At 38.4% G+C, this 42,059-nt stretch carries 44 protein-coding genes, 12 tRNA genes and 2 pseudogenes (1 of these 58 running past the window's edge); 14 read left to right on the top strand and 44 right to left on the bottom strand.

Annotated elements, in window-relative coordinates:
- Window positions 1-97: 97 nt before the first annotated feature.
- From QGM71_RS14500 to QGM71_RS14440, 13 genes are all read right to left on the bottom strand, one after another.
- A tRNA-Ile gene (locus QGM71_RS14500) sits at window positions 98-171 on the bottom strand.
- Between the two features lie 16 nt (window positions 172-187).
- Window positions 188-261, bottom strand: a tRNA-Gly gene (locus QGM71_RS14495).
- Between the two features lie 225 nt (window positions 262-486).
- Window positions 487-563: transfer RNA gene (locus QGM71_RS14490), tRNA-Pro, on the bottom strand.
- 6 nt (window positions 564-569) lie between these two features.
- Window positions 570-646 (bottom strand) — tRNA-Arg (locus QGM71_RS14485).
- 59 nt (window positions 647-705) lie between these two features.
- A tRNA-Leu gene (locus tag QGM71_RS14480) sits at window positions 706-788 on the bottom strand.
- 67 nt (window positions 789-855) lie between these two features.
- A tRNA-Leu gene (locus QGM71_RS14475) sits at window positions 856-937 on the bottom strand.
- A 22-nt stretch (window positions 938-959) separates the two neighbouring features.
- Window positions 960-1,032: transfer RNA gene (locus QGM71_RS14470), tRNA-Lys, on the bottom strand.
- Window positions 1,033-1,219: 187 nt separating this feature from the next.
- Window positions 1,220-1,294 (bottom strand) — tRNA-Gln (locus tag QGM71_RS14465).
- A gap of 5 nt (window positions 1,295-1,299) precedes the next feature.
- A tRNA-Asp gene (locus QGM71_RS14460) sits at window positions 1,300-1,376 on the bottom strand.
- 25 nt (window positions 1,377-1,401) lie between these two features.
- A tRNA-Glu gene (locus tag QGM71_RS14455) sits at window positions 1,402-1,473 on the bottom strand.
- 9 nt (window positions 1,474-1,482) lie between these two features.
- Window positions 1,483-1,573: transfer RNA gene (locus QGM71_RS14450), tRNA-Ser, on the bottom strand.
- A gap of 3 nt (window positions 1,574-1,576) precedes the next feature.
- Window positions 1,577-1,651: transfer RNA gene (locus tag QGM71_RS14445), tRNA-Asn, on the bottom strand.
- A 343-nt stretch (window positions 1,652-1,994) separates the two neighbouring features.
- On the bottom strand, window positions 1,995-2,462 hold the full coding sequence (locus tag QGM71_RS14440; protein ID WP_327608273.1) for a SprT family protein: 468 nt from the start codon (window positions 2,460-2,462) through the stop codon (window positions 1,995-1,997).
- Window positions 2,463-2,693: 231 nt separating this feature from the next.
- Between QGM71_RS14440 and QGM71_RS14435 the strand changes: the two genes are divergently transcribed.
- Window positions 2,694-4,157, top strand: a complete 1,464-nt coding sequence (locus tag QGM71_RS14435) for a catalase (RefSeq protein ID WP_327608272.1) — start codon at window positions 2,694-2,696, stop codon at window positions 4,155-4,157.
- 102 nt (window positions 4,158-4,259) lie between these two features.
- Here QGM71_RS14435 and QGM71_RS14430 read toward each other — a convergent pair whose 3' ends face one another.
- From QGM71_RS14430 to acpS, 14 genes are all read right to left on the bottom strand, one after another.
- Window positions 4,260-6,431 carry a Tex family protein gene (locus tag QGM71_RS14430; protein ID WP_327608271.1) on the bottom strand — a complete coding sequence of 724 codons (2,172 nt, stop codon included), beginning with the start codon at window positions 6,429-6,431 and terminating at the stop codon, window positions 4,260-4,262.
- A gap of 126 nt (window positions 6,432-6,557) precedes the next feature.
- Window positions 6,558-7,148, bottom strand: a complete 591-nt coding sequence (locus tag QGM71_RS14425) for a protein phosphatase 2C domain-containing protein (protein WP_327608278.1) — start codon at window positions 7,146-7,148, stop codon at window positions 6,558-6,560.
- Between the two features lie 2 nt (window positions 7,149-7,150).
- On the bottom strand, window positions 7,151-7,942 hold the full coding sequence (sigB, locus tag QGM71_RS14420; RefSeq protein ID WP_327608270.1) for an RNA polymerase sigma factor SigB: 792 nt from the start codon (window positions 7,940-7,942) through the stop codon (window positions 7,151-7,153).
- Window positions 7,914-8,390, bottom strand: a complete 477-nt coding sequence (gene rsbW, locus QGM71_RS14415; protein WP_327608269.1) for an anti-sigma B factor RsbW — start codon at window positions 8,388-8,390, stop codon at window positions 7,914-7,916. Before rsbW ends, sigB begins: the two co-directional genes overlap by 29 nt.
- Window positions 8,390-8,722: an STAS domain-containing protein gene (locus tag QGM71_RS14410; RefSeq protein ID WP_327608268.1), complete on the bottom strand. Its 333-nt coding sequence runs from the start codon at window positions 8,720-8,722 to the stop codon at window positions 8,390-8,392. Before QGM71_RS14410 ends, rsbW begins: the two co-directional genes overlap by 1 nt.
- Window positions 8,723-8,837: 115 nt before the next feature.
- Window positions 8,838-9,854 carry a PP2C family protein-serine/threonine phosphatase gene (locus tag QGM71_RS14405; RefSeq protein ID WP_327608267.1) on the bottom strand — a complete coding sequence of 339 codons (1,017 nt, stop codon included), beginning with the start codon at window positions 9,852-9,854 and terminating at the stop codon, window positions 8,838-8,840.
- A gap of 95 nt (window positions 9,855-9,949) precedes the next feature.
- A complete protein-coding gene (locus QGM71_RS14400; protein ID WP_327608266.1) occupies window positions 9,950-10,351 on the bottom strand; it encodes an anti-sigma regulatory factor in 402 nt (133 codons plus the stop codon).
- Between the two features lie 3 nt (window positions 10,352-10,354).
- Window positions 10,355-10,711 carry an STAS domain-containing protein gene (locus QGM71_RS14395; protein ID WP_327608265.1) on the bottom strand — a complete coding sequence of 119 codons (357 nt, stop codon included), beginning with the start codon at window positions 10,709-10,711 and terminating at the stop codon, window positions 10,355-10,357.
- Window positions 10,712-10,716: 5 nt separating this feature from the next.
- Window positions 10,717-11,586: an RsbT co-antagonist protein RsbRA gene (locus QGM71_RS14390; protein ID WP_327608264.1), complete on the bottom strand. Its 870-nt coding sequence runs from the start codon at window positions 11,584-11,586 to the stop codon at window positions 10,717-10,719.
- 176 nt (window positions 11,587-11,762) lie between these two features.
- Entirely contained in the window at window positions 11,763-12,122 is a 360-nt protein-coding gene (locus tag QGM71_RS14385) for a type II toxin-antitoxin system PemK/MazF family toxin (RefSeq protein WP_327608263.1), read from the bottom strand.
- A gap of 4 nt (window positions 12,123-12,126) precedes the next feature.
- Entirely contained in the window at window positions 12,127-12,411 is a 285-nt protein-coding gene (locus tag QGM71_RS14380) for a CopG family ribbon-helix-helix protein (RefSeq protein WP_327608262.1), read from the bottom strand.
- A gap of 189 nt (window positions 12,412-12,600) precedes the next feature.
- Window positions 12,601-13,731 (bottom strand): alanine racemase, encoded by a 1,131-nt coding sequence (alr, locus tag QGM71_RS14375; protein WP_327608261.1) that lies wholly within the window; start codon window positions 13,729-13,731, stop codon window positions 12,601-12,603.
- A 692-nt stretch (window positions 13,732-14,423) separates the two neighbouring features.
- Window positions 14,424-15,443 carry a LolA family protein gene (locus tag QGM71_RS14370; RefSeq protein WP_327608260.1) on the bottom strand — a complete coding sequence of 340 codons (1,020 nt, stop codon included), beginning with the start codon at window positions 15,441-15,443 and terminating at the stop codon, window positions 14,424-14,426.
- Window positions 15,444-15,734: 291 nt separating this feature from the next.
- Window positions 15,735-16,094 carry a holo-ACP synthase gene (gene acpS, locus QGM71_RS14365; RefSeq protein WP_327608259.1) on the bottom strand — a complete coding sequence of 120 codons (360 nt, stop codon included), beginning with the start codon at window positions 16,092-16,094 and terminating at the stop codon, window positions 15,735-15,737.
- 134 nt (window positions 16,095-16,228) lie between these two features.
- On the opposite strand from acpS, the gene QGM71_RS14360 reads away from it, so the two are divergent.
- Window positions 16,229-16,990: a rhomboid family intramembrane serine protease gene (locus QGM71_RS14360; RefSeq protein WP_327608258.1), complete on the top strand. Its 762-nt coding sequence runs from the start codon at window positions 16,229-16,231 to the stop codon at window positions 16,988-16,990.
- 14 nt (window positions 16,991-17,004) lie between these two features.
- On the opposite strand, the gene QGM71_RS14355 is transcribed toward QGM71_RS14360, so the two are convergent.
- The 3 genes from QGM71_RS14355 to QGM71_RS14345 all read right to left on the bottom strand — a co-directional run bounded on the left by QGM71_RS14355 (window position 17,005) and on the right by QGM71_RS14345 (window position 20,543).
- The gene (locus QGM71_RS14355) at window positions 17,005-18,453 is read right to left on the bottom strand and encodes a PH domain-containing protein (protein ID WP_327608257.1); all 1,449 of its coding nucleotides are present in this window, start codon (window positions 18,451-18,453) and stop codon (window positions 17,005-17,007) included.
- Window positions 18,446-18,925, bottom strand: coding sequence for a PH domain-containing protein (locus QGM71_RS14350; RefSeq protein ID WP_327608256.1), 480 nt, complete (start codon window positions 18,923-18,925; stop codon window positions 18,446-18,448). Before QGM71_RS14350 ends, QGM71_RS14355 begins: the two co-directional genes overlap by 8 nt.
- 139 nt (window positions 18,926-19,064) lie before the next feature.
- Window positions 19,065-20,543, bottom strand: coding sequence for a DEAD/DEAH box helicase (locus QGM71_RS14345; RefSeq protein WP_327608255.1), 1,479 nt, complete (start codon window positions 20,541-20,543; stop codon window positions 19,065-19,067).
- A 561-nt stretch (window positions 20,544-21,104) separates the two neighbouring features.
- Here QGM71_RS14345 and QGM71_RS14340 point away from each other — a divergent pair.
- Together QGM71_RS14340 and QGM71_RS14335 are read left to right on the top strand one after the other, a co-directional pair.
- The gene (locus tag QGM71_RS14340; protein WP_327608254.1) at window positions 21,105-22,019 is read left to right on the top strand and encodes a DMT family transporter; all 915 of its coding nucleotides are present in this window, start codon (window positions 21,105-21,107) and stop codon (window positions 22,017-22,019) included.
- Between the two features lie 87 nt (window positions 22,020-22,106).
- The gene (locus QGM71_RS14335) at window positions 22,107-22,970 is read left to right on the top strand and encodes a DegV family protein (protein ID WP_327608253.1); all 864 of its coding nucleotides are present in this window, start codon (window positions 22,107-22,109) and stop codon (window positions 22,968-22,970) included.
- Window positions 22,971-23,055: 85 nt separating this feature from the next.
- Here QGM71_RS14335 and QGM71_RS14330 read toward each other — a convergent pair whose 3' ends face one another.
- The 4 genes from QGM71_RS14330 to QGM71_RS14315 form a co-directional block, all read right to left on the bottom strand.
- Window positions 23,056-23,757: an alpha/beta hydrolase gene (locus tag QGM71_RS14330; RefSeq protein ID WP_327608252.1), complete on the bottom strand. Its 702-nt coding sequence runs from the start codon at window positions 23,755-23,757 to the stop codon at window positions 23,056-23,058.
- Between the two features lie 159 nt (window positions 23,758-23,916).
- Window positions 23,917-24,411, bottom strand: coding sequence for a YppG family protein (locus QGM71_RS14325; RefSeq protein ID WP_327608251.1), 495 nt, complete (start codon window positions 24,409-24,411; stop codon window positions 23,917-23,919).
- 63 nt (window positions 24,412-24,474) lie between these two features.
- Complete coding sequence (locus tag QGM71_RS14320; protein WP_327608250.1) at window positions 24,475-24,771, bottom strand: glutaredoxin family protein; 297 nt, start codon at window positions 24,769-24,771, stop codon at window positions 24,475-24,477.
- A gap of 562 nt (window positions 24,772-25,333) precedes the next feature.
- Window positions 25,334-26,236, bottom strand: coding sequence for a YegS/Rv2252/BmrU family lipid kinase (locus tag QGM71_RS14315; RefSeq protein WP_327608249.1), 903 nt, complete (start codon window positions 26,234-26,236; stop codon window positions 25,334-25,336).
- Window positions 26,237-26,485: 249 nt separating this feature from the next.
- Here QGM71_RS14315 and phnD point away from each other — a divergent pair, with 249 nt between their 5' ends.
- From phnD to QGM71_RS14290, 5 genes are all read left to right on the top strand, one after another.
- Window positions 26,486-27,397: a phosphate/phosphite/phosphonate ABC transporter substrate-binding protein gene (gene phnD / locus QGM71_RS14310; protein ID WP_327608248.1), complete on the top strand. Its 912-nt coding sequence runs from the start codon at window positions 26,486-26,488 to the stop codon at window positions 27,395-27,397.
- 95 nt (window positions 27,398-27,492) lie between these two features.
- Window positions 27,493-28,269, top strand: a complete 777-nt coding sequence (gene phnC / locus QGM71_RS14305; protein ID WP_327608247.1) for a phosphonate ABC transporter ATP-binding protein — start codon at window positions 27,493-27,495, stop codon at window positions 28,267-28,269.
- Window positions 28,266-29,081, top strand: coding sequence for a phosphonate ABC transporter, permease protein PhnE (gene phnE, locus QGM71_RS14300; RefSeq protein WP_327608246.1), 816 nt, complete (start codon window positions 28,266-28,268; stop codon window positions 29,079-29,081). Before phnC ends, phnE (QGM71_RS14300) begins: the two co-directional genes overlap by 4 nt.
- Window positions 29,081-29,881, top strand: a complete 801-nt coding sequence (gene phnE / locus QGM71_RS14295) for a phosphonate ABC transporter, permease protein PhnE (RefSeq protein WP_327608245.1) — start codon at window positions 29,081-29,083, stop codon at window positions 29,879-29,881. The genes phnE (QGM71_RS14300) and phnE (QGM71_RS14295) overlap by 1 nt, the downstream gene beginning before the upstream one ends.
- Window positions 29,882-29,962: 81 nt before the next feature.
- Entirely contained in the window at window positions 29,963-31,543 is a 1,581-nt protein-coding gene (locus QGM71_RS14290; protein ID WP_327608244.1) for a bifunctional metallophosphatase/5'-nucleotidase, read from the top strand.
- Window positions 31,544-31,608: 65 nt separating this feature from the next.
- Here the strand turns inward: QGM71_RS14290 and QGM71_RS21855 are convergent, their stop codons facing one another.
- From QGM71_RS21855 to QGM71_RS14275, 3 genes and pseudogenes are all read right to left on the bottom strand, one after another.
- Entirely contained in the window at window positions 31,609-31,971 is a 363-nt protein-coding gene (locus tag QGM71_RS21855) for a PepSY domain-containing protein (RefSeq protein WP_407703036.1), read from the bottom strand.
- A 3-nt stretch (window positions 31,972-31,974) separates the two neighbouring features.
- Window positions 31,975-32,037, bottom strand: a pseudogene (locus tag QGM71_RS14280) (hypothetical protein); the annotation flags it as partial.
- Between the two features lie 72 nt (window positions 32,038-32,109).
- A complete protein-coding gene (locus QGM71_RS14275; protein ID WP_327608243.1) occupies window positions 32,110-32,673 on the bottom strand; it encodes a GNAT family N-acetyltransferase in 564 nt (187 codons plus the stop codon).
- Between the two features lie 95 nt (window positions 32,674-32,768).
- Here QGM71_RS14275 and QGM71_RS14270 point away from each other — a divergent pair, with 95 nt between their 5' ends.
- The 3 genes from QGM71_RS14270 (at window position 32,769) to QGM71_RS14260 (ending at window position 35,972) form a co-directional block, all read left to right on the top strand.
- Window positions 32,769-33,410 (top strand): VOC family protein, encoded by a 642-nt coding sequence (locus QGM71_RS14270; protein WP_327608242.1) that lies wholly within the window; start codon window positions 32,769-32,771, stop codon window positions 33,408-33,410.
- Between the two features lie 86 nt (window positions 33,411-33,496).
- Window positions 33,497-33,865, top strand: coding sequence for an ArsR/SmtB family transcription factor (locus QGM71_RS14265; protein ID WP_327608241.1), 369 nt, complete (start codon window positions 33,497-33,499; stop codon window positions 33,863-33,865).
- Window positions 33,855-35,972: a heavy metal translocating P-type ATPase gene (locus QGM71_RS14260; protein WP_327608240.1), complete on the top strand. Its 2,118-nt coding sequence runs from the start codon at window positions 33,855-33,857 to the stop codon at window positions 35,970-35,972. The genes QGM71_RS14265 and QGM71_RS14260 overlap by 11 nt, the downstream gene beginning before the upstream one ends.
- A 180-nt stretch (window positions 35,973-36,152) precedes the next feature.
- On the opposite strand, the gene QGM71_RS14255 is transcribed toward QGM71_RS14260, so the two are convergent.
- The 7 genes and pseudogenes from QGM71_RS14255 to QGM71_RS14230 all read right to left on the bottom strand — a co-directional run bounded on the left by QGM71_RS14255 (window position 36,153) and on the right by QGM71_RS14230 (window position 41,114).
- Window positions 36,153-36,551, bottom strand: coding sequence for a DUF3221 domain-containing protein (locus QGM71_RS14255; protein WP_327608239.1), 399 nt, complete (start codon window positions 36,549-36,551; stop codon window positions 36,153-36,155).
- 11 nt (window positions 36,552-36,562) lie between these two features.
- Window positions 36,563-36,799, bottom strand: a complete 237-nt coding sequence (locus tag QGM71_RS14250) for a hypothetical protein (RefSeq protein ID WP_327608238.1) — start codon at window positions 36,797-36,799, stop codon at window positions 36,563-36,565.
- A 197-nt stretch (window positions 36,800-36,996) separates the two neighbouring features.
- Window positions 36,997-37,176: pseudogene (locus QGM71_RS21850) on the bottom strand (carbon-nitrogen hydrolase); the annotation flags it as partial.
- Window positions 37,177-37,366: 190 nt separating this feature from the next.
- Window positions 37,367-37,687 carry a thioredoxin family protein gene (locus QGM71_RS14245; protein ID WP_327608237.1) on the bottom strand — a complete coding sequence of 107 codons (321 nt, stop codon included), beginning with the start codon at window positions 37,685-37,687 and terminating at the stop codon, window positions 37,367-37,369.
- 73 nt (window positions 37,688-37,760) lie between these two features.
- Window positions 37,761-38,573, bottom strand: coding sequence for a DUF368 domain-containing protein (locus QGM71_RS14240; RefSeq protein WP_327608236.1), 813 nt, complete (start codon window positions 38,571-38,573; stop codon window positions 37,761-37,763).
- Between the two features lie 135 nt (window positions 38,574-38,708).
- Entirely contained in the window at window positions 38,709-39,830 is a 1,122-nt protein-coding gene (locus tag QGM71_RS14235) for a CapA family protein (protein ID WP_327608235.1), read from the bottom strand.
- Between the two features lie 132 nt (window positions 39,831-39,962).
- On the bottom strand, window positions 39,963-41,114 hold the full coding sequence (locus QGM71_RS14230) for a thiolase family protein (protein ID WP_327608234.1): 1,152 nt from the start codon (window positions 41,112-41,114) through the stop codon (window positions 39,963-39,965).
- 149 nt (window positions 41,115-41,263) lie between these two features.
- Here QGM71_RS14230 and QGM71_RS14225 point away from each other — a divergent pair, with 149 nt between their 5' ends.
- Together QGM71_RS14225 and QGM71_RS14220 are read left to right on the top strand one after the other, a co-directional pair.
- Window positions 41,264-41,416, top strand: coding sequence for a YfhE family protein (locus QGM71_RS14225; RefSeq protein ID WP_327608233.1), 153 nt, complete (start codon window positions 41,264-41,266; stop codon window positions 41,414-41,416).
- A 118-nt stretch (window positions 41,417-41,534) separates the two neighbouring features.
- Window positions 41,535-42,059, top strand: the 5' portion of a protein-coding gene (locus tag QGM71_RS14220) for an ABC transporter ATP-binding protein (RefSeq protein WP_327608232.1). Its footprint extends 405 nt past the window's final position; only the first 525 of its 930 coding nucleotides appear in the window; its start codon is at window positions 41,535-41,537; its stop codon lies off the right edge, out of view.

Here is a 42,059-nt window from a genome sequence, read left to right as displayed (position 1 = left end):
GCAAATTCTAAATCACCGTTTAATTTGGCGACTCAATAAATATAACACGTTTGAATATCAATGTCAACACTTACTTTTTTGCTTCCATAAAAGCAAATGGGCCTGGGTGGACTCGAACCACCGACCTCACGCTTATCAGGCGTGCGCTCTAACCAACTGAGCTACAGGCCCACGATAAAAGGTAATTTGGAGCGGGTGAAGGGAATCGAACCCTCATCATCAGCTTGGAAGGCTGAGGTTTTACCACTAAACTACACCCGCATATTATTGAAATGCACTTATTTAATTTAATTCCCGAACTGCCCCTACATCCACTAACATATTCAATGTGTATTGTGCTTTAGGGAACCTCACAGATAATTCGGCAGAAGTATCGTTCATTACTATACTACACTTACAAATTTTAAAAACGTATTATCAAAAACTGTTTTGTATCCTGCGCAATATTTGTAATACTACTATTATAGTAGAAACAATGTATTATGATGGTCGGGAAGACAGGATTTGAACCTGCGACCCCGTGGTCCCAAACCACGTGCTCTACCAAGCTGAGCTACTTCCCGTAATAATGGCGCGCCCGAGAGGAGTCGAACCCCTAACCTCTTGATCCGTAGTCAAACGCTCTATCCAATTGAGCTACGGGCGCAACAAAAGCGACATATTCTAAAGTAACATATCCAGGGAATAATCGCAAGATTTTTTTAGTGCGGCCGAGAGGACTTGAACCTCCACAGGGTCTCCCCCACTAGGCCCTCAACCTAGCGCGTCTGCCATTCCGCCACGACCGCATTGTTTAACATAGGCAGGTCATAAACTAGAAAAAGAAAAGCCATGAAATATCATTGCTTTCATTAATGCGGGTGAAGGGACTTGAACCCCCACGTCCGAAGACACTAGATCCTAAGTCTAGCGCGTCTGCCAATTCCGCCACACCCGCTAATTTACTATGAGTATGGTGATGAGCCATGATGGATTCGAACCATCGACCCTCTGATTAAAAGTCAGATGCTCTGCCAGCTGAGCTAATGGCTCATGATAGTTTAAGTAAGTCCCTACAGTATTACTCAGCACGATGCAAGTTAACTAAGTGAAACTGCATTTTTCGTATAACCGAATAACTGATAGTTTATCATGAATAAATTGAATAAAAAAATACTATTATTATAATAGTATATTCATCTTTGCAAAGACTTAGTTAATTCTTCTTCATAAATAAAAATGGCTGGGCTGCCAGGATTCGAACCTGGGATACACGGGATCAAAACCCGATGCCTTACCGCTTGGCTACAGCCCAACATATGGCGGTCCGGACGGGACTCGAACCCGCGACCTCCTGCGTGACAGGCAGGCATTCTAACCAACTGAACTACCGGACCTTACCTATTTTTTTAAAAAGAAAGATGACCCGTACGGGATTCGAACCCGTGATACCGCCGTGAAAGGGCGGTGTCTTAACCACTTGACCAACGGGCCATTTTAAAATGGCGGAGAAGGAGGGATTTGAACCCTCGCGCCGCTTACACGACCTACACCCTTAGCAGGGGCGCCTCTTCAGCCACTTGAGTACTTCTCCATATGGCTCCACAGGTAGGACTCGAACCTACGACCGATCGGTTAACAGCCGATTGCTCTACCACTGAGCTACTGTGGAATAATCTAAATGTGAATTTCATTGCAGTACAATCCAATTTGGTTGTGTTCGTCGTGTTGCAAGATCTACTCGGTGATGTACCACTCCTCATGACCTGCATCGATGCGTTTCAAAGATGTGTTCGGTCAAGCTACTGTGGAATAATCTAAATGTGATTTTATTGCAGCGTAATAGAATATGACAACGAGAAATAATATACACTATTTTTAAGTAGTTGTCAATATTTTTTTAAATTAAAAGTAACGACTCAATTACTTGATACGATAACCTAATTTAACAGCTTACTTAATTTAACATGGATGTTCTATTTCGTCAATAGTTTACATTTTTTCGCTTCATTATCTTATGTTTTTGAGGATCCTTTTGATATTAACAGGCCTCTGCATCGCCCACACCTATACTTTTTAATATTTACTCTGCGTCTTCTTTTATATACATGGGCACAATCTCTACACTTATAGATGTATTTAAATTCGCTTTGCTGGGAAGGTAATGGGTTACAATGTCTTGGTGAACCTGTTTTGATTAATAATCTTTTAAATTCTTGATCTCCATGCTTATAACCCTTACCTTCTATATGTAGGTGATAATGACATAATTCATGTTTAATAATACCAATAAACTCATCTTCATTCATTTCTTCTACATATTTTGGATTTAACTCGATTACCTTCTTCCCAGGAATATACCTTCCCCCTGTAGTTCGAAGACGACTATTAAAGGTAACTTGATGTTTAAAGGGTTTAGAAAAAAAAGTTATGGATAGTTCGTTTACTAATCTATATAATTCTTTTTCATTTAAAATTTCCATTTGCGAATTACTTCCTTTAAATATAATTCTACTAATACTCAGTCTACCATATTTATTGGCTGATTTTTAATATAGCGCTATTGATAGTGATCTTCTATTCATCTTTTTTGTTGTCTTTAAACTATCAGAAAATTACCTATTTATAATAATTGTAATTAAATATTGATTTTTAAATTCATTGTATTATAATTAGAGTAGGCAATAAATAGTAAAGATGAGAGGGGATTTATATTGACTAACAACAAAAACACTATCACTACTGCAGCTGGAGCTCCCGTTGGAGATAATCAAAATTCCATAACTGCTGGTCACCGTGGCCCTACACTAATTCAAGATTTCCACCTGCTAGAAAAGCTGGCACACTTTAATAGAGAAAGAATTCCAGAACGTGTGGTTCACGCTAAAGGCGCAGGAGCTCATGGATATTTCGAAGTAACTAATGACGAGATTTCAAACTATACAAAAGCTGACTTCCTTAGTGAAGCCGGGAAACGCACAGATATGTTTATCCGTTTTTCCACGGTAGCAGGAGAATCAGGATCTGCAGATACCGTACGTGACCCCCGTGGATTTTCGATTAAGTTTTATACCGAGGAAGGTAACTATGATTTAGTAGGAAACAACACACCCATTTTCTTTGTTCGTGATGCAATTAAGTTTCCTGACTTTATTCATACTCAGAAACGTGATCCACAAACACATTTAAAAGACCCTAACATGGTATGGGATTTCTGGTCATTGTCACCCGAATCTCTTCACCAGATTACGTACTTACATGGAGACCGTGGTATTCCTGCAACATTCCGTCATATGAATGGGTATGGCAGCCATACTTTTAAATGGGTTAACGATAAAGGCGAATCATTCTGGGTAAAATATCACTTTATCAGTGAGCAGGGTATGAAAGCATTAGATGCTGATCTGGCCGAAAAACTAGCTGGGGAAAACCCAGACTATCATACAGAAGACCTTTTCAATGCAATTGATAAGAAGGATTTCCCTGCATGGAAATTATATGTACAAATTATGCCGTTTGAAGACGCTAAAACATATAGGTTTGACCCGTTTGATGTTACAAAGGTTTGGTCCAAGAAAGATTATCCTCGTATAGAGGTTGGCCGCATGGTATTGAACCGCAACCCTGAGAATTACTTTGCTGAAGTGGAGCAGGCTGCTTTCTCACCTGGACAATTTGTACCTGGGATTGAAGCTTCTCCAGATAAAATGCTTCAGGGTCGTCTGTTTGCTTATTCTGATGCGCACCGTTACCGCTTAGGCGCTAACCATCATCAAATTCCAGTTAACCGTCCTATTAATGAAGTAAATAACTATCAGCGTGATGGGGCTATGCGAGTGGACAGCAATGGTGGAAGCTCACCAGTTTATGAACCAAATAGTGTCAATGGCCCAGCAGAAGACTTAACACAAAAAATAAGCCCGTTTGAAGTATATGGTGAGGCTGACAGTGTAGCTTACGATAGCGAAGATCATTACACGCAAGCCGGGGACCTTTATCGATTAATGAGTGCTGATGAGAAAGATCGTTTAATAAATGCTTTTGTGGGACATATGGAGCCCGTTGAAAGAGATGAAATCAAGCTTCGTCAAATTGAACATTTCTATAAAGCAGACCCAGAGTGGGGCGAACGAATCGCCCAAGGATTGGGATTAGCTGTTCCTCAAAGCGTTAAGTAAAGAACATAAAATAAGGGAATAGTGCATGATGCACTATTCCCTTATTATTTTTAATAGGATTTCCAGACTGAAGAAAATTTCCAGACTGAAGAAAAACTGGAATTATCCCTTATTTTCTACCATGGACAAGGCTACCCTTCCCTTAACTGCATCAATTTGTTCGACCCAAACTGTCACTACATCTCCTACTGATGCAATATCCATTGGGTGCTTCACGAATTTATTCGCCATTTTAGAAATGTGTACGAGCCCGTCTTGTTTTACACCAATATCAACAAATACGCCAAAATCAACCACATTACGCACCGTTCCCTGCATTTCCATACCTGGCTTCAGGTCCTCTAGTGTCAGCACATTCTGTTTTAACAGCGGCTGCGGGAAATCCTCTCGCGGATCACGGCCGGGACGACTTAGTGCATTTATAATATCGATTAAAGTGGGCTGTCCAATGTCCAATTTATCAGCAATTTCTTTCTTATCAATGGTACTGAGCTTCTCTGCAAGCTTATCTGATCCAATATCTTCGAGCTCACAATCGAGCATTTTAAGAAGCTTTTCTGTATGAGCATAACTTTCAGGGTGTATTGGTGTTCTATCCAGTGGATGATCTCCATCTATTATTCGCAAGAATCCAATTCCCTGTTCGTACGTCTTTGCTCCAAGCCTTGGAATTTTCTTTAATTGCTTGCGATTTGTGAATTTACCTTCTTCTTCACGTTGTTTAATAATATTGTTAGCTACAGTTTTACTCAATCCAGCTACATATTGCAACAAGGAAGATGACGCTGTATTTACATTTACTCCAACCTGGTTAACTGCAGTTTCTACAACAAACGTAAGTGATTCATTAAGTGATTTCTGAGTTACATCATGTTGATACTGACCAACGCCTATTGATTTCGGATCAATTTTCACCAGTTCTGCAAGTGGATCTTGAACCCGGCGCGCAATAGATGCAGCACTTCTTTCTTCAACTTGCAGGTCAGGAAACTCCTCACGTGCTAATTTTGAAGCAGAGTAAACACTGGCACCAGCCTCATTGACTATAATATAAGGCAGACTCAAGCTGTTATTTGTAATCACATCCGAAATGAATTGTTCTGTCTCACGCGATGCCGTACCGTTTCCTATTGCAATAAGTTCAATAGAGTATTTTTTAATAAAGTTCATTACAATTTTCTCTGATCCGGCTGTATCATGCTTTGGCGCTGTTGGGTACATAACACTAACAGCATGCACCTTACCTGTCTCATCAATTACCGCAAGTTTACAACCAGTTCTGAATGCTGGATCAACTCCCAGAATAGTTTTTCCTTTTAACGGCGGTTGAAGCAGCAAGCTCTTAAGGTTCTTGGAAAATATATCTATTGCTTGTTCTTCCGCTTTTTCTGTCAGGCTGTTTCGGATTTCCCGCTCAACTGATGGAGCTATTAGTCGTTTATAACTATCTGCAATTGCTTCTTGTAAAATTTCTGTACCTTGCTGATTTGTGTTTCGTTTGATTATCTTTTTTTGTAAATACTCAAGAATCCTTTCAGTTGGTGGTTCGATCATCACTTTAAGTACTTCTTCTTTTTCACCGCGATTTAATGCTAGGATACGATGAGATACCATAGAACGAATAGCTTCTTTATATTCGTAGTACATTTCAAACACATGTTTCTCATCTTTCTCTGCTTTCTTCACTTCTGCATATACTGTTCCACGTTTGAAGGTTTCTTCCCGTATGTACTCACGGTATTCCGGGTGATCTGATATCCACTCTGCAAGAATATCATTAACTCCCGCTAATACATCTTCAATGGTAAGTAACTCATGTTCTTCCGAAAAGTACAATTCAGCTTCCTGATTAATAGTGCTCAGATCCTGCTGCCAGATTCGTTCAGCTAGTGGTTCCAACCCTTTTTCTTTTGCGATAGTAGCTTTCGTCCGGCGTTTTTGTTTATATGGTCGATATAAGTCTTCTACACGTTGCAGTTGGGTAGCTTGGGTAACTTCACGTTTAAGTTCTTCCGTTAACTTCCCTTGCTCATCAATGATTCGAAGGACTTCCTGCTTTCTGTCTGACAAATTCAATGCATAGTTCCATTTATCCTGCACGGACTTAATTTGTACTTCATCCAGGCCACCTGTCATTTCTTTTCTATACCTGGCTATAAAAGGTACTGTGTTGCCCTCTTCTAATAATGCGATTACTTTTTCTATGATAGTTGTATTAACCTGAGTTTCTTTAGCAACCCATTGGCTAAGTTCTTGGTTTAATTCATTTGCCACATATGTTCCTCCTTTACTTCAGCCTCTATTTTACCAAAGAATCATAATCCCTGCATAGTTCCCAAGGCTAAAATCAGCAACCATGCGAAAGGCTGACACGCTGTGCCAGCCTTTCGCATCCTCGATTTACTTGTCGTATCGCAGTGCTATTAAGGTTGTATCGTCATCTCGTACCTGCTCACTCATGTATTCGAACGCTTTGATAACTGAGTCAACATCTTTATTAAGAAAATAACGCTGGGAGAGGTCTTTATCAGACACCCCATCGGAAAACATAATAAAATTTGTTTCTGGTTCAAGCTTATCGTGTACGACCTTGAACTTCTTTGGATAACCCGCCAGGTAGCCACCATTAGGGATGCTCCGCTTTTTCTTCTGACCCTTGACCACTGTTAATACCCCAATATTTCCAATTGAAGAATAGGAATACATTTGAGAATGAAAATTCAATTTCAATATACCAAGAACAACTCCGCGTTTCTTGAATAATTGCTCGTTACACATTTTTATAAGCTGTTCCACTGTTGAGTTAACATTATTTTTTATAATATCTATAACAATCTGAGAAGATTCTTTTGCATATTCACCACTGCCTAGCCCATCTGCTATCGCACATAGAAATCCACTATCCGACTCGGTAAAATAATAACTGTCTCCACAATAATAATTTCCCTTTTTGGGCTTTTGGAAAACAGAAACCTTTACCTTCTTCACCATAGTCAATCGAAAACCTCCGTGTTTTCAGACTGAATAGCCTCTCTGAGCTTGCGTAGTGAACGCCTTTGCAGCCTTGATACATGCATTTGTGAAATACCCAGTAATTCTCCAGTTTCTTTTTGGCTCATGTTATCAAAATAAGTACACTGAAGTATTTGCTGCTCTCTTTCTGACAAAATAGGAAGTATTTTCTCCAACATCATTTTTTGATCAATGTTGTTGTAACCATCTTCCTCATCTCCAACCAAATCCAAAATAGCAACTGTGCTGCCATCCGAATCGGCTTCAATTTTTCTGTCAACCGAAAGGGCTTTGTAGCTTTTACCCATTTCCATTGTTTCCAGTACATCTTCCTCGGAAACTTCCAGGTATTCAGCTATCTCTCTTACAGTCGGGGACGTCTGATTCATTGTCGTCAGTTCATCTACTGCCTTCTTAATCTTAGGCCCCAGTTCCTTGATTCTTCGTGGTACATGGACACTCCAGGTCTTATCACGTATAAATCGCTTTATTTCACCAATAATTGTTGGGATAGCAAAAGATTCAAATGATTTACCAAATGTTGCATCATACCTTCTAACCGCAGCTAATAGTCCAATCATACCTACCTGTACAAGGTCTTCGTGAATCGCACTATTTTTCGAATACTTTCTGGCAATTGATTCAACAAGATCCTTATAGGTAAGTACAATTTTCTCCTGCACTACCTCATCAGTTGGCTCTTTTTGCAGATATTCAATCCATTGGTAAACCTCATCTCCCCCCCTATTGTGTGGTTGAGATTTGGTCGTCATCCAAGCCCACCTCAATTTCGTTAAGATACTTAGTCATTAGTACGATAACTCCATAGTTATTCTTAATTTCAACCTTATCCATAAGTGCATTGATTAGAAACAGACCAAAGCCACCCTCTCGAAGATTTTCAACAGACTCCGTACTCTTATATGGTCCAATACCATCTTTAATTTCATTTAGGTTAAAGCTTCCACCATGATCGGCCACCATAACTTCCAAGCGGTTTTCATAAACTCCAAAACCAACGGTAACTTCTCCTTCATCTGTTTCATGATAGGCATGTGTCACAGCATTTGTTATAGCTTCAGAAATTGCAACCTTTAAATCCTCAATATCTTCATAGGTAAAACCCATTCTATTTGCTATTCCAGAAATACTTAAGCGAATAACACCAACATACTCTGCTTTTGCAGGAACCTTCATCTCTATAAAATCAAATGTCTCCATTACTCATTTCCACCTCGAATTGTAGAGTTGATTTCTATAACTTCATCCAAACCGGTAATTTTAAATAACCGCAATACTTTATCTTGCAGATTAACTAATACCATCCGGCTTTTGTTTTCCTTTGTGGACTTCAATGCGCTGATAAAAACACCCAGTCCAGTACTATCCATATAATTAACATCTTCCAGATTAACCTCAACTAAGTGGCCGGCCTGTTTAACTAAAGGTAATAGCGCCTCTTTTAACTGTGGAGCCGTATATGCATCAATTTCGCCTGAAAGATTAACAATTGATTTCTCATTTGCGTCTATAACATCAACAACTAAATTCATGATTTTCCCCCTAAAAAGACTTTATTATAAGTAGGCATCCACGATGATACCATGACATGTAAAGTTAATATGATTGCAATGCTTACTTTAGTTACTTACCCAGCTAAATAAATTTTTAAACTTCTTTCCGTAAAATAAGTAATGTGAAATCATCTCTGAGTTCAAAGTTCTGCAGCCTTTCAAAATGTTTATATACATTATTCACCATTTCCTGTGCTGGAAGATTAGCGTACTGCTTAATTACATCCAAAACTTCTTCACTTTCTATAAAACGGTCGCCGTCTCTGCATTCTGTTACGCCATCGGTCAACATGATTACCATGTCCCCTTTATTAATTTGCAATTCGTATTGCTTATAATCCGTATCAGGGGAGACACCTAACACTAGCCCTTGCGTTTCAATTTCTGTAAAACTGTCTTTTTCAGCATTGTAGTAATAGCCTGGTTCATGCCCTGCTGAAGAATAGTGTAGTTTGCTTTGAGAGGGGATATATTGTGCGTAGAACATAGTAATAAACATACTTGGATCAACATTACGTTCGACAACCCTATTTAAATTCTTCAGTATTGCCTTTGGAGTCATTGATTCTTCCGGATAACTGTCCATGGAATATTTGATCATGGACATACATAGCGCAGCAGGTATGCCTTTTCCGATAACGTCTGCTACAGCTATACCTAAAGAGCCATCTTTCCCTTTTACAAAGTGGTGATAGTCTCCGTTCATTTGATGTGCGGGTACGCTGATTACACCTATGTCCAAACCTTCAATAGCCGGTTTTGTGGTCCCCAGTAGTGTATCCTGCATACTGGCAGCAACAGATATTTCTGATTTAAGTTCGTACTGTTTCTCTCTTAACATTTGAAATTCCTGATGAGCAAGACCATACGAAATCATCGCTTCCAACAGAAAACTCATCGAATGCTGAAAGTCTTCAAAAAGGTTCGGATATAACTCAGCTAATGCTTGAATATGTAAATTAACTATTTCCTCTGGAAGAATATTGCTTTTTATGAAAGACTTACTTACTTGTTCAACGCCATATAATGCCTTTTCATCTTGTGTATCAATATAATGTTTAAGTAAATCCTTGTAATTAGTAGCGTCCAATTTCTGCATAACCTCATCCATTTGCGTGTCCCCCAATTTAGAAAATCCTGTTGTAAATTTCCCTGTGATTCAGCTTTGGGTGTGAACCGATTGCACGTCCGCACCCCATATGCTTCTTACCTTATCCATTTTACTGTTTTTATTCGAGTTCCTTTTCCTACTTCGGTGTGTAAGTCAAATTCATCCATAAGGCGTTTTACACCCGGGAGACCCGCTCCCAGTCCGCCAGAAGTTGAATAACCGTCCTGCATCACTTGACTAATGTCATCAATACCCGGGCCATTGTCTATAGCAACCATGCACATCCCTTTATGCTCCACATTATCTATTAATTCAAAGCATATTTGACCGTTTTCAGCATATAAGTATATATTACGAGCTAATTCGGATATTGCGGTTGCTATTCTTGCCTGGTCAACTGTGCCAAAACCAACTGTTTTTGCAATGTCACGGCCTAATTGCCTGGCTCCAACAATATCCCACTCCTTTTGAATATTCACACACGTTTGGGGTTTCATCTATTATTCCCCCAATTCCTGGTAAAGTTTAATAAGACCTTGTTCCAGATCAAGTGCAGTTGGGACATTCTGCATATGAATACCCAGATCAATTAATGTCATTGCAACTGCGGGTTGAATACCAGTTAATACTACTTTCGCCCCCATGAGATCAGACATAGTTACCACGTCGCCCAGAACCTTTGCAATAAAGGAATCTATAATATCCACCGATGTGAGATCTATTACTACTCCAGATGAACCACTCTTATGAATTTTATTTAATAGGTCTTCTTGGAACTGTATAGCCGTGTTATCATCAATCTCAGTTTGGATTGAAATTAATAAATAGTTGTGTAACTTAAGTATAGGTATTCGCATTACGATCACTCCCCTTGTATAGACTCGATCATTCGTTCAATACTTTCGTCTTTTCTTTCAAGGTCAACTACTTTTCTGTTAGTAATCTCCAAAGCTTTAGTAAATCCTTTTTTCAAAGAACTCTTTGTCGGGAATTTAGCCAGATCAATACCGAGATTTACAATTGTCTGAGCTATTTCAGGACGGATACCAACAAGTATACATGTTGAACCAATTAGACGAACAGCTTCAGCAGCCTGTATGATGTGATTGGCTACCATGGTGTCTACTACTGGTACACCGGTAATATCAATTAACACAACTTCAGAATTGTGTTTAATAACTCCCTCTAGAAGGTTTTCCATTATTAACTTTGCTCTCTCGGTATCTATTGTCCCAATTAACGGCATGACTGTGATACTGTCCATGACCGGGATTAAAGGAGCAGACAATTCCTGTAAGGCAAGGCGCTGAAGTGATACAATATGTTCCCAGCTGCCTGAATATTCATTTACTAACTGACGAATAAGGGGCTCCACCCACAAGTCAACGCTCTTAAGTACATTTGATATAAAAGCCGAGTCTACTTGTTCTGACTGACTTAATATGTAATTTACTGTAACCCTTCGAAATACTTGCAAGCCATCGGTGATATAGCTTAACGGCCAGCCAAGATTAATAATTTTTTCCGAAAAGTCTTCCACAGCTTTCGAGGAACCTTCATTTTGTATGCTCGTAAAAATTACGTTAACAAACTCTCTGTTCGTGCTCTCGAATAAATCTGTCGAAATATTTGCAGTATAGTTACCACCTTTCAACGAATTAATTTCCATCATCCACTGCTCAACAATTATATCACTGTTTTCTATGACTACTTTTTTGAACTTCTGATTCATCGTTTTACCCCCATCAAATGGCTTTTTAATGTATGATTATTGTAGTTTACTACGTGTTTTTGTGCAATTATGATACACTCTCTCTAAATTTAACAATCTTTAGGTCCGACATCAAGTGAATTGTTTATTCCCGCACACAAAAAATACCCCTGTATCATATTAACAAGGGGCATCGCCTATTGATCATATAAGTCCTGAAGACCGAGACTTATTTCTAATGCTTGATCGATCTTTTTCATCATTTCATTGTCTAGTTTTGTTATTTTATCAGTTAAACGCTGCTTATCCAACGTCCGGATCTGTTCCAGTAAAATCACAGAATTACGGTCAAATCCATAACGCTTAGCATTTATTTCTACATGTGTAGGTAGTTTCGCCTTTTGTATTTGTGCAGTTATAGCTGCAACAATAACAGTAGGACTAAACCTGTTTCCAATATCATTTTGCAGGATCAATACTGGGCGTACGCCTCCCTGCTCTGATCCGACTACAGGGGATAAGTCGGCGAAATATACTTCGCCTCTTTGAACAATCAAATTGTTACACCCCGATCACAGAGCGCTCTAAAGTGTTTTCAGCCTCCTCTTCGGCCTGAAAAGCTTCTGATGCTATTGTTAGATTAATGCGGCCCATTTCCTGGTAACCCTTTTGCATAGTTTCACGAAATTGCTGAATATGCTCATCTTTCTTGTGCTGCAGATAGTTTCTTGTTGCCTGACATATGAAGTCACTTAAATCGCTGTTCTCATATTTCATTAATCCATCCACCTCACTTAATAGGTTTTTTGGTAACTTTACCAAGATCTCTTGTAAGCTCTCTGACAAAACCATGCACCTCCGCCAACTGTTGAACGAACTTTATAAAAGTCCTATTAATAATATCATTGAATCCGGGCGTTTGCAAAGAGATGTTGACAATTTTTCTAAAAAAATCTCTTTTTGTCGTTTAATAATACTAGGAAGTGGTATATAAACTTATTGCTATTGCTATTATAGATTAAGAAAACTGGTATTTCAAGTCGCTCTATATACGCGAGGAACTCTCTGGTTAATTATACATGGTATTTCATAATTTATTGTTTCTACATAATCTGCTATTTCGTCCATTTCAATTCTGGCATTATCCTGCTCTCCAATAAGCGTTACTTTGGTTCCCACCAGGTATTTCTTATCTAATCGTATCATAGTTTGATCCATGCAAATTCTTCCTACAATTGGCATTCGTTTCCCATCCACCAATACAGAACTGCCTTGAAACTTTCGTATCCATCCATCTCCATAGCCTATAAGAATAGTACCAATCCATTCATCTTCTTCTGTAACGTAGGTTGATCCATAACTTATCGACTCCCCTGCTGGCACCTTTTTAATATGAATTAATCTGCTATGAAGAGAAAAAGCTTGTTTAAGCAGAATTTCCTTTCCTTCTTTAACTGCTCCAGAAGGGTACAATCCATACATCGAAATACCAAAGCGGACACAATCATACATTTCATTGGGCAAGCGGATGGCACTGGCGCTATTACCAATATGAACAGCTACCTTATGGGGCCATAACTCTTTAAATAAGAACAACATATCTTCAAATCTTTTCTTTTGTTTGTAAAAATAGGTCATATCAGCTTCATCAGCTGTTGCAAAATGTGTATATACTCCTGTTAAATATATGCTTTGATTTTCGTTTAATGCATGAAGAATATCCTTTAATTCCTCTGGGGTACGAATACCAACCCTCCCCATGCCAGTGTCCCACTTCATATGAAGCTTTAATTTACTAGTTAACGGAAGGGAGTTTACTTCTTCAAGCCATTCTTTTTGGAAGAAAGTTAACGCAATATCATTATCAGCAGCGACTGCAGCAGCACTGGCCGGAACTCTTCCCAATACTAATATTGGAGCAGTAATAGAAGCTTCACGAAGATCGAGAGCTTCCTCGAGTAATGCAACTGCCAGAGCTTCAGCTCCGGATTCCAATGCCTTTTTTGCAACTTGTATACTCCCATGACCATAGGCGTTCGCCTTTACTACTGCAACTACAGTGGTTTTTTCAGGTAATTTTTCTTTTATTTGATTTATATTGTATTCAATTGCATCCAGGTCTATTTCTGCCCATGTATCTCTATAAAAAGTATTCGTATTCGTCACACTACAAGGCTCCCTTCACTTTCAAACTAAAAGTCTTTTCTATTATTTCTCTTAGTATAAGAGCTGTCAAATTATTATATCCATCTTCTCAGCCGATTCTAGGAACAAAGGCGCAAGCGCCCGTTTAGGGACGTACGGACTGCGCCCGCGAACCCGAGGATGGGTCGACGTAGTCGCTCAGGAGAGGCGTAGTTAATCGATCTTCCACTGCCGCAGGAGATTCACTCCAGAGTATAAGATTCACTTAGACTTTCGCCATTTCTGGCGATAAGTCAAGTGAATCTAAAAGGAAACATGCTCACTTCTAGGGGTATGCCGGCGCCTGAGCACAAGCCCGGTTTTAGTCGGCCTTCCTTTTTATTTCTTGAACCGATGTTGAGTTAGATTACGGAGGTGAAGGAAGTCTCGCTAGTCCTTGGGCGCCGGCCGATAAAAACGCCACGTCCTTGAAAAAGAAAAGCTCTTTTCCTGCGTGCGATGCATCTCACAGATGCCTTCTTTATCCTGTGGCTTCATCGGCACTAGGACGTCCTGGGACTGCGCACTGCTCGTCCCATCGAAAACATTTGTCCGTCGAAGCTGGACGTGGCTGTTTAAGTTTAAGAATTAATTGCAGCCAAAAACTTTATACTTTCCTTTAAAAATAAAAAGCAGACCCCACTTCAGTTTGAGTCTGCTAACCATCACTCCATTTATTTAACTTCTTTACTTTCAACAGATTGTGCTACTTCGATTAGTTCAGCCTTTGTCAGCTGATCACTTGCTAATATGAAGTCGACACCATCATGGCTCCACTCCAAGGTATTATTGGAGAGTGCTGCAACTGTATGACCCAGGTTTACAATATCTCCCCGCACTTCTTTTGGAGACGAGAAGGTTGGCAGAACCGTCGATTTTTCTTCCACTAAAGTAAAATTCTTTTCCCCTGAAAAGGTTAAGATTACCCGTTTACCATTCTCTAAATCCACTTCCCTCTTTTCAGCTAATTCAGCGCCTGCCTTGTATAAAGGATATACGACCGTTAAGTCATCGTCCGTTACCTCTCCAGAGACAGGCTCATCTATAGTACCACTGGCCATGTTTTTATCCATTGTAAAGTCATCGTCCTCAAAAGTAACTTGCATTTCAAATGTAGAGAATTTCACTTCAACTAGTGCATTTCTATCCTGATCCATTACTTTTACGAGAACTGGTGTATATGTCTTTTTATCAAAATGGATTTCTTGAAATGGTAGATTGTTATTGCTTTGGTAATTTGTTTTCGTCTTAAAGATATAACTTGAATCATTCGTTTCAAACTCCGCTTCACTATCGCTCATAACATCCTTTACAAGTGATTGATACAGATATGGCTGACTACTATTATCCGGCCATTCCGATTGAAATTTAAAGCTTTTATTTAAAGCAGGCGTAAGCACAAAAACACCATCGTCATTTTTTAAAATGATTTGATTTCCCTTTTCGTCCTGATCATTCTGCAGGGAAACACGGTACAGTTCTTCTTTCTTATGCCAAATATCTATAGTAAACTTTTGTTCTTCCTGTCCCGTATTCATACTCATCTCGGCCTTGGCCTTGTATCCACTCATATCCTCCATGCTCTCTTCCAACTCTGAAACAACGTCTTCTTTGGATTTTTCACCGCCACAAGCCGATAATAATAAAACGAAGCCACTAGCGACGATTATCCAAATAACATACATTCTTTTCATGGACATATCTCCCTTGTCTCAATTCACAAAGGGAACGTTATCCCGCATTACATAAAAAATATACGATAAAAGCGTCTATTCTTCGGTCACTTTTAGCTAGTACTTGTAATTCATCCCTCCTTCTTTTCAGGACGTAACCGATCCTGTACTGCACACAGCCCCAGCACATTTTACTCCAAACTAATTGTGACCCTACCGTTTATTTTTTTGCGGTGACAATACAAACTTTGTTCCCTTCTACCCGCAGTAAAATATATGAGACAACCCTGCTAATTATGAATGCACGTCCTATTATTTCTCTTCAATTATTACTTGCGCAGTAGCGTATTCCCTGCTATGCGCTATAGAAATAAAAATATTATAAGCCTCATATCCTTGTACTTGTACTAAAGGAGCACCTTGCTCATTAGGCAGAACTTCAATATGTTGAAAGCTCAATTTCCCAATTCCACTTCCAGTTGCCTTGGCAAAAGCCTCTTTAGCAGCAAATCTTCCTGCAAGAAACTCAACTTTTCTTCGGCTATTTTGCAGGCTAATAAACACTTCCTTTTCTTTTTGTGTTAAAATTCGTTCAACAAACCGTTTATTTTTCTCCATGCTGTTTTGAATTCGTTTCAGCTCAATTAAATCAATTCCAATACCTTTTATCATTTTTATCTACCCTTCTATCCATAGAATTCATATCCTTGTATTTCATATGTAAATTTTAGTAAGCTATTAATGGTCATATACTCGACACATACCTATTAAAATAATAGTACTTATATTAGTTCAGGGGGACAACAATGTTTATTCGAACAGAAAGAAGTATAAAAGAGTTTGTTCAGTTTTATCCTATTGTAGCAGGACTGATTATTATTCACTTGGTATTATGGTTATTGATTGATTTCCTTCGATTACCATTTGGCATTGAACTATATCAGTGGGGTGCTGGTAATAATCTATTCATTCATAATGGCGAATACTGGCGACTAATAACATCCATATTTCTGCACGGTGGACTAATGCATGCGCTGTTTAATTCCTTTGCCCTTGTGTTATTTGGTCCTGCTTTGGAACAAATGCTTGGAAAATTTAAGTTTATTATTGCATATTTAGCAGCAGGTTTGGCTGGTAACATCGCAACCTATGCTATTGCCCCAACCGCTTTTTATTTTCATATAGGAGCATCGGGAGCTGTTTTTGGTCTATTTGGGATCTATGCCTTTATGGTTGCATTCCGCAAGCACCTAATTGATCAGGCAAATTCGCAAATTGTCATGACTATATTTATTATTGGACTAATTATGACATTCGTCCGCCCGAATATAAATATATATGCACATATTTTCGGTTTTATCGGAGGTTTTGCATTGGCTCCCTTAGTATTATCGGGAGTTAGAGCCTATTCGCCCTGGAGGAATCGGCAATATCAGGATGATGGATCTATTCAGTTTGATCCGAACCGCTGGCGAAAAAAGCGGATTCCGCAGAAAATAAAGAAAAACATATTGTGGATTGTATTGGGAATCCTTGTTTTACTAGGGATTTGGAGTAGACTAACATGAAAAACCTGGCATTATTAAACCAGGTTTTTTGTTTTATAGGAATACCACTCAGACAAACCGACTACCTTTGAATCATCAAGATCTTTTATAACATAATGCTTCCCTGCACCTAATACACCAACAATTGATAACCTCAGCGTTGTCAGGCTCTGAACTTTTTGAATAGGATTTTGTTCTTTCTCAAATGCTTGGAGGCGTTTGTGATAAATAAACATTGTAACCTTGCTAAGTATCCGGTACCGGACTGTTAAGCGTTCGCCTTCTATTTGAAATCCTGCATCCTGATAACGCAAAAATCCAATAGACGAACTGCCAAGCAATAATACGATAGGTACCCAAAGGTATTGAGGAATGAAGTACGCAATACCAGCTCCAATTAGTATAAAAGGGAATGTGGCGCGAAATAGGTAAAATTTCAAACCGCGCCTTGGTATTGGCGTCATTTCTTCAACATGTTCTGCATATTCAGGCAATAGTTCCTTTAGAAAATCGTTTACTTCTCCTTTTTTCATTATCGGAAATAAAACAGTGGAGAAATCCTCCCCCTTATCAAATGATCCACCAGCTACTTCGGCGAACAATGTTACAAAGCCTAATGGCTGCCTAATAACGCTTTCCCGAATGCCCACTGCTTGAATTCTTTTTCTAGGAATGGTTATTTGCTTCTTTTCTATTAATCCACGAGTAATGAACAGTTCATCGTTAGTTTTCTTCGTGATGGTGAAATTCCCATATTTTATCATCGTACCAGCGATACCCAGCAGCCAAAGGAAGATCAAAATGATGAACAATAGTCCAGCTATGATTATAATACTTAACCCAACTACCCATTGGATGGTGTTGTCATAAAATTCCTTTGGTATAAATTGCTCTAATTCGGATATACCAAAGACTGCAAATGCCAAAATAATTCCAATGCTTCCCGATGTGGAACCCGCCAAGAATAAACGCTTAAAAGTAATTTGATAGAATGGTTCCGGTGATTCCTCTAACACGCCCTCATGAACTTCATCTGATAGGCTACCTTTTCTTACTTCTTTCAATTCACTCCTTAATCGCTCACCTTCCGCGAGTCTGACTGCTTTCAAGGAGGCTTCCGCTCTTGTACCGCTACCTGCAGTCTCAATTTGAACCTGTACCAATTTAAAAACCCGATGAATTACACCAGCAGTTAAATCAATGGATTGAATGCGGTTTTTAGAAATATACCTCTTCTTTCGAATAAAAATACCATATTCTATTCTAAGTTCATCGCCTTCAACCCGATAGGTAAAACGATACCAGGATAAAATACTGAAGATAACCAATAGAAGAATGATAATGGACCCGATTAGTATAAAGTAAAATAATGGACCATCTCTTAGAGTTATAAATCCAAGCACAACTGCAAATAGCGCTTCCTTGATAACACGTACAAAGTTAAACAGAATGGCTGCGGGATGTAATCTTTGCTGCTTAGACATCATCTTCATCCACCCTTGCTAATGCTGAAATTCGATCACGGAGATCTGAGGCATCTTCCTCCAGCAAGGCCGGTATTTCATGCGTTGTAGCTGCAGTTGATATCGTCACACTAGCCAACTTGAATTTTTTTAATACAGGGCCCTGCTTCGTGTCTACATGTTGTACACGTATCATTGGCACTAGCGTTCGCGAAACAATTAAAATCCCATGCTGTATATATATCTCCTGTTCGAACACTTCATAACGCCATCTTCTCCAACGTATTTTTGGAAAGAGAAAAACAAATAAATAAGTACTCAGTCCACTAACAACCGCTCCTATGAGCATGTACCAGAATGAAAATGAGTACATTGAAGTCATAACAGCTATTCCAATAGTTAGTAACCAAAGAATTCCTACAAAAAAGGCCGCAGTTATTTTCCATGCCTTGATTGCATCTCGAGCTATTCTGTTCACCGGGGGTTGTCTCATGCAAGTTACCTCCTGTTTCTTTTACATTACTATGTAGTACGTTTCATTGGTTGTAAAGGTTCTAATGAAAAAAAGCTCCTTTGAAAGGGAGCTTTTTATTATATCAATTACTTAACAGACGCTTAAGCTTTTGTTTCTATTAATCGCGGTTTCTGCGTTTTTGGAAGTTCCCTTTGCGGTTTCTTCCACCTGCAGATGAAGCTTGACTTCGTCCGCCTTGACCTTGACCACCGCGTTTTCCACTAAACCGCTTATTGTTAGGACGGCGATTATCATTAGAACGTTGTGGCCCTTTTACACTGATAGGTGCTACAGAAGAAATGGATACAGGTGTATCTCTTCTTTCTTTCGTAAGCAATTTCAATGCAGCTGCTATAACAGTAATCGAGTCATTCTCTTGCAGCAACTCATTTGCTGTCTCATGATATGATTTTAATTCATCTTTTTCAATTGTTTTTAATAATTTATCTACTGTTACTTGTTGCTGCCCACGTTGTGCATCCTGATTAGTAGGAGGCATTAGGCGCTTCATCTTACTTTTTGTCGTTCTTTCAATTAATTGCAAATGACCCATTTCTCTTGGAGTAATGAAGGAAATAGCTTCACCAGTACGTCCAGCTCTACCTGTACGTCCAATTCTGTGCACATAACTTTCCGGATCCTGAGGGATGTCAAAGTTATATACATGGGTAACTCCACTAATATCCAAACCACGTGCAGCCACGTCGGTAGCAACTAATACTTCTACACGTCCGCTCTTGAATTTATTCAGCACAGACATACGTTTTCCCTGGGTTAAATCTCCATGAATACCTTCTGCACGGAAACCTCTTGCTTGTAATCCCTCAGTGATTTCATCTACGCGTTTTTTCGTTCTGCTGAAAATGATCGATAAAACTGGCGCATTGATATCCATATGATTATTCAGTGTCTCGAATTTATATTTCTCTGGGATCTCCACAAAATACTGATCGATGTTTTCCACTGTCATTTCTTTTGCTTTTACTTTAATTTCTTTAGGACTTTTCATTAAATTTGTTGCAATATCACGAATTTCTCTTGGCATAGTTGCCGAGAATAGCAATGTTTGTCTTTCTTCAGGGATGCCCTTCAGGATGTCCCGAATATCATCGACAAATCCCATATTTAACATTTCATCTGCTTCATCTAGTACAGCAGTTTGCACTTTATCAATACGAATCGTTTTCCTGCGCATATGATCGAGCAGTCTACCAGGGGTTGCTACCACAATCTGCGGACCATCTTTTAGTGCGCGGATCTGCCTGTCCATGTGTTGACCACCATATACTGCCAGTGCACGAACGCCTGCAAATTTCGCTAGTCGGTTAAGTTCTTCTGCTACTTGAATTGCCAGTTCACGCGTAGGCGCTACTACCAACCCTTGAATTTTTCTTTCTTTTGAATCAATTTTTTCAATCATAGGAATACCAAATGCTGCTGTTTTTCCTGTACCTGTTTGTGCTTGCCCAATAACGTCGTTCCCTTGCATTGCAAGAGGAATTGTCTCTGCTTGAATCGGCGTCGCTTCTTCAAACCCCATTTTTTCCAATGCTTTCATAATAGAGCTTGATACACCTAGTTCATTAAATTTTGTCACCTAATAGTCTACTCCTTTTTTTTTGTAGATTTATTCGAAAAAAGGCCTTAAATTTTTATACTTTAGTTATCTAAAAATATTATTCCCACTTTATTTTGGAGGTAAACGTTACCCCTGTTTTTAAGGGAATATAATAAAATTGATTATCTCATTTATCGTTATATTCTTTTATAAAGTACTACTTGAAAAATGGTTTTTCACTACTAACAGCTAAAACCGTCTTCCTTATTATACTTTAAACCCCGGAAATTAATTCTCCCCTAAAGTACAAAAAGGCATCACCTATTTTTGGTAAGAGGCCTCAATCGAAAAACTCATGCATGTTATATCATAACACATATTTCCTAATGTTACTAACAGCACAAAACAAACTTCGCTTACAAATTGTATTTCCTTCACAGAGTCTCCTTTTAACTTCCTCAACTTTCTGCCGGAAAAAGGGAGATAAATGATTTTTTATTTATGCCATGGTAAAATAAAAAAATATACAAGTCAGCAGAAATCTAGAATCGGCAAATAAAATTGCCTTTGTTATAGCTGTATATTGCAAGGAGGGTTTGTATGCGTATTCCTCCGTTTAATCCATACATAGCGGTTGTAATTGGTGTCATCTCAGTGTCTACTTCAGCTATTTTAGTAAAGCTTGCTGGGAACGCACCGGCAGCGATAATTGCAAACTATCGTTTATTATTCGCTGTTTTATTAATGTTACCTATTATATTAAGTAAATACCGTCATGAATTTCGGCTAATTAATAAAAAGGATTGGATTCTTTCCATATTTGCCGGTGTATTTTTAGCTTTACATTTTATTCTCTGGTTTGAATCTTTAAACTACACATCTGTAGCCAGTTCTGTAGTGCTTGTTACTTTACAGCCTATATTTGCATTCTTGGGAACCTACTTCTTTTTCCAGGAACGTTTTTCATCAGGTGCTGTTATCAGTATGGTTATCGCATTGTTTGGAAGCGTTGTTATTAGTTGGGGTGATTTCCAAATAAGTGGGGTTGCCTTATTTGGTAACATGCTTGCATTACTAGGGGCAATAGCCGTTACTGCATACTTTTTATTTGGTCAGCAGGCAAGAAAGAGACTATCCCTTATGACGTACACATTTGTCGTATATGGAATAAGCTCAATTACATTAATTCTTTATAACCTGGTTCTGCAGAATCCCTTTTTCGGATACCCAGCCGATCATTGGTGGCTGTTTTTGGCTCTAGCTATTATTCCGACTTTCTTTGGTCACACGCTGTTCAATTGGGCTCTGAAATGGCTCAGTACCTCTACCATCTCTATGGGGATTGTATTTGAACCTATTGGTGCCACAGTGCTTGCCTATTTCATCTTAGGAGAAATCGTTACATGGACCCAACTATTAGGTGGTTCGATTGTTATTTTTGGCTTGTTCTTATTCATCATGAGCACGTCAAGAAAGTCGAGAGTTACTATTTCACAAAAGGCACCAAGAAATTAAACATATTTGAAAGTTATCTGTACTATCTAATATAAATAACTGATATACTAAACCAAACTAATCATTACTAAAGAAGAAGGTGATGTCATGACCATTCAACTTATGACTGATGGAGGAGCAGATATTCCACAAGCATTAACTGACTCGTTGGATATTATTGTCGTACCATTATATTTACATTTTAAAGATAATCAATATAAAATTGGAGTAGACATCGATCTGCAGACCTTTCATCAAAAAGTAAAAGAAACAAATGAATTACCACGTTCTGCAGCACCCAGCCCCAATGATTTTTATGAGGCGTTCAAGCAGGTTGATGCCCAAACGCCAATTCTCATGCTAAGTTTGACTAAAGGGTTAAGCAGTACATATGAGAATGCAGTTATTGGAAGAACAATGTTAATAGAAGAAGAACCAGACCGAAGAATCGAAATAATTAACACCAAAACAGCTTCATGTGGAATAAGCCTTTTATTACACGAAGCAAGTGTGAAAATGAATGAGAACTATTCATTGGATGAACTTGTAGAACACCTTCATGAACGGGTAGAACAAACCACAACACTTTTCGTTTTGAAAACATTGGAAAACTTAGTCTTAGGCGGTCGACTGGATAAAGTGAAAGGCACTATTGCTAAGACACTCAATATTAAGTTACTAATGAAAGCAAGTGATGATGAAGGTTCTATTGAAGTAACTGAAAAAGTTCGTGGTGACAAAAAATCAATCCGACGATTTATCGATCAAATCGGAGAATACACCAAAAATGTCGAAGATAAAGTAATTACGATGACTCATTGCAATGCAGAGGATCGCGCAAAAAAGGTGCTCTCTGATATACGGAGCAAATACCCATTTAAGGATGCATACTTGAGCGAAACCGGACCGCTTATTTCAACTTATGGCGGTGAAGGTGCTTTAGTAATTTCTTTCTTTAAAGATAATAAATAGTAGAACATGCAAACCATCTTTGGTCACTCTATATTTTCACAAGATAGAGAAAGCATCAGCTCATATTCCCATGGGCTGATGCTTCTTAATTTTGTTCTTTCGGCTTCATTAAAAAGTTATAAACCATTGTGTTCAGAGTGTCCCGGTCATCCCCTAAACAAATTAAATGCCTTGACCTCTCAAAAAAAACAACTTCCTTTCGCTTGGAACTAATCTCTTTGTTTAAATAGTATGCAGTCTTAAAAGGTACCATACCGTCCTGCTGTCCTTGAGCAATTAATACTGGGGAATCAATCTTTTTCAGATAACGGCGCGTAAACTTCACTAACTTTAAAAACTCTAAATTTGCTGTAAATGGAACAGATCCTACTTTCTTTTTATAATGAATGTAAAGTTTATTTTTTTTCAGATTTCCATTAACTCCATCCGCCAGCATTCCTGCAGCATCAATACTCAGCTGCTTAAAAGATAAATACTTACCAGATGGCGCTAAGAGCACAAGCTTATCTACTTTATATTTAGCTGCTAAGTAGGCAGCAATCATTCCTCCCATTGAAAAGCCAATAAGATAAATTTCATCATATTTATTTTTCAATTGTTTTAATGAGCTTTCTGCTGCTGTAATCCACTTTTTATGTGACACGTCCTTCAAATTAAGTTGTCTTCCGTGTCCAGGTAAAGTTGGGACTTCAATGTGCCAGTTGGTGTTTTCTTTAAGAAAATTTGCTAATGGATCTACTTCATATGGGCCACCGGTATACCCGTGGATAACCAAACATCCAATCATAATGATTCTCCTTATTTAGCTGTATAGTATCTTTTACCCGCTTTCGGTTAAAATATTACTTATAGCTACATATACCCCTTTTATTCTCTTTCCAATACTACATTTTTCTTACAATACTTAGAATGAGTGAAAAATTGGTGGCAACCGCTTCGTTTCACATTATCTGAAATTTTTCATCAGCGCACCGAACTGTTTAACAATTGGAGATACTTGATGATACGTATTGGCCAGTTGACCTACAGTAGATAACATTTTATCAAAGTCAACTTGACCATCCTGGCTCTGAAAGTAACTCATAAGTCCGTTGCTGGGGTTGGGATTTATGCTTGGATTAGGATTTGGGTTTGCAAATGGATTTGGATTCTGGTTTGGGACAGAATGAGGATTAAGGTTTGCGTTCTGGTAAGTATAATGCTGATTATAGTCAGGGTTTTTATTTAATGGATAATTTAAATCCGCATAGTACGCGTTTGTTTGCATATAATCGGGCCAATTCGTAGGTTGTTGTGGTTTAGCAAACTGTTCATAAGGAGTTTGATGGTTGGCTGGCCCATTAAATAAAGTTGCTGTATTATAGGGTTGCTGCGTATAAGGTTGATTTAAGTAAGGAAAACCAGGATGCACAGACTGCTCATAATAAGGCCGGTTATACATTTGTAAACACACCTCTTCCTTTTTTCACCTACAATAAGTTATGCAGGTATTTTTAGAAGTGTGTTAACTTTCCTTGTTATTTTCGTCCGCATAATTGTAATACATTAATAGGTCATCCCTCTCACTTAACGCATAGAGGATCCTGTCTTTCTGGTAGCCTAGAATCGGATTTCGCTCATTTTCTATAAATGTAGCAGGTGTTCCATAAATACCCAAATTTTGCAACTCGCTCCTGTATTTATTGTCAGTTGTAATATTTTTTATTTCATAGTTAATCTCCCATTCATCCATTTGTGTTAAAAGCTTTTCACATTGTTTACTATTATCACTTACGTAAATTTGCACTTTCTTTTCGCTCATCGGTGAGTCCTCCTAGATGTGATCTATGGTTAATATTAATAATCACATTTACCCATATTTACCCGTTCCTTAAACGAGATAAACGTAAATATTTCATTTTAGTTACACTAATATTACGTAACTGTACATTTAAACCTTTAACAGCATACTTTGGTTATGTAACCTAAATAAAAGAAAGCAAAACATTTATCTTATAAAGATAAATATCTTGCTTTGCTAATACGTCCATCCTTAGAACATACTTTGCGAATGAGTAATTCTTTTTCCTCTAATTTATTTACAACGTATGTAATACTACCACTCGTCAGCAAGATTCCTCTATTTTCTACAAAGGCTGTTCCCCTCGGTGATAAAAAATTCCAAAACAGCACAATCAGTAAGGCTTAAACGAGAAATCTTGCTATTTTTCAAAAGATGGTCGTTCCATGTAATTCACTTCTCTCTTTTTAATATGAGGGTATTCATTTTCTTTTGCACCCAGCCCATTACTGTTTGTTAATACATATACGAATCGATACACAAAAAGGTTTCATTTAAGGCTGAGCAATCCGTTTGTCTTTTTTCACGAACGAAAGGATCCCTGAATCATTTGCAGGTGACTTGGTAGGATTTCAATAATAGATGGCGTTGTTTCATTAATCTCACCATCCATATCAATTTCCTTTGTTTCATCAGTATTAATTACTAATTCAGTTGCCTGAAAATGTTTGAGCTCAGAAAATTCCTTATCATAAAACTCAGGGTTGTTCATTGCAAGTAATTCACGAAAGGACGCTATGTTTGAGTTTTTTACAATTAATATATCAAGCTTGCCGTCGCTTGGATCAACTGTTGCAATTGGAAGCTCCTTTGTACCTAAGAATTTTCCGTTTAAGACAAGCACCATTACAGCCTCTCCCTCGTACTGATTATTTAATGTCTTGATGTCGTATGTAAAGGGCTCGGCTTGGCTTACTGTCCTTAAAGTGCTCATAAAGTAACTCAGCACACCGAAGTTTTCCTTTTGATCTTCGTCAATGTTTTGCGAAGTCTCGGAAACAAGCCCAATCCCCCAAAAGTTCAGGAAATAAGTGCTATTTGATTTCCCTATATCAATAGGTACTGCGTCACCTTCCACAATTGCTGTCGCAGCAGCATACAGATTCTGGGGGATACGCAGCATTCTGCTGAAATCGTTGGATGTACCTCCTGGTAATATCGCTACTACCGGTCGACTCTCCAGAGCAGCTATACTGTTTATACATGTATGGACTGTTCCATCACCTCCTAAAATTATTAAGAGATCAATTTTAGAAGCAAAGGCAATACATGTTTCTTTGGCCTCCTTACTTGATTTTGTCTGAACAATAGTTAGCTCTCTAATTGCTTTCGTGATAATAGGCAATGTTTGCGATAACTTTTGTTCCATATCATTTTTACCTGCATTTCCATTATACAAAAATAGCGCTTTTTCATATTTAGGCATTTACTCTCTTCCCTTCTCTTATTTACTATTCATTTCCTTCTTATCTGGCAAAGAAACCTTTAATTAGGAATGATTTTTATACAAAAAGATAGCTGATAGGCCAATCAAGTTATCCTAGTTGTCAATTTTCAGATGAAAATATGTAAATTTTTTGTAAAACTTAAAAAATAGGCTAGTATTCTTGTTCTAAATAGGATTTAATAAAGAGGTACTATTAATTAAGTTTTCATATTACATAGGAGGGTCAAGATGAAAAAACTTTATAGTCTAATGCTTGTGTTAAGTTTCTCATTAATATTAGCTGCTTGTGGAACTTCTGAGGGTAATGGCAGTGGAGATGAAGGAACACCGGATACTTTAGTAATGGGATTTGTGCCATCACAGGATTCTGACAAAATTGCGGACACAGTAGAGCCATTAGCCGAGCGTTTAAGTGAAGAACTGGGTATTGATGTACAAGGTAAAGTCATGACAAATTATAATTCTCTAGTTGAAGCAATGGGAGCTAATCAGGTGCAAATTGGTTTTGTCCCTGCATTTGGTTACGTTCTGGCAAACGAGCAATATGATGTTGAAGTAATCTTAAAATCTATCAGATACGGATCTAGTTCCTACAAAGCACAATATCTGGTACGTTCAGATTCTGGTATCAATAGTTTTGAAGATCTTAAAGGAAAAGTTTGGGCTTATGGAGATAAAGGATCGACTTCAGGCTATCTATTCCCTGCCAGCCAATTAATGAAAGAGTTCGATTTTGATTCTGGATCAGAATTAGAAAGTGAATTTTTCTCCGGAACACAACAAACCGGTGGTCATGATAACTCAGCACTTGCCGTATATAATGGTGACGCTGATGTAGCTACCACATTTGATGACGTCCGTACAGAACTTGAAGAGGAATATCCTGATGTAATGGACGTGCTAACTGTACTAGACTACACCGATGAAATTCCAAATGATACGATTTCTGTTACGAAAGAGCTTGATGATGAGTTAGTTCAAAAGATCAAAGAAGCCTTCCTGTCTTTCAATGATGACGAGGATATGATTGAAATTATGAATGAGGTTTATAATTGGAATGCAATTGATGAAGCATCAGACGAAGAGTACGACATCGTAAAAGAGACATACCAAGAATTTAAAGATGATATTTCACTTTAACCTAAGAGTAACCGAATATTTATAAAAATTAAAAGGGAGAGGTTTATCTCCCTTTTTTTCCTAATTTCAAGTATGTTATGGAGGAAGTACATATTATGATTGAATTTAAAGATGTTGGTCTTGTCTACCCTAATGGTACAGAAGGCTTAAAAAATATAAACGTCACAATTGAAGATGGGGAGTTTGTTGTAATCGTCGGATTATCAGGTGCTGGAAAGTCCACTTTCATCCGCAGTATTAACCGTCTTGTCACCCCCACTTCTGGCTCCCTGCTAATAGATAACGAAGATATACTTACATACCGCGGTGGTAACCTGCGTAAGCTTAGAACAAAAATTGGCATGATATTTCAAAGCTACAACCTTGTTAATCGCTCCAACGTTTTGAAGAACGTTTTGGCTGGCCGTTTAGGCCATACAGGAACACTACGTTCTATCTTAAATCTGTATAAGAAAGAAGATATCGGATTAGCTTATGAAAGTTTGCAGCGGGTAAATATCGCCGAAAAAATATATAACCGCGCAGACGAACTAAGTGGCGGACAACAGCAACGTGTAAGTATTGCCCGTGTACTTACTCAGAAACCATCGTATATTTTAGCCGACGAGCCTGTTGCCTCACTTGATCCACCAACTTCACATCAGGTAATGACTTATTTAAAAAAAATTAATAAGGAGGACAACATTACAACGATTGTTAACCTCCACTTTATTGATATGGCAATGGAATATGCTGACCGTATTATTGGAATGCGTGCTGGTGAAGTAGTATTTGACGGGCCTGTATCTGAGGTTACAGAGAAAACATTTGAAGAAATTTACGGCCGTACGATACGTGAGGATGACTTGCGTGGGGGGGCGAATGAATCGTGACGAAACAAAACAATTCATTGTCTCTGAAAAAGACACCACCTATTTATCCTGTTAAAACGAAAACACAAATTACGATAATATTCTTTGTTATCCTAGGATTCTACTTATTCAGTATGATGTATACGCAACGGGAAATGGTAGGTGGTTTCGGAAACGCACTTGGCAATATGGGAGTTGTTATTGAAAAGTTCTTCCCACCCAATCTGAAAGTCCTTCCGGCAGTTTGGGGACCAATGGCACAGACGATTCAAATGGCGATAATCGCTACTACTGCTGCCACCATATTAACCATCCCATTAGCTCTTTTATCAGCCCAAAACATCGCCACTTTTAAACCATTATATGTTTTTACAAGAACATTATTAAACATCTTGCGTACAATACCTGATTTGGTGCTCGCTGTTATATTCGTTGGTTTATTTGGGATCGGACTACTTCCAGGTATTTTGGCACTTTTTATATTTTCATTGGGAATACTGGCCAAACTAATCAGTGAAACCATCGAATCTGTAGATATGAATCCACTTGAAGCAATGCGGGCTTCTGGAGCAAATGTTTATCAGGTAATATTTTTTGGACTCGTTCCACAGGTTCTGCCACAATTCACATCGTTTGTACTTTATGTATTTGAAATAAACATACGTGCATCTGTTGTACTGGGATTAGTTGGTGCCGGCGGGATTGGATTGGTGCTTGATCAGCAATTAGGCTTCTATAATTATCCAAATGCGATGGCAATCATTATCATGATTTTCGTTGTAGTAATTGTTATTGAGTACATTAGCAATAAGTTAAGGGAGGCTCTGATATAATGACAACTTATTCATTACCTCCAAAACCGAAAAAATCACGATTTAAAATGATAAAGAAAGTAACAATCTTTCTTCTTATAATTGCGATGTATGTGTGGACTTTCCTGGGTATAAACATTGATTGGGGACGAGCGTTTGAGCGAGTAGTAAATAATTTCCACAGAGTAATTCCCAAATTATTCAGCCCCGACTGGTCGGCAACCAATGATGTTTTCTGGAGTATCCTTGAAACAATATTTATTGCCTTTGCAGGTTCACTAATGGCTGCTATACTGGCCATACCATTAGGATTTCTTGCAGCACAAAACATGACAGGAAGTAAAATTTTAACAACAGCCGGGAAATGGATTCTCTCTGCAGTACGTGCCTTTCCAGACATTATTCTAGCCATCTTGTTTGTTGTAGCAGTTGGGCCTAACGCTTTTGCTGGAGTACTTGCTATTGCCATCGGCTCTACAGGCATGTTGGGGAAATTGTACTCAGAAGTAATTGAATCCATTGATATGGATGTCGTTGAAGCAATGGAAGCAAATGGTGCGAATAAGATACAAATTCTATTTTACGGTGTAATGCCTCAGATCATTCCTGAGTTTTTATCGTATGCCATTTACCGTTTTGAAATTGATATAAGGGCATCATCTATCTTAGGTATTGTTGGTGCAGGTGGTATTGGTACGATGATTATCTTTGCTGCTAATAACCGTAATTGGAATGAAATGGGATTGATTTTATTGGCAATTATCATTGTTGTAACTATTATTGACTTTATTTCTGCACGAATTAGACGTAAAATTGTATAATGACAGAGAAGATAAGGAACGAATGAAAGAGTACATACTCTAAATTTCGTTCTTTATTTTTCATAGAAAGGATGTACCGTTTTGCAGGATAACTCAGCTAAAGTAACTATTTTATACACAAGTGACATCCATGGACATGCGATGCCAATTTTATATGGACCAAATGAACCTGCTGACATAGGACTTACTAAGTATGCAACTATTGTTAAAAAATACAGAGAAGAAAATGACCACTTACTTGTACTTGATAACGGAGATCTGATTCAGGGAACCCCATTAATGACTCATTATGTAAAGGAGCATATGGATAAAAAGAATCCACTGGTAGGCATTATGAACCGTATTGGTATTGATGCAGGTGTCATCGGTAACCATGAGTTCAACTTTGGTACGCAAGTTTTATCCGATGCTGTCGAACAATCAGAATTCCCATGGCTGTCAGCTAATATTGTTGATGAAAAAACGGACAAGCCCGCTTTCGGTCCCCCTTACATTATAAAGAAATTAGATAATGGAATTAAGATTGCAGTTATCGGGGTTACAACTCATTATATTCCTAATTGGGAATCACCTGAGCATATTAAAGGAATTCGGTTTGATAATGCCTTTCACTCCTTACAAAAATGGGTTTCTCATATCCGTGAAGCAGAGAAACCTGATGTTCTAATTGTTTCCTACCACGGTGGATTTGAAAGAGATATTATCACAGGTGAACCAACAGAGGCATTAACAGGCGAAAATCAAGGTTATCAAATGTGCCAGGAAATTGAAGGAATTGATGTCCTGTTAACAGGACATCAGCACCGAACCCTGACTGGCAGAATTAATGGCGTTTTAGTAGTTCAGCCTTCAAAGAACGGTCACGCCTATGGTGAGGTACAGATTGACCTTATGAAAAGCAATAGAGAATGGAATATAACTGCTAAACGAGCTGTGGTACAAACACTTGATCAAGTTGAATCAGCTCCGGAAATATTGCGGTATATGACTAGTTTGGAAAGATCCACTCAGAATTGGCTGGATCAACCCATCGGCTATATAGAGGGCGACATGTCAATAAAGAACCCATTTGAAGCCAGGGTAACAAAACATCCGTTTATAGAGTTTATCCAAAATGTACAAATGGACGCAAGTGGGGTTGATATATCTGTTACCTCCCTGCTAAATAACAGCTCTGAAGGCTTCTCATCTGTTGTAACCATGCGTGATATAGTTGCTAATTACATGTACCCCAACACACTGGTTGTGCTTGAATTAACAGGTAAGGATATTAAAGATGCTTTAGAAAAGAGTGCGGCTTACTTTGTTTTAGACGAAAACCAAGGAATAGGTGTCAACCCCACCTATGTGGAACCGAAACCCCAGCATTATAATTATGATATGTGGGAAGGGATTGAGTATAAAATAAATATCAGTAAACAAATTGGTTCACGCGTTGAATATATCCACTATCATGGCAAACAGCTTAAAGCAGATGCATCCTGCCACGTCGTCTTAAACAATTATCGAGCAACTGGTGGTGGTAATTATGATATGTTTAAGCATAAACCTGTCATTAGGGAAATTCAGAAGGACGCAGTCGAATTAATTCGTGACTATTTCGAAAAACACAAAACTGTTAAAGCGACCACAACGGAAAACTTTAGTGTTACCGTGGAGTAAATTAGCGTTATAGTATTCCTTTAAAAAATAAGCTACCAGCATTTATACTGGCAGCTTATTTTTAACTAATTATCATCTCTATCAATGGATAAAACTAATATTTCTCCTGTGTATGCATCGATATCAATTTCTGCTTCTTCATTCCCATTTTCAATTTCAATTTCATAAATCAACCGTCCATCATCCTCATCCAATTCCACTTCAGTAATCGTACCAGAGAATGAATTCAGGGCTATTTCTTCTGCTTCCTTCATACCAATTACTGCTTTCGTATGGTCTTTCGGCTTCTCATTATCTTTCTTATCGGATTTCTCATCAGGCTGTTCATCAGCTTCCTTTTTTTCTTTCTCATTTATAGCTAGGTCTGCATCCTCCGATTTATCTTCGTTATTAGCTTTCGCTGTCGACTCTTTTTCTCTGATTTTCAAAACCTCTCCTGAGTTCCCATCAAGCTTTAAGTCATATTCTCTACCTTCACTTTCCACTTCAACCTCATAGAAAACTTTATTAAATTCTTTGTCTCATTTTATAAACAACTAGTACTTCTTAAGATTGAAAGAATGCAACTACTTAATTTTTGCATATATACATGTATCTCTTAATTCAGCTCCATCCACAGCAACCGAATCATTATAATGAACCCCTTCCAGTGTGTAGCCTAGTCGTTCGGCTACCGCTATGCTCTTCAGATTCTTCGTATCACATTGGATCTCCACTCGGCGGGCATTTAATTCATTAAATGCAAACTCAGTTACCCCCTGAACTGCTTCGGTTATATACCCATTGCCTGTCTTTCTACTATCAATCCAATAACCAATTTCAAATTTAGGAACTTCCCAGTCGATCCGATGTAATCCAGTACAGCCAATGAAATCCTTTGTTTCCCGATTAAATATATGAAGACGCAGATCCTCTCTCTTTAAAAAATTAAGGTGCGCTTCCCTCACATTCATCTCTGTTTCGTCCACTGTTTGATCCCGCTGAGCAAACGGCAGCCATTTTTTTAAATCCTGCTTACTGGCCAGGATTGCTTTATGAACTTCGTTGCCATCCCCAGGTAGCGGCATTCGAATGAATAATCTTTTTGTATATAGTTCGTTTGGAAAATCTTTTAGTATTGCTTTTTGCATAATTCAGGCTACTTCCCTTCAATAATAATTTTTTCTCCATTATACTTAGTATCAAGATGAATTGAAAGAAAATTCGAATCAGGAGGTTTTTTATAATGCTGGCAATAGACCATATTATTATTACAGCAAAAGATCCGGAAAAAGCAGCGAAGGACTTTAGTGAGAAAAATGATGTTCCCATTGTCCAAGGTGGTAGACATGAGAACTGGGGTACGTATAATTACCTCGCTTATTTTTCGAGTGAAAGTTACATTGAGTGGATAGGTATTTTTGATGACACGATTGCAAATACTTCCGATAACCCACTAATTAAGCAGGTAGTTAATGCCCTTACAAATGGAAAGGAAGAAGTCATTCAATTTGCGTTTCGTACGGATCGCATGGACAAGTACATCGCGTATTTTGCAAAAGAAAATATTCCCTGTACTGGCCCCTTTTCTGGCAGTCGAAAGAAGCCCGATGGGTCAATGCTGAAATGGCGTATGCTTTTTCCGGATACAGAGAGGATGCTTCCTTTTTTAGTTGAGTGGGGAGAAGTTAAAAACGTACCAGAGGAAGGTAAACTTATAAGTGATCAGCATATAGATCAGATTAATTTCGGAACGGAGGATGTTAATTCTTTCAAACGCATATTCCAAGGAGAGTTTCACGACGGTATGATACAGTTGGAAAATGGCAAGATAAAACTAATAGACAGTGGTAAACCAAGTTTCATAATTGGTAGTAATACTATCTAAATTGTCGATTCCTTTGACATTCAAACCATTACTTGAATATAATTATATTCAAGCACTTATTTGAATGAATGTAAGGAGTGGTAGTCATGCCAAAAGATATATGCGAAGTTACCTGTGTTCATATAGATAAAGTTAAGCGTGTTAAACAGCTAATGGTAAACGAACCAATAGCAGAGGTCAGTACGATTTATAAGTTATTAGCAGATCCGAACAGATTACAAATTGCATATGCCTTACTAATTGAGGAAGAACTTTGTGTATGTGATATTGCTGCTATTTTAGAAGCAACAACCGCCACAACTTCCCATCATTTACGCAAATTATACAAAGCTGGGATAGCTGCTTACCGTAAAGAAGGAAAGCTCGTCTACTATTCTTTGTATGATTCACATATTAAAGAATTAATCCAACAGGCATTTGTTCATATGAAGGAGCATTCAACCCATGTCAGTTAACGAAAAGGTTCAACAGACATATCGGTTACAGGGACTATCCTGTACAAATTGTGCTAAAACATTTGAAGATAATGTAAAACGAATTAATGGTGTACAAGATGCCCATGTGAATTTTGCTGCTTCAAAAATTGCCATTGAAGGAAATCCCTCCATTACTGAAATTGAAAAGGCTGGTTCTTTTGACCATATAAAAATCATTCAAGATAACGAAGAAAGCACGAAGCAGAAGGGTCCCTTCTGGATTCGATATGATCGGCTGCTCTTAGCAACTTTATTTATTATTCTTGGCTTTGTTGCTTCCTTTCTTTTTGATGATACACACTATATAACAACTCTTCTACTTGCTTCAGCTATTCTTATAGGCGGGTTATCTCTTTTTCGAGCCGGCTTAATAAACCTGAGCCGCCTGCAGTTTGACATGAAAACACTAATGACGATTGCCGTAATTGGTGCGGCCATTATTGGTGAATGGAAAGAAGCAGCAGTAGTTGTTATTCTGTTTGCGATTAGTGAAGCACTTGAAACCTATTCTATGGATAAAGCCCGAGCATCGATTCGTACTTTAATGGGAATCGCTCCGAAGAATGCTTTAATTATACGAAATGGAAAAGAAGAGTCTGTACCTATTAAAGATATTGCCATTGGTGATGTGATGATAGTTAAACCTGGTGATAAAATTGCTATGGATGGCGTAGTTTTAAAAGGGTACTCCTCCATTAACCAAGCACCGATCACTGGGGAATCAATTCCCGTCGAAAAACAAAAGGATGAACAAGTATTCGCTGGAACGATAAATCAGGACGGATTTCTGGAAATAGAAATCACTAAAAAAGCTGAAGATACCACCATTGCAAAAATTATACACTTGGTTGAAGAGGCCCAGGCAGAGCGTGCACCTTCCCAAGCATTTGTAGATCGGTTTGCAGCTTACTATACACCTGTAATCATTGCGATTGCCATTCTCGTCGCAGTTATTCCACCACTTTTGGGAGGATCCTGGAGTGCATGGTTCTATCAAGGGCTGGCAGTCCTCGTTGTCGGATGTCCATGTGCATTAGTCATCTCTACTCCTGTTGCAATTGTTACAGCAATCGGAAATGCTGCCCGAAACGGTGTGCTCATTAAAGGGGGCGTATACCTCGAACAGATCGGGTCACTTAAATCGATTGCATTTGACAAAACAGGAACACTGACAAAAGGAACACCGGTTGTAACAGATGTAACGTACTACACAGAGAATCGCGAAACCGCTCTATTAAATTTAGCTGCACTAGAAAATAAGTCACAACATCCATTAGCAAAGGCCATTTTAGATCACACAAATGAACAGGGTATTGATTATACTGCAACTAAAGTAGATCATTTTACTACACTTCAAGGAAAAGGTATTAAAGGAAGTATAAATGGAGAAACAATCTATGTCGGCTCGCCAAAACTTTTCGAAGAATTATATGGGCAACCACTTGACGAAAAACTTTCCTTAACAATAGCTGACCACCAAGCAGCAGGGAAAACGATCATGCTCTTTGGTACAGAAAACCAGGTTTTCTTATCTATTGCACTGCGTGATGAACTAAGAAATGAAAGCAAATCTGTTATCTCTCAATTACACAAACAAGGAATCAGACACTCATTCATGCTTACTGGTGACCATCCTCAAACGGCAGAAGCTTTAAGCCAGGAACTCGGAATAACAGATAGTAAAGCAGGCCTCTTACCTGAAGACAAACTTCACTTTATAAAAAAATACCGAAAGCAGTACGGAAATATAGCTATGGTTGGGGACGGTATAAATGATACACCAGCATTAGCTGCATCAACTGTTGGTATAGCAATGGGTTCTGCCGGAACAGATAGTGCTCTTGAAACGGCAGATATTGCACTTATGGCAGACGACCTGCAAAAACTACCTTACGCCGTGAATTTAAGTCGAAAAGCACTTACGATAATCAAGCAAAACATTACATTTTCAATAGGTATTAAAATTGTTGCATTGTTACTCGTCATCCCTGGCTGGCTGACATTATGGATAGCTATTTTCGCCGATATGGGAGCAACCTTACTCGTAACATTAAATGCACTGCGATTGTTGAAAATAAAGTCTTAATTGAATAAAGTAACTTCTACTTCATGTTGACTATTATTCCTTATATAAACAACCTAATCACCGCCTTTAATTGTTACCTATATTATTAACGCGGCGAATCGGTGAAGTTTTTTCTGACAAAGAAATAAGCTTGACAGCCCTAAGAGAGCAGCGATCGCTGCTCTCTACTTATGATCCACACTACTTAGGGGCATCATCTCCATCAATTTTTTCGATATAATAGGCTTTTATCTGACTTGGAGATGATTCTCTCAGATGATCACCATAAACACGTACCCGTTGGTTTACCTTAAGACCACTAAATAAGCTGAACTTATTTGCTTCGTCATGTCTTGACACAATGGTGTAGTTTGAGTTTAAAGCTAGATTCATAGCTAACCTTTCCCATATACTAACTGGTTCTTTCACCAGCCATATCGAACCAAATTTTTTGGATGCTACATAGCCCCCTATGGTCATGTAACCATGTGTTAAATCAACTGGGGGGCCCTTAGGTATTAGTCCGTTAAGGGTAGACGACAACGCTAAGACAAGTAAACAGGCTATCAGGAATCTTTTATATGGTGGTGACTCAACCAAGTTAAACACCCCTAACCATTTCCAGTCACTAATATAAATGTCAACGCTCGATACGGCATCAAGGAAGTGTTTTGAACTTTATGTCTACCATCTGGTCCTAATACCGCAGAGGGAGATACCTTTTGATTTTTTTCCTCGCCTGTCATCTCAAAGGAGTTTTGTGTCTCAACAGAGAGGTCTTTTGCAAAGACACTGCTAGTTGAAAAGAGTAGAGCCAAGATAACTAATAAAAATACCCTTTTTCTCATAATCTACCTCCTATTTTATTATAATCTGTATTAATTATACTGAATTTTACCCAATTTGCATATAATTGGAAATGTATGTAGACGAACAACTATTAAAGATTCCAAACTGGTACTCGATGAGAATCGAACAACACTTTGCAAGCGTTAAAAAGCGCCAATTCCGTAGATTAACTGCGGAATTGGCGCTTAATTAAAGATCAGTCCACTTCAGTTTGGATATTTTTATAATTCACTTCAAACAAATACCTGCCGCAATCGCGGAGCTGTCAGACAGTGCTGGATCTGAGCTGGCGGCGGAGGATTTCCAGATCGACATCGCCAAAGACGACTATCTCAATATTCGTGTTATACTCACCGACGGTGACATCGCGAACAAAAGTATTAGATATTAAAGTTGTAAGGATGTTCTCCTTCATGAACGATGTAGATTTGGAGCTATTACATAAGACAATAAAATCTGCAAACGTGTTGGGGTTATCTGGGCAAATCCCAAAGTAAAAAAGCATTTCAACACCTTAAAAAGAAAAAGACGATCGTTCATCCTTATAGATGAAGATCGTCTTTTCCTTATCCCAATTGCTGATGTAAAAACTCGGTTACTGATTCAGGTGATTTTGTATAAGCACTATGCTGATGTGCCTTTTTCTCTCCATTTTGGAAAATCAAAATGCTCGGGATCCCCATTACTTCATACTTCTCAGCCAAACCTTTTATCTCGTCACTGTTCACTTGAAACCACTTATAATTATTGAATTCATCCAAAACGTCACCGATGAACATGTCCATACGCTTACAATCCGGGCACCAATCTGCAAAGAATTTAACAATCACTGGCTCTTCACTTTCAATAACCTTATTAAATTGCTCTTCTGTTTTTATATATTCCATTTCATTAACACCCCTTAATGATTACTTCAATCTCTATTGTATCTATTTTTCTGACGTTTGTCTTACAGTTTGCTTAAGCTCGGTATTCCACTTTCCCCAGAACATAAGCTGCAAATAGACCGGCTGCAAATGCTACGATACTTACAAGCACAAGCGCAGTTTCATTAGGCCATCCCGGGAATACAACAATTATAGAACCAATCACTAATCCAATAACCACAGCAAATGTACCTGCTCGATAGTTAATCAGAAAAAAGTTTACAATTTTACTCATAACTACAATTCCGAGAACAATACCAATTCCTGTTACAGCAATTACATCTAGTTTTAAATTACTGATAGCTGAAATAACAGTTGGGTACACACCAGCAATCACTAGAATCAGCGCCCCACTAATCCCTGGTAAAACCATGGCAGCACTGGCAATAAATCCTGAGAAGAATAATAGGATATATGTTGAGAATGTTATTTGTTGAATTACGGTACCTTCATCTGGATTAAAAACCATCAAGCCGACAATAGTTGCCCCAATAATTAATAACACAACATGCTTTGCCTGAAAGGAACTTCTTGCATCCGCTTTATGAAACAGCAACGGCAAAACACCTATGATTAACCCCATAAAAAAGAATTGTACTGGTCCGGGGTATTTAACAAGTAACCATTCCAGCAAGTTAGCCAATGAGAGTATTGCTATTATAATCCCTATTCCAAGTGGAAGGAGAAAACCTATATGTTTCTTCCATTCTTTACTCATAAATCCATTAATAGAGGCGATTAATCTATCATAAATACCTAGTAATACAGCAATAGTTCCGCCACTCACACCAGGTATTACATCACTGGCACCCATTATCATGCCACGATATATATTTTTCCACTCCATCTTAATAATCTCCCTTATGTATCAAAATCCTTTAATTATGCAAACATAGATTTATAATATCAAATTATACGCTTAATTTATATAAATAATGCCCAAACTGTTTAAACACAATTTGGGCATGATGATGGATTGTTACTATTTTTCCAGAAATTCAAGTTCGGGCATCCATTGTGACATATGTGCTTTGATTTCTTCATAATGCATGTCCGATCCGGCTAAATCATTATTGCTCAGCTGGTACATAGGAAGCACTTCATAGTCAGTATCATCATCTTGGAACTTAACAAATGTTGGAGTGAATTGCGGAGCTATAACCTCTATTTCTCCACGAATATTTTTTGTAATGGTAACATGTAAAATTCCACCAATTCGGCGGTAAAGCTCATACTGTCCTGATAAGAAATTGCCCAGGGAATAAGCTGCTAGAGTCTTATTCCCATTTTTACCAATCACCCATTCCATTGGTTGTAAAACATGCGGGTGATGTCCCAGCACGATATCCACACCTTGATTCGCAGCAAATTGAACAAGCTCCTTTTGTTCTTCACTTGGCATTCTTTCGTATTCGTTGCCAAAATGCAGGCTAAGAGCAATTACATCTGCCATATGTTGTTTTTCTATTAAATTTACCAGATAATCTTTTCCCGTTGGAACTGGAATGCCATTGGTACCATATGTGTACGCCAGAAAAGCAATGGAGATACCTTCTTTTGTTTCCAACACACGAATAATATTACTATCTTCCTGACTTTTAAATGCACCTGTATACATCATATCAATGAATTTCCAATATTCAATGGCTTGATCAACAGCTTCCTCGCCCCGGTCCAATGTATGATTATTGGCTAGAGAAACAACATTTATACCAATATCTTTAAGTGCATCTCCAATTTCATGTGGGCTGTTAAATCTTGGATAGGTGGATAACCCTAGTTCGTCCCCCCCAATCATTGTTTCCTGATTAGCAAAAGCAACAGTCGAATCATTTATAAATGGTTCTACGTGTTCAAGCATTGGCATAAAGTCATATTTACCATCTATTTTGGCATCCTCATACACTCGTTCATGAATTAATATATCCCCAACAGCTGTAAGCGTTATTTCCTGCTTACTTTTCTTTGGTTCTCTATTTTCTGCTGCTCTCTCACTATGATCCTTTACAATAGCATTATCTTTCGCTGAGTTATCAGTACATGCTACTAAGGCTGTGCATAGGAATAATAGAATTAGCCCCCATACTGGCTTACCCCTTTTCATAGATAGAATCTCCTTAGTTTTTTTTCCTATCATACCACGAAAGGGAGGTAAAAATAACCAGTTAACAAAAACCGTTGCCAGTGGTGGGACTTTCTAATCTTACTCTCCTGCCTTAGCTTCCTTCCGTACCATCTAATCTAACTTCTCAATAATCGTTGCATTTGCCATTCCCATTCCTTCACATATAGCAAGCAGTCCATAACGGCCATCTGTACGCTCTAATTCATTAACTAAGGAAACGAGTAGCTTTGTACCTGTCGCGCCTAATGGATGGCCTAAGGCAATTGCCCCACCGTTAACGTTTAGTTTTTCCGAGTCTGCACCTGTATCCTGCAGCCAGGCTAGTGGGACGGAAGCAAATGCTTCATTCACTTCATATCGCTCTATATCCTCAATCGATAAATCCGCTTTCTCTAAGACCTTCTTTGTTGCTGCGATTGGTCCTGTCAGCATGAATGTAGGATCTGACCCTATAACCGTACGTGCTACTATTCTGGCTCTTGGTTTTAAACCTAGTTGTTCTGCTTTCTCACGAGACATTAATAACACTGCACTTGCACCATCACTCATTTGACTAGCGTTGCCCGCCGTGACTTTCCCATCTTCTTTAAAAACTGTCCTTAATCCTGCCAATACTTCCAGTGAGGTATTTTCGCGAGGTCCCTCATCCACCTTTACCTCTTTTGTTTTTCCCTCAGAATCAGTTACTTCGACAGGAACAATTTCCTTTTTGTAATTACCTTGTTTAATAGCTTTTATTGCTCGCTCATGACTTTGTAAGGAAAACGCATCCAACTTTGCTCTGGAAATCCCCCAATGGTCAGCTATTCTCTCAGCAGAGATTCCCTGATTAACAATTTCATACTTTTCAGTTAATTGTTCGCTTGGTTTTGTCTCTCCCATATTTGAAGCCATGGGAACACGTGTCATGCTTTCCACGCCGCCTGCAATAACTATATCCATATCACCAGAGGCGATTGCTTGTGCACCAAAGTGTACCGCCTGCTGACTCGACCCACATTGACGATCTATTGTTACTCCTGGTACATGGGTTGGAAACCCCGCAATTAAGGCGGCTGTTCTAGCAATATTCCCTCCTTGTTCATTAACTTGAGTCACACATCCTAAAATGATATCTTCAACAATTCCTTTATCAATAGTTGCCCGTTTAACTAAATCATCCAATACCACTGCAGCCAGCTCGTCTGGTCGGTAATTTGCAAACATGCCTTTTCTGCGGCCAACCGCTGTACGGCACCCTTCAACAATAACAACTTCTCTCATGTCTCCACCTCGTATATTTTGAATTTTAAGTTACCTTAAGTATACCTACAAATTTATATTACTTAAAGGCCTAGGATACGTTTCATTTTCAAATTTCAGGGAACATGATGTATATAACAAAGATCATTAAAAGAAAGGATTTTTATAAAATGAGAAATCAATATCAGCCAACAAAAGATAAGCAGCTTTCGGATGCTCAGGAAGTGCATTATTCCAGAGATTTTAAGCAGGCCGACATTGCCGGAGGCTATCGGAAGCAACGGGTAAAAGAAGCGAAAAATAACAATCCTGATTTAAAATAAAATATAGTTCGATCAGCACCTTGCTACTAAAAAGCAAGGTGCTTTTTTTACTTTTCCTGAAACTATTTTGCGATAGTTAACGTACTATTAAGGAGTTTGTAAATTGGAGGTATAATATATGTCACAAATTGCCATGGAATTAATAAATGTCAAAAAAACAATTGGCAAGAAAGAAATTATTAAAGGACTTAGTTTTACTATTAATAAAGGTGAAGTGTTTGGTTTTATCGGTCCAAACGGAGCAGGTAAAACTACTACCATACGAATGATGGTGGGATTAATGGGACTTACAGACGGGGATGTGCACATCCTTGGTAACAGTATCAAAACCAACTTTAAAGAAGCAGCTCAGGAGGTAGGCGCAATTGTCGAAAATCCTGAAATGTATCCTTTTATGACTGGTTGGCAGAATTTGATGCATTATGCCAGAATGATGCCTGGCATCTCACAAGAGCGTTTAAAGGAAGTAATATCTCTTGTAGGCCTGGAGAATCCAATTAAGGAAAAAGTAGGGAAATACTCTTTGGGTATGCGTCAGCGTTTAGGTATAGCCCAAGCATTACTGCATAATCCTTCTATTTTAATTTTGGATGAGCCTACAAATGGACTGGATCCCGCCGGAATTCGTGAGATTCGCCAATAC

Source organism: Virgibacillus tibetensis (assembly GCF_036026595.1).
Taxonomy (GTDB): domain Bacteria; phylum Bacillota; class Bacilli; order Bacillales; family Amphibacillaceae; genus Virgibacillus_P; species Virgibacillus_P tibetensis.
This window is presented reverse-complemented; position numbering and strand designations above follow the sequence as displayed.

Excerpts from the sequence above, each read along its gene's own strand:
- QGM71_RS14440 (WP_327608273.1), bottom strand. The coding sequence starts at position 2,462 with ATGGAAATTTTAAATGAAAAAGAATTATATAGATTAGTAAACGAACTA.
- QGM71_RS14425 (WP_327608278.1), bottom strand. The coding sequence starts at position 7,148 with ATGGTGAAGAAGGTAAAGGTTTCTGTTTTCCAAAAGCCCAAAAAGGGA.
- sigB (WP_327608270.1), bottom strand. The coding sequence starts at position 7,942 with ATGACGACCAAATCTCAACCACACAATAGGGGGGGAGATGAGGTTTAC.
- rsbW (WP_327608269.1), bottom strand. The coding sequence starts at position 8,390 with ATGGAGACATTTGATTTTATAGAGATGAAGGTTCCTGCAAAAGCAGAG.
- QGM71_RS14410 (WP_327608268.1), bottom strand. The coding sequence starts at position 8,722 with ATGAATTTAGTTGTTGATGTTATAGACGCAAATGAGAAATCAATTGTT.
- QGM71_RS14405 (WP_327608267.1), bottom strand. The coding sequence starts at position 9,854 with ATGGATGAGGTTATGCAGAAATTGGACGCTACTAATTACAAGGATTTA.
- QGM71_RS14400 (WP_327608266.1), bottom strand. The coding sequence starts at position 10,351 with ATGAAACCCCAAACGTGTGTGAATATTCAAAAGGAGTGGGATATTGTT.
- QGM71_RS14395 (WP_327608265.1), bottom strand. The coding sequence starts at position 10,711 with ATGCGAATACCTATACTTAAGTTACACAACTATTTATTAATTTCAATC.
- QGM71_RS14390 (WP_327608264.1), bottom strand. The coding sequence starts at position 11,586 with ATGAATCAGAAGTTCAAAAAAGTAGTCATAGAAAACAGTGATATAATT.
- QGM71_RS14370 (WP_327608260.1), bottom strand. The coding sequence starts at position 15,443 with ATGAAAAGAATGTATGTTATTTGGATAATCGTCGCTAGTGGCTTCGTT.
- acpS (WP_327608259.1), bottom strand. The coding sequence starts at position 16,094 with ATGATAAAAGGTATTGGAATTGATTTAATTGAGCTGAAACGAATTCAA.
- QGM71_RS14360 (WP_327608258.1), top strand. The coding sequence starts at position 16,229 with ATGTTTATTCGAACAGAAAGAAGTATAAAAGAGTTTGTTCAGTTTTAT.
- QGM71_RS14355 (WP_327608257.1), bottom strand. The coding sequence starts at position 18,453 with ATGTCTAAGCAGCAAAGATTACATCCCGCAGCCATTCTGTTTAACTTT.
- QGM71_RS14350 (WP_327608256.1), bottom strand. The coding sequence starts at position 18,925 with ATGAGACAACCCCCGGTGAACAGAATAGCTCGAGATGCAATCAAGGCA.
- QGM71_RS14340 (WP_327608254.1), top strand. The coding sequence starts at position 21,105 with ATGCGTATTCCTCCGTTTAATCCATACATAGCGGTTGTAATTGGTGTC.
- QGM71_RS14335 (WP_327608253.1), top strand. The coding sequence starts at position 22,107 with ATGACCATTCAACTTATGACTGATGGAGGAGCAGATATTCCACAAGCA.
- QGM71_RS14330 (WP_327608252.1), bottom strand. The coding sequence starts at position 23,757 with ATGATTGGATGTTTGGTTATCCACGGGTATACCGGTGGCCCATATGAA.
- QGM71_RS14325 (WP_327608251.1), bottom strand. The coding sequence starts at position 24,411 with ATGTATAACCGGCCTTATTATGAGCAGTCTGTGCATCCTGGTTTTCCT.
- QGM71_RS14320 (WP_327608250.1), bottom strand. The coding sequence starts at position 24,771 with ATGAGCGAAAAGAAAGTGCAAATTTACGTAAGTGATAATAGTAAACAA.
- QGM71_RS14315 (WP_327608249.1), bottom strand. The coding sequence starts at position 26,236 with ATGCCTAAATATGAAAAAGCGCTATTTTTGTATAATGGAAATGCAGGT.
- phnD (WP_327608248.1), top strand. The coding sequence starts at position 26,486 with ATGAAAAAACTTTATAGTCTAATGCTTGTGTTAAGTTTCTCATTAATA.
- phnC (WP_327608247.1), top strand. The coding sequence starts at position 27,493 with ATGATTGAATTTAAAGATGTTGGTCTTGTCTACCCTAATGGTACAGAA.
- phnE (WP_327608245.1), top strand. The coding sequence starts at position 29,081 with ATGACAACTTATTCATTACCTCCAAAACCGAAAAAATCACGATTTAAA.
- QGM71_RS14275 (WP_327608243.1), bottom strand. The coding sequence starts at position 32,673 with ATGCAAAAAGCAATACTAAAAGATTTTCCAAACGAACTATATACAAAA.
- QGM71_RS14270 (WP_327608242.1), top strand. The coding sequence starts at position 32,769 with ATGCTGGCAATAGACCATATTATTATTACAGCAAAAGATCCGGAAAAA.
- QGM71_RS14265 (WP_327608241.1), top strand. The coding sequence starts at position 33,497 with ATGCCAAAAGATATATGCGAAGTTACCTGTGTTCATATAGATAAAGTT.
- QGM71_RS14260 (WP_327608240.1), top strand. The coding sequence starts at position 33,855 with ATGTCAGTTAACGAAAAGGTTCAACAGACATATCGGTTACAGGGACTA.
- QGM71_RS14250 (WP_327608238.1), bottom strand. The coding sequence starts at position 36,799 with ATGAGAAAAAGGGTATTTTTATTAGTTATCTTGGCTCTACTCTTTTCA.
- QGM71_RS14245 (WP_327608237.1), bottom strand. The coding sequence starts at position 37,687 with ATGGAATATATAAAAACAGAAGAGCAATTTAATAAGGTTATTGAAAGT.
- QGM71_RS14240 (WP_327608236.1), bottom strand. The coding sequence starts at position 38,573 with ATGGAGTGGAAAAATATATATCGTGGCATGATAATGGGTGCCAGTGAT.
- QGM71_RS14235 (WP_327608235.1), bottom strand. The coding sequence starts at position 39,830 with ATGAAAAGGGGTAAGCCAGTATGGGGGCTAATTCTATTATTCCTATGC.
- QGM71_RS14230 (WP_327608234.1), bottom strand. The coding sequence starts at position 41,114 with ATGAGAGAAGTTGTTATTGTTGAAGGGTGCCGTACAGCGGTTGGCCGC.
- QGM71_RS14225 (WP_327608233.1), top strand. The coding sequence starts at position 41,264 with ATGAGAAATCAATATCAGCCAACAAAAGATAAGCAGCTTTCGGATGCT.